This window comes from Halovulum sp. GXIMD14793 (genome assembly GCF_054457435.1).
In genome coordinates this window covers 1-56,897 of sequence record NZ_JBTLNE010000023.1, presented here as the reverse complement: position 1 = coordinate 56,897, position 56,897 = coordinate 1, and the positions used below count along the sequence as shown (strand labels likewise).

Sequence of the window (56,897 nt, the reverse complement as noted above, 5' to 3'; positions counted from 1 at the left end):
GAGGCCCCAATTGACCAATTATCATTGCTTCAACGTCGCCTCGCAGAGTTGCTAGAAGGATGTGCGCAGGAAGTCGCGAAGGACAATCCACGTTATCAAGCTGCGTCACATGGCTTTCGCAAAGGCCGAACGACCATTTCGAATGCAAATGTTCATCGAAAACGACGCTATGTGTTCAACGTTGATATCGCTGACTTCTTTGGGTCGATAAATTTTGGCCGAGTTCGGGGATTATTTATCAAAGATCGCGCCTTCGAGCTTGCTCCAAGTGTGGCGACGGTATTGGCTCAGATTGCCTGCCACGAAAATTCGCTGCCACAAGGTAGCCCTTGTTCACCAATCATTTCGAACTTGGTTGCCAACATCCTTGATGCACGCCTCATGAAGCTGTCAAAACATGCTCATTGCGCTTACACGCGTTACGCGGATGACTTAACCTTCTCGACCAACGAACGAATCTTCCCACAGGAAATCGCTCGCGAAATGGCTGGTGCCGCGTGGGAGCCGGGGATGCGTCTGACGGAGGTCATTGAAGGCGCCGGGTTCGCGCTGAATCCTAGCAAGACCCGTATGTCACTGCGCCGTTCCCGCCAAACAGTGACAGGGCTGGTGGTCAATACCAAGCTCAACATTCGGCAGGATTATTACCGAACGGCGAGAGCGATGTGCAATTCAGTTTTCAGACTGGCCAATGGCATAGGCCTAGTTCTGATCCGACCAGCACACCAGTCAGCACCGATAATCTGCGTCCGCTTGAGGGCATGCTTTCACATATCTACTTTGTTAAAGCGAGACGAGATCGCACCCATAAAGAGAACAAGAATATCGGTTTTGCACCGCCGTCGGCACCGATCGAGCTTTATAAGCGTTTTCTGTTTTACAAACACTTTGTGGCAAACAAGCAGCCCATGATTGTGACCGAAGGTATATCGGATATCACATATCTGAAATGTGCAATCCGGTCCCGTGCAGCGCATTTTCCTTCGCTTGTCACACCGCGGGATGGAAAGGATGAACCAAACATTGGTTTCTTGAGCCCGTCCGGGACATCTCGCTCGATCCTTGACCTTGGCAATGGTGCTTCTGGTCAAAACAAGCTGATCAACGAATATGGAAATCGTTTGAAACGTTACCGGCATTTACCCCTTGATAACCCAATCATAGTCCTTTGCGATAACGATGACGGCCCGAAAGAGGTGTTCAAAACTGCATCTAAGAAAAGCGGAAAACCAGTAGATAAAACGACGACCGATTCGTTTTATCATCTTGGGCATAACCTGTATCTGGTCAAAGTGCCTGAAGGCGCACCACCGGCAATGAAAGACATCGAGGATCTGTTTCTTCCAGCAGTGCTGAGTGAACTGCTCGACGGCAAACCCTTCGATAAAAAGAAGGAACACGGCGACCACACTGCCTACGGAAAGGTGGCCTTCGCTGACAAAGTTGTGCGGCGAAAAGCCAGTACCATCGATTTCAGTGGATTTGATACGTTGCTCGAGCGCCTCGCGGCCTGTGTCGCAGATTATGCAATCCGGTCAGCGCCACCGACTGTCGTGCCGAAAACATCTGGCGTTGCTGTTGGCGCACCGTAGAATTTCTAGATGCGGCCATTGCAGAGCTATTCGATCGCGCGGCGGATCTGCCTCCGCCAACCTCTCCGGATCAGGCTGGCAGTTCGCGTGGCTTCCTGTCATGCAATCTTTCTCAGCTTCTATCGAACGCGGGCACGTGAGGGCCTGAAGGAAACTCCGATTCAACCCCAGGCTTTTGATTCTGGTTCAGGATGCGCTTCCTTTTTCATCTCTTGTCGCGAGCCGGAAAAAGGCATCAGGAACGGAAAACCAGCAAAAAGGAACTGGGTTCTGACGCAAAAGGCAAATAACCTGACTGAAAGGGAACTCAGTCGTGATTACTCACAACTTGGGAGAAAATGGTGAGCCGTGATGGGTTCGAACCATCGACCTACTGATTAAAAGTCAGTTGCTCTACCAACTGAGCTAACGGCCCACGAGGGCGGTTGGATAAGCAAGGGGGGGGCGGAGGTCAAGGGGAAAATCGAGGGTTTCTTAGGTTCTGGTCTCGGGATGGTTTCAGGACTATATAGCGCGCCATGAAAGATCGTATGGCAGACAGTCTCCTGCATTTCTGGAAGATGCACGGATTGGGGAATGATTTTGTGGTGGTGGATGCCCGCGACGGCCGCGGAACGATATCGGTTGAGCTGGCGCGTGCGCTTGGTGATCGGCATTTCGGGGTTGGGTTTGATCAGTTGGCCGTGATCCACAGTGACGCCGCGGCGGATGCGCATCTGACGTTCCTGAATGCGGATGGATCAACCTCGGCGGCCTGTGGCAACGCGACGCGCTGCGTTGCGGCACATCTGATGGCGGAGCACGGCGTCGAACAGCTGGTTCTGAGAACCGAGCGCGGCCTGTTGCCCTGCCGCGCCATTGACGATCGAGTTGAGGTGGATATGGGGCCACCCCTGCTCGACTGGCAGGATATGCCGCTGGCACGCGCCTGTGACACCGCATCGCTGCCTTTGAAAGGTAACCCAGCCGCCTGTTCCATGGGCAATCCGCATTGCACCTTTTTTGTGGAGGACGCCGACGCCGTCTCGCTGGAAGAGATCGGAGCGCAGACGGAGAACGATGCGCTGTTTCCTGAGCGGACAAATGTTCAGCTCGTACAGGTTCTGTCGCGCGACCGCGCGCGGGTCCGTGTGTGGGAGCGGGGCGTGGGCGTCACACTGGCCTCTGGCTCGTCCTCTTGCGCTGTGCTGGTGAATGCGGTCCGGCGGGGGCTGATGGATCGGCGGGCCACCCTGATTCTCGATGGCGGGGAGATTGATATCTCATGGCCCAAAGGGGGCGGCGTGCGGATGACCGGCCCCACGGCAACGGTGTTTGAGGGTCGCCTGACACCGGAATTTCTGGCCACCGTCCGATGAAGCCGCTGGTCGAGACATTTGGCTGTCGGCTGAACGCCTATGAATCCGAGGCTATGCGCGAACTGGCGGATGCGGCTGGGCTGACGGATGCGATCATCGTCAACACCTGCGCGGTGACCGCAGAAGCCGTGCGTCAGTCGCGCCAACGTATCCGCCGCCTCAGGCGTGAAAACCCCGAAGCCCGGATCATCGTAACCGGTTGTGCCGCCCAGACGGAGCCCGAGACCTATGCCGGTATGGACGAGGTCGATCTAGTCGTTGGCAACCTTGAGAAGATGCAGGGCGAGACCTGGGACAAGGTCGCGGGGCCGGATTTCATCGGCAAGACGGAAAAGGTGCTGGTCAATGACATCATGTCCGCGACTGAGACTGCAGGCCATCTGATTGATGGGTTCGGGACCCGCGCACGCGCCTATGTTCAGGTGCAGAACGGCTGTGACCACCGCTGCACCTTTTGCATCATTCCTTATGGCCGGGGCAACTCACGCTCGGTTCCGGCGGGGGTGGTGGTGGATCAGATCCGGCGGCTGGTCGATGCGGGCTATAACGAGGTTGTTCTGACCGGGGTCGATATGACCTCCTGGGGGGCGGATCTGCCTAGCGCGCCGCCGCTGGGTGATCTGGTGCAGCGGATTTTGCGGATGGTGCCGGATTTGCCACGGCTGCGGATATCATCAATTGACTCGGTTGAGGCGGATGCGGCGTTGCTGGATGCGGTTGCATCCGAGCAGCGCTTGATGCCGCATCTGCATCTGTCCTTGCAGGCAGGCGACGATATGATCCTGAAACGCATGAAGCGGCGGCATCTGCGTGATGATGCCATCCGGTTCTGCGAGGACACCCGCAAGGCGCGGCCTGATATCGTTTTTGGGGCTGATATCATCGCGGGGTTCCCGACCGAGACGGAGGCGATGTTCGAAAACTCGCTCAAGCTGGTGGATGAATGCGGTCTGACCTGGTTGCATGTTTTTCCGTTCTCGGCCCGTACCGGCACACCCGCCGCGCGGATGACGGCGGTAGATGGGGCGGTGATCAAGGACCGGGCAAAGCGTCTGCGGGCGGCGGGCGATACCGCCGTCGCCACACATCTGGCGGCACAGCTTGGTCAGCAGCATCCGGTGTTGTTTGAGAACGACCAGATGGGCAGAACCCCCGGCTTTACCGAGGTGCGGGTCGCGGCGCCGCAACCGGTCGGGCGGATCGTGCACATGCGGATCACAGGTCGCGATGGTCAGGGGCTGCTGGCCGAACCCGCCTGATTTATCGACAGACCGGCCATCGCCCTTGGGCGAAGTGGAAATGGTCGGCGTGCAAAGCGTTGTAGTCGGGCGACAGAACGGTGCGAAACCAGTCACAGGCCCCGTCGCGAACCTCCTTCAGAAAAGCCTGCGTCTCGGAAGCTTGCCATCCCTTTATAAGGCTGATTTTGCGCCCATCACTCAGGCTAAGCCCGGCGATGTCGATGGCCCCGGCTGTGGCGTGCAGGCTCATCCTGTCAAAGGTCCCGGAACTTGTGCGCATTCGGCGACAGGAAAAACTGTCGAAATGGTAAACCTCGCTGACATCCGCGCCGAAATGCCGCCATGCGGCGGGCGCGACCGTGTGGCGCTGCCACATATAGAGCCGCAGGGCGATGTCACAGCGGGTCTCAACCGGCCTGAGCGATGCACCGCTGAGGCTGCGCAGGGATACGCGGTTTCGGATATGGCATTGCGCGCTGTCTTCGCGGTCCTGCATCCGCGTTAGACCAATGTCGGGAATGCGATCCAGTGCGGCAAAGCAGGTTTCAGCGCTGGATGTGGCCTGGGCCAGTTTCCAGGGGGTGACGGCGGTCGGGGCGCGCGTCGGATCAAGCGGCACAAAGGGGTTCAGGTGATCGGGCAGGTTTATGATCGCCAGAACCCCCGTCAACAGCGCCAACAGGATCAGCGCCCCGCCCACCGATCGCTTTCGTTGGGGGCGTTTTGGCGGTGGGGGTGTCGGATCACGCTGACGGATATGAGGTGGGGGCGGCACTTTTTTGCTCTGCTATGGTGACGTCAGCATAGCAGTGCCGCTTTCAGCCTCAAGTCGCGACGTTGCATGCCTTAAAATCGTGCAGCCACCGGTCCATTGAGATGCAAGCAAGACCGGAGCCACGCCCCGCATCTTCTGTCCTGATCCAACTGAAAAACCTATGTGACTGTAATGAGAAAAGGGCACCCCACCGGACGCCCTTTTCCCTTAACAAGCCACAGGAAACTACGGTTTTGAGACTAGGCACGCCACCCCTGCCGTGCCGGACGCTCTGCCCGCGTTCTGGTGGGTCTGTCGACCGACCCAATCCTGATTTTCGGAAACCGCATTCTGCGACTTGTTGCGCTGTACCCCCCTCGGTCAAGGGTATACCGGCGCAAATCATAGCGATGCCAGTATCAGAAGGTTTCTGCAAAGCATCGTGATCTAACAGACAAATACAGAACATCGGCGGAATTTTCAATCAATCAATGATTAAAATTGGAAGAATACCATTTTTAAACCAATTATTTGATTATTAAAGCGTTTCGGGATAAACCTGAGACAAAAGATTATCCTGAAACGCAGTGATAAGCCTATATGGTGTACGCGTTTCGATTTTATGTGATGTCTCAAGGTAAACTCGAAACGCTTTAATGTCTGCGCGCGGCAATTAATCCGCGCGCAGAATTGTAGGGTCCGGATCAGTTGGCAAACTTGCCAACGTAGAACTCAACCCGGCTGCGTTTTTCCGCGTTGTTGCTGTCGCTATCGTTCAGCACGGCACTGATCAGCGCCAGCTGCGACGGTGTCAGCTGCGGCAAGACCGCGCCAGGGGCAATCCTCGAATAACTGTTCTGCACCCCGTTCTGCTGCTGCGAGTTGGTGTGCGGCATGGCAAAGGTTGTGCCCGCAGCAAGGGTCAGGGCGAGGGTTGTCAGTGCGATGCGTTTCATTGTCGTTTCCTTTCAGAGGGTTGGTGTTTGGCCAAGCATCTGCCGCTTGGATGACCCTGACCTGCGCCTGCACCGACCGGGTTTCAAATCACCAATCCGCTCACGCCGGATCACGCGGTTTCGTCTTGAAAGTGTCTCCCTTAATCCAGTTCTGTTTGGGAATGTCGACGGAATTGATAAGCCTTTGAAAACAAAGATCGCATTGCTTCACATGGGGGTGCCGCGACAACCCACCAAACTACCTTGGATATGGTTTGCAACAAATGCCAACTAAATATCAGTCGGGCGCGAGCGGTAAAATCGGCCGGGTCGGAGTCCCTTGGCAGTCGTCCTGACGCCAAATCTGTCCTAACCGAAGTTCCGAAGAGAGCGCAGAAACAAACCGATTCCACCGACCAGAAGGACGATAATGACGATCAGGTCAAACGCGCTCATCGACGTCATCTGGATGTTCAGGTTGGCGATCACCCCAAAGACCAGTGCAATAAGAGAGCCAAGTGTCAGCAGCCATCCGATATAGTTCTTGGCGCTGTAAAAAATCATGCCGATGCCGAAGATAAAGGGGATCAGCACCATGCCGCTGGTGACGTCGAAACCACCAAAGCCAAAGACACGGGAGCCAAAGCCAAACTTCGGATGCACAACGATATTGCGCAACAGCAGATAGCCGCCCCCGCACATCATCACAAGTCCCAGCAAAAAGCTGCCCGTTCCCCCATCGGTTCCGCCAGCACCGCGTCCTGCCATGTTACCCTCCGTTGTTCACCAAGTCCTATCCGGCAACAGGCGATCTGGCCAGACCTGCAAAATGCAAAACGGCGGCCGAAGCCGCCGTTTCATTCAATTTGGAACGCTGTCAGTAGCGATATTGGTCCGGTTTGAACGGTCCCTCGGGTTTGACACCGATATAGTCCGCCTGTTCGTCGCTCAGCTTTGACAGTTTCACACCGATCCGCTCCAGATGCAGACGGGCGACTTTTTCGTCCAGATGCTTGGGCAGGACATAGACCTGGTTTTCATAATGATCACCACGGGTCCACAGTTCGATCTGGGCCAGAACCTGGTTGGTGAAGCTCGCCGACATTACAAAGGACGGGTGGCCGGTGGCGTTGCCAAGGTTCAGCAAACGGCCCTGGCTCAGCAGGATCATGCGATTGCCCGAGGGCATCTCGATCATATCGACCTGATCTTTGATGTTGGTCCATTTGTGATTCTTCAGCGCGGCGACCTGAATTTCGTTGTCGAAATGGCCGATATTGCCGACGATCGCCATGTCCTTCATCTCGCGCATATGCTCAAGACGGATGACGTCCTTGTTGCCTGTGGTGGTGATGAAGATATCCGCGGTTGGCGTGGCATCTTCCAGTGTGACCACCTCGAACCCGTCCATGGCCGCTTGCAGGGCACAGATCGGGTCAACCTCTGTCACCTTCACTCGGGCCCCTGCCCCGCGCAGAGACGCAGCCGAACCTTTGCCGACATCGCCATAGCCGCAGACAACAGCCGTTTTACCGGCCATCATGGTGTCGGTGGCGCGGCGGATGCCGTCGACCAGGCTTTCCTTACAGCCATATTTGTTATCGAATTTCGACTTCGTCACGCTGTCATTGACGTTGATCGCCGGGAAGGGCAGCTGGCCCTGTTCCATCATCTTGTAAAGACGGTGAACACCGGTTGTTGTTTCCTCGGACACGCCCTGGATCATTTCGCGCTGTTTGACGAACCAGCCGGGGTTCTGAGCGATACGTTTGCGGATCTGGGCAAACAGCACCTCTTCCTCTTCGGAAGTCGGGACGGCGATTAGGTCTTCCTCGCCCTCTTCAACCCGTGCGCCCATCAGGATATACAGCGTCGCATCGCCGCCATCATCCAGGATCAGGTTCGCGCCGCCTTCGGGGAAATCGAAAATCTTGTCGGCGTAGTCCCAGTATTCTTCAAGCGTTTCGCCCTTGATGGCAAAAACCGGGGTACCGCCCGCAGCAATCGCCGCTGCCGCATGATCCTGAGTCGAAAAAATGTTGCACGACGCCCAACGGACCGAAGCCCCAAGCGCGACCAGTGTCTCGATCAGAACCGCCGTCTGGATCGTCATATGAAGCGATCCGGCAATACGCGCGCCCTTCAGCGGCTTGCTGTCGCCATATTCCGCACGCAGGGCCATCAGACCCGGCATTTCGGTCTCGGCGATGTCGAGTTCCTTGCGGCCAAATTCGGCCAGATTGATGTCTTTTACGATGTAGTCATTTGCCATGCGCGGGAATCCCTCAATGAGTGTTGCAGTGCAAGGCGGGGCATAGCACCGGATGAGGCTTTCGGCAATTGGGGGGTGCCGACGGTTTTATAAAGATGAGACACCCTGTGTAAGGTCGGAATGCCAAAAGGGGGATATGTGATGGGGTTTGCAAATGTGCTGACGTCTTCGGGACCTGCAAAACACAGCAACGCGATCATCTTTGCCTGCGATGACACCTATATGCCCTATGCCGTTTGCGCCATGCAAATGCTGCTGGAGGCCTGCCCGGTGCGGGATTTCGACATTGTCATCTGTGACACACGGCCTGCAAACCTGTCGCAACCGCTGTTGGACGCCGGTATCCGCCATTGTCAGCTGGAACTTGGTCCGGAAATCTCGGCGATGGATACCAAAAGCCATTCCGCTGCCGAGACCTATATCCGCCTGACCCTGCCCAGCACGTTTCGGGACAGCTATGCGCGGATCATCTATCTTGACCCGGATATTCTGATCGAAAGCGGCGATCTTCCACGACTGTTTCAGGCGGACCTCAAGGGCAAGGCGTTCGGCGCCGTTCGTGACACCCGGCAATGGCGCAAACCCAACCGACAGTCAGAAGAGTTTCGGCAATACGATCTGGCGCCAGCCCCCTATTTCAACTCTGGTGTGCTGCTGATCGATACAGAGGCATGGATCGAGCAATCGGTGACCGAACGCGCCCTTGCGGTTCACACCAGAAACGACGGACGGCTGCACCGGTGCCACGATCAGTCTTTGCTGAATATCGCGATGTACAAAGACTGGGCAGAACTGTCACCGGTCTGGAACTGGCAGCAATCCTATCAGTTCGACTATCTGATGTTTCAAGTCGCCCCGCATATCATTCACTTTGTCGGCAGCCATAAACCATGGAAAGAGGGGTCAGAGGCCTATCTTTCTGCTCGCCGCCGCTTTGCAGAGCTTTTGGCCAGATTTTATCCCGATCACCCAAGTGCCCAGCTGACCCAGCGCAGCGGCCGCCCCGGGTTTTCCCAGATCGCGCACCGTTGTCTGAAAACGCTGACCACAGCGCGGAAGGTTATCCACTATCTTGATCGTCTTCCCGACGATCTAACGACCCATGCCGTAGACAAGACATCCTGAACGGTCCTCCAAGACCGGCAGCATCCCGCATCTGCTTGGGGGTGCCTGTTTCTTTTGATGTGCGATTATTTTGGCAGTGCTAAACACCTTTGAACGTCTTGGATAGAAGGCGTTGTACGTCGTCTATACATGGAAAGTCGCAATGTCGTTTGCACAGATCATAGCCTCATCCTGCCGCCCAAAACATGACAAGGCCGTCATTTTAGCCTGTGATGAAGGTTATCTGCCTTACGCGGTATGTGTCGTTCAAATGCTGATGGATTTATGCCCGGGTCGCGGGTTCGATATCGTCATCTGCGGAACCACATCACAGGCGCTTCCAGCGGCGATTGCGGACGCAGATGTACGTTACTGTCACATAAAGCTTGCGCCAGAAATCGCCGAGATGGAGGGCGGCGGCTATATTTCATCGGCGACTTACATCCGGCTTGGACTGCCAAGCGCCTTTGCAGATACCTACGCAAGGATACTGTATCTGGACACGGATATTTTTGTGGCAAGCAGCGATTTGGAACGCTTGTTCGAGGTCGACCTGAAAGGTAAGGCTTTCGGGGCGGTACGTGACAGCCGGCAATGGCGGCAGCCCAAAAGGCAAGCGGAAGAGTTTCAGCAGCTTGGCCTGCCGCCTGCATCATATTTTAACGCAGGCGTCTTGATGATCGACACCGACGCATGGATCCGGCAATCGGTCACAGAAAAAACGCTGTCTGTTCATCAGAAAAATGGAAGACGCACCTTCCGAAGCCATGATCAATCGCTTCTGAACATCGCATTATATGAAGACTGGGCGGAATTATCTCCGGTCTGGAACTGGCAAAGATCATGGAAATTTGACTTGCTGATGCTGCGCGCTGCGCCGCATATCATTCACTTCATCGGACCTTTGAAACCATGGCTGGACAGCCCAACGATGCTACCCGGCATTCGACGGCGTTTTTGCGCGATTCTGGCCCGCCACTACCCTGACCATCCTGGTGCAAAGGCCCCGGAAACAGACAAACCGATAAGTCTGCGAGATTTCTTCCAGCTTTGCGCCAAACAGCTATTCACAACGCGCCGGATCATCAAATATCTTCATCGCTTTCAGAACGACATGACCGTTCACCTGCCAAAGGAACGCTGACATGACCCAACCCCGCGCCTGGCAAAGGATGCTCTCGGGCCGCAGGCTGGACCTGCTGGACCCGGCCCCGCTGGATATTGAGATCGAGGATATCGCCCACGGACTTGCCTTCGTGGCGCGCTGGAACGGGCAGACGCGGGGTGACTGGCCTTATTCTGTGGCTGAGCATTCCTTGCTGGTCGAGGATCTGTTTGCGTCCATCGCGCCGAAGGCACCGGTACGCTGGCGCATGGCAGCACTTTTGCATGACGCACCGGAATATGTCATCGGCGATATGATCTCACCGGTGAAGGCGGCGGTTGGTTCCGACTACAAACATATGGACACCCGCCTGACAGCAGCCGTGCATCTGCGATTTGGACTGCCTGCAGCGATCCCCGAGACAGTTAAAAAGCAGATCAAGCGGGCCGATAAAATGTCCGCCTGGCTTGAGGCGGTGCAGATCGCAAGCTTTTCCGAAACCGAAGCCAACCGTTTTTTCGGCCAGCATCGGTCTGACCTGATGCGGACCACAAAACTAAAGCTCCGCCCGCCCAAGGACGTCAAACGGGACTTCCTGAAACGCCATGCCGCGCTGGAACAGTTCATGAAGGTCTAGCAACCTGCCCCGCCCCGGCCTATATGAGGCGCAACCCAGCACGCAGCAGGAGTGCAAGATGCTTGAATTCGGACAGGACACCGCCAGCCCGGCGGGCGATATCGTCAAGGACGGCTCGGAAGCCACCTTTATGCAGGACGTGATCGAAACCTCGAAAGAGGTGCCGGTGATCGTTGATTTCTGGGCGCCCTGGTGCGGCCCGTGCAAATCCCTTGGCCCCGCAATCGAGGCTGCTGTGACCGCCGCCAAAGGCAAGGTCAAGCTGGTCAAGATCGACATTGATCAGAATCAGGGCATCGCCGCACAGCTTCGCATTCAGTCGGTTCCCACCGTCTATGCCTTTATCAACGGCCAGCCGGTTGACGGATTTCAGGGCGCGCAGGGGCCTGCGCAACTGAAAGACTTTGTTGAAAAACTGATCGCGGCCAGCCCCGCAGGCGATGGCGGGCTGGGTGAGGCGCTGGATGCTGCCGACGAAATGCTGGCCGAAGGCGCGATTGCCGATGCCGCGCAAACCTATGCCGCCATTCTGGGCGAAGAACCTGAGAACCTGCGCGCAGTTGCAGGGCTGGCGCGTGCCCATATTGCAGCGGGCAACCCCGATCAGGCGCAGGCCCTGATGGATAGCGTCCCAGAAGATAAGCGCACCGATCCGGCTATTGCCGCTGTTTTGGCGGAACTGGAACTGGGCAGTCAGGCCGCCGATATCGGTGAAATCGCCACACTGACCGCCACGGTCGAGGCCAATCCCGATAACCATCAGGCCCGGTTCGATCTGGCGACGGCCCAGATCGCCGCCAAGGACATGGAAGGCGCAATTGATACCCTGTTGGAACTATTCCGCCGCGACCACGACTGGAACGAAGGCGCTGCGAAAGAACAGCTTTTCAAGGTGTTCGATCTGCTCGGGCCCCAGGACCCTTTGCAACAAAAGGGCCGCCGACGCTTGTCTTCTCTGATTTTCGCCTAAATTTACTATGTAGCACTGTAAAGAGGCCCACATATGGCGAACCGGTTTGCTTTAGCAGACCTGCCGGACACGATCCCGATCTTCCCCTTGCCGGGAGCATTGCTTCTGCCCAGGGCGCGTCTGCCGCTTAATATCTTCGAACCGCGCTATCTGGCGATGCTTGAAGATGTTCTGCGCAGCCCACACCGCCTGATCGGAATGGTGCAACCGGTGCTGATGCCCGAAGGCAAATGCTGCGGCCGGTTGCACCATATCGGCTGTGCCGGGCGCGTCACGCAGTTCGAAGAAACCGATGACGGGCGCTACCTGATCACCCTGACCGGGATCTGCCGCTACCGCATCTGTGATGAAAAGGACGGCTTCGCCCCCTATAAGAAAGCGGATGTCTGCTGGCGCAGCTTTGAGCGTGACCTCGGCGAACGGGAATGCGACGAGGCGTTTGATCGTGATGCGTTCCTGCAGGTCCTGAACCGGTTTTTCGCCTGCGCGCAATTGCAATCGGACTGGGACAGCCTGCGCGAAGCAGAAGAGGAATTGCTTATCAATTCCCTATCCATGCTCTGCCCCTTCGACCCCGAAGAGAAGCAGGCGCTGCTCGAAACGCCGACCTTGTGCAATCGCCGCGAGATGCTGATCACTCTGATGGAATTCGCCCTGTGCGGCGGCACAGACGAAGGATCCCTTCAATGACCGATACGGATACCGCCGACCGCCACCTGCTTGAAGCCCTCGTCTGCCCCGTTACGCGCGCGCCGCTGAAATATGACCGCGAGGCGCAGGAACTGATCTCAAAAGGTGCGGGCCTGGCCTACCCGATCCGCAACGGCATCCCGGTGATGCTGGTTGATGAAGCGCGCAAGCTGGAAGACTAAGCAGGCGCAGCTATTGACGCGTTTGCTTTGATCGTCTGGCCAAAATTCAGGCCTTGATCAAGCCTGTTAGACACACCATCCCGGCAAGAACTTGGCTGCTTTTTCTAAACGGCTTATCCATGGGTCCGGTTTCCGACATTCTTGAATAAAGCGCCGCGTAATCCATCCTGACCCAATGCACTCGCCCTGTTACATGCCACGCCAGAGTACATTCGATCAGAACCTCCAGAGGAGGTTCAGCCGCACTTTGAAACTGTCGCAAGCATCAATCTATACTCTGCCGCAATCACGGCTTATGTGTCAGAGAACATAGGCACTTTGGACGCAACACCTCGCCAGAAGGAACCCTCTGCTTGGCCGATCAAACGCTACACAATTCGGTCTCGCCCGAGGACTGGCTGCGCCATGATGCCTGAGGGCCGTCTGACATGACCACGTGGTTACTGATACTGGTCCCGGTGTTGTTCACCGGCGTACAAATGGTCGAGATTTCCGCCACTCATGCCCGGCTTGCCGGTATTGTGGCCAAAAGCAACATGCTGGCCTACTCCATCCAGCAATCTGTCTACCTGACAGGGCGGTTCGGATTGTTGATCTTGCTGCCCTGCCTGGGCCTGTTGGTCGACCGGGGTATAGAGCTTTGGCAATATGAACTGGCGGTTCATGCAGCATTGGTCGGCGCAGGGCTGATATCGATCCTGGTGTTTCAACTCAGGCGCTGGGTGGTCGGCTACTTCATCGGGGTGATCGAGGCCTATAAACGATCATCCAGCCTGTTTGGATCGCTGTTCCAACTCCACTCTCCCGACCCGGGGCCGATCGCCAAACCGCAAGGTTTGGCAGACCTGCTGAAGACAAACCGACAGGCCAGAAGCATCGCGATCAAATCCGCCATCGTTTACGCCATTTACGGATCCAGCGTTTACATCCCGTTTTTTTTCGCCCTTCTCTACCCGGATTATCGCGCCTCCATCAGTCACATGTCGGGTATTGTGAACAGCTTTGCCGCCGTCATCCTGACATTTTATGTCGAGCCGGCCATATCGCGGAATATCGACACAGACCCGGACAACTCCGTATCGCTGATCTACGCGCTGATCATCGGCCGCATTTTTGGTGTCGCGATCCTGTCGCATCTTCTGCTGCGCGCATTCTTTGCTTTCAGCTAAGCTGGTGATCAATTGAAGATAAGGGACGACTGTAATGATGCGATCTGAACACTTGCAGAGGGCAAGGTTATACGGGCAGGCCTGCGATATTGCGCATGACCCGGCATAGGCTTTTGCTGGTCGGCGCATCCGGCAGGGTCGGACAACTCGTGGCCAACAGTTGGCGGCGTTCAGCACCCGAGGCTGACATAACGCTGCAGACACGCCACAAGTCCAAAACCGGTAATCTTGTCTGGTCCCCCGAAGACGGCACAGATGCCCTGAACAGGGACATTGCCCGCAACGGCCCCATCGCAGCAATGATCATGCTAGCAGGCGTCACACCCGCAACCGGAGACGACATGTCGGTCAACACCCGGGTTGCGATGGCCTGCCTGCACGCGGCGGTAGCAACCGATATCCCGCGGATCCTTCTCGCCTCTTCCTCGGCAATCTACGGTGCCGGTGACGGCACCGCCTTTAGCGAATCCTGCGCCCCTGCCCCGGCCTCAGACTATGCCCGCTCCAAACTGGAAATGGAGCAAGCCGCCGACATATTCCGAACCAAAGGTCTGGAGGTTTGCGCGCTGCGCATCGGCAATGTCGCGGGTGCAGATGCATTGTTGCTTAATGCCTCATCTGCATCGGCCACCGATCCCATTCGCATCGACCAGTTCGCAAGCCAGACTGGCCCCATACGCAACTATATTGGCCCCGACACATTTGCCCGGGTGCTCGCATATCTCAGCCTGACGGCCTCCCCCCTTCCCCCGGTGCTCAACATCGCGGCACCCGAACCAATCCCCATGGAAAGCCTGGCCAAGGCCGCTGCGCTTCCATGGACATATGTGCCTGCCCTGGCCACGGCCATACGCAGCGTGACACTTGACTGCAGCCTGCTCTCCGGTCTCTACCGTTTTAATCCTGAAGACAGCGATCCGGCCGAAATGGTCCGTCAATGGAGACGGTGCACATGACCCTCCAGAAACGTATATTTGATATCGTCGTGGCGCTTATCCTTGGGCTTCTTCTCTTGCCGATCATCGGGGTTGTCGCCGGACTGATCCTGCTGCGCGACGGGCGTCCGTTCTTCTACATTGCCGAACGGATGTCGACCCCGAGCAAAAGCTTTGGCCTAATCAAGTTTCGCACCATGAAACCGGTCGCCAGTGATAGCGGTGTCTCAGGCGGCGAAAAAACCGACCGCATTACGCGCACTGGCCATTTCTTGCGCCGAACTCGGCTGGATGAGTTACCGCAACTGTGGAACGTCCTGCGTGGCGAGATCAGCTTTGTCGGCCCCCGCCCGCCGCTGCGCCAATATGTCGAAGCGTATCCAGAACTCTATGCTGAAGTGCTAAAATCTCGCCCGGGAATAACGGGCCTCGCCTCGGTTTATTTTCACGCCCACGAAGAGTTGCTGCTCTCGCGCAGCCGCAGCGTTTCGGAGACGGATGCAATCTACCGCCGCGCCTGTATACCACGCAAAGCCCGGCTGGACCTTATCTACCAACGCCGTCAGAGCCTTTGTCTGGACATATCCATCATGCTCAAAACAGTATTCAAAAGGTTGAGATAGGGCGTGAATGGCCCTTACGGGCCATGCCTCCGGCGGGGATATTTTGGGAACAATGAAGGGGGATGCCAATCATCTTCACTGTTCTCCAAATATCCGCCCCCGGCAGGGCCGCCCCGGAGGGGGCCGCCGGCAGGCTTGGGCCGAAGGCCGCTGACTGTCTTGCCGCCGTCAGGCGGCGCATTTTGATTGCCTAGAGCCGGGTGTCAGGTTTGGAACTGAGGATAGCGGCTCAGAATATCGTCGGCATTGTCGATCACACGCTTGATGTTGCGGGCCGCCTGGCGGATGCGTTGTTCGTTTTCAACCAGACCAAGGCGTACATAGCCTTCGCCATATTCTCCAAACCCAACGCCCGGTGCGACGGCCACTTCGGCTTCGCGCAGCAAGATTTTGGAGAACTCCATAGAGCTCAGCGGTCGGAACGCTTCGGGCAGCGGTGCCCAGGCAAACATGGTTGCTGGCGGTGGTGGCACATCCCAGCCCGCGCGGGCGAAGCTTTCGGTTAGCACATCGCGGCGAGATTTATAGGTCGTGCGGATTTCCTCAATACAATCTGTGGGACCGTTCAGCGCGGCAGCGGCTGCAACCTGCACCGGTGTGAAGGCCCCGTAATCGAGATAGGATTTGATCCGCGTCAGCGCCCCGATCAGGCGCGCATTGCCAACGGCAAAGCCCATGCGCCAACCGGGCATCGAAAATGTCTTGGACAGCGAAGTGAACTCTACCGCGATGTCCTTCGCCCCGTCCACCTGAAGGATCGACGGAGGCGGGTTGCCGTCAAAGTAGATCTCAGCATAGGCCAGATCGGACAGGACCCAGATCTGGTGCTTTTTCGCAAAGGCGACCAGCTCTCTGTAAAAGTCCAGATCGGTGGTTTGCGCCGTCGGGTTGGAGGGGAAGCTGACCACCAGCGCCACCGGCTTTGGTACGGAATGCAGCACTGCGCGATCAAGCGCGCGCATATAAGCCTCGGGGTCAAATCTGCCATTGTCCAGGGTTTGGATATGGCGCAGCGTGCCGCCGGCGATCATGAAGCCGTAAGGATGGATCGGATAGCTGGGATTGGGCACCAGCATGACGTCACCAGGTGCCGTGATCGCCATGGCCAGATTGGCCAGCCCTTCTTTTGAACCCTGTGTCGCGATCACCTCGGTCTCGGGGTCCAGCCCGACATCAAACCGGCGCGCATAATAGCCTGCCTGGGCTTTGCGCAAACCGGGGATCCCTTTTGACGAGGAATAGCGATGGGTCCGTGGTTTGCGCACGGTTTCGCACAGCTTTTCAACTATATGCGGCGGGGTATCCATATCCGGATTGCCCATGCCGAAATCGATAATGTCCATGCCATCGGCGCGGAACTCGGCTTTCAGCCGGTTAACCTCGGCAAAGACATAGGGTGGCAGGCGTTTAATACGGTAGAATTCTTCAGTCATCGGGACAGGCTTTCAGATCAGTGATGCAATAGGGCGAGTTCAGCGTGACGTGGCCGCCGCCAGCTTCGCTCGATCTGCCTCGCTGATCACGCGGCGGCGTGACAGGGTGGCACCGCGCGCGCGCAGGGCGGCTGCCCTGGCCTGCAATGCGGCAAGGTCTGCCTCTGAAATCGGCCTGCCGTCCAAAATGGCCGCCAAAGTCGCGGCATCCAGCAATTCGGGATAGGCGGCCGCCCGCGCAAAATCCGATACCGGGAACCCGCCCTCGGGCGGCTCGGGGTGCAGGCCGCAGGCGTTGAGCAAAGCCGTTGCCGCGATGAGGGCAAGCTTGACAGAGTATGGCACGATATCGGACGGTGAGATCATCGAAAACCCGTGTTGAAATTGCGCCGCCACAGTAGCGCTGCGACGGCTTCGGGGCAAGACGAGGACGCCATGACCGACCGCGACGAAACCCTGATCGAACAAAGCTCGGAATTTGCCGCCAATCTGTCAGAAATCGTCGAAACCACACAGCAGATCTGGGTGGAGTTTCTGGCCAGCGAACCGGATGAGGCGGTTCGAACGCGCCCCGATCCGCTGAATATATTTCCCGCCTGGGCAGAGATGTGGCGCAGCGCCTTTGATCATCCGCATGAGATGGCCGAGGCGACCCTGCAATACTGGAGCGCGCAGATGGAGCTGTGGCAGGCCGCCTCACTGAAATGGCTGGGGGCGGAGGCACCGCCGATGCCGGACTTGCCGCATATGGCAGCCCCCGGAAAGCGCTTTGCCCATAAAGACTGGTCCGAAAATGCCGTCTTCGAATATATCAAGCATTCCTATCTTCTGACCGCCGGGTGGCTGAACGACACTGTGCACAGCCTGCCCAATATGCCGGCGCGCGAGCAAAAGAAGGTTGAGTTCTATACCCGCAATCTGGTCGAGGCGATGAACCCGGCCAATTTCTTCGCGCTGAACCCAGAAGTGCTGGAAACCACGCTGGCGGAGAAGGGCGAAAATCTTGTGCGCGGTCTGCAGATGATGCTGGCCGACCTGCAGCGCGGCAAGGGGCAGTTGCTGATCCGTCAGACCGATATGGATGCGTTTGAGGTCGGGCGCGACATGGCGATGACCGAAGGACAGGTCGTCTGGCAGAATTCCATCCTGCAGCTGATCCAGTACACGCCAACGACGGACAAGGTCTATCGCCTGCCCCTGCTGATCGTGCCGCCCTGGATCAACAAGTTCTACATTCTCGATCTTAACCCGAAGAAAAGCATGATCCGCTGGCTGGTGGATCAGGGGCATACCGTATTTGTCATCTCGTGGGTTAATCCGGACAGCCAGCAGAAAGATGAGACCTGGGACAGCTATTTCAGGGATGGCGTACTGGCTGCCATCGACAAGGTGCTGGAAGAGTGCGGGACCAAACAGACGCATCTGGCCTCTTACTGCATCGGCGGCACAATGACCGGGTCAGTCATGGCCTATCTGGGCAAGACCGGGGGCAAGCGGGTTGCCTCGGCCACGTTCTTTGCGGCGCAGCTTGATTTCACCGATGCGGGCGAGTTGCAGGTCTTTGTCGATGATCAGACAATCGGTCTTGTTGATGATGAAATGGAAAAGGGGTTTCTGCCGGCACAAAAAATGGCCACCGCGTTCAACATGCTGCGGGCGAATGATCTGATCTGGTCCTACATGGTCAACAACTACATGCTGGGCAAGGATCCGATGCCGTTTGACCTGCTATATTGGAACGCCGACAGCACTGCGATGCCTGCCAAGCTGCATCATTTTTACCTGGACACGTTTTACAATCGTAACGCCTTTGCCGCAGATCAGCTTGCGGTTCTGGACACGCCGGTTCGGCTGTCAGACATCAAGGGGCCTGTGTATCACGTCGCAACGCGCGAAGATCATATTGCCCCGGCTGCCTCGGTCTTTCGCGGGGCGCAAAAGATGACGGCCGCCAATGTGCGGTTTGTGTTGGCCGGGTCAGGCCATATTGCCGGTGTGGTCAATCCGCCTGCCGCAGGCAAATACCAGTACTGGACGAACGCCGATATGTCCGCAGAGTGCATCGATAGCTGGCTGGACGGCGCGACGGAAACCAGCGGCAGTTGGTGGCCGGACTGGCATGACTGGCTGGCTGAAAAGTCCAGGCGCATGGTTGCGGCACGCACACCGGGAAAAGTGCTCGGCGTGGTAGAGCCTGCGCCCGGGACCTATGTTAAGATCCGCTTTGATCAGCGTTGAGACAAATGATGATATTCCGACTTTTGACTGGCATCTCCTTGCTACTGAGCGCCGCAGCCGCGCAGGCGAATACCCTATGCGATGACCTTTGGTTGTCCCGCAATGCTGTGTTTGATGAGGCTGGGTTCTGCTTTCGCTCACCCCTGGGGCGGGCATTGTTCGACGCTCAGGGCTGCAGCGATCAGCCACCGGCGTTTAGTGCAGCACAACAGGACACTATCAGTCAGATTTCCGCGCAGGAGGCTGCGGCAGCCTGCGATATCGACGTGAACCGCCTGTCGCTTGAGATCAGCGATGTCGCGTGGCGGTTGCAGCTGGACCATCAGCCCATCGCATTACCTGCCGGGCAAATATGCCATGGGTTTGTCGGTGCCGAGCAACCGCTACGCGCCGCGCCTGCCAGCGAGGCCACCGCCAACCTTGGGACGGTCAAGCCGGGCGCGAGACTTCAGTTGTCGCATCAACCGGTTGAGGGTTGGCACTACGTCACCGTAGCGACAGACAAAAGCGTGGTTGCCGGGGGGTGGATGATTGTCGATCAGGTGGTTTGCGAAGCGCGTGCAGCGCTGACTTGGGGCGGCAACTCAAGACCTTAGTTGATGGTCAATCGGCGACCGCAGGAACCGCCTTTAGGTAGGCGGCGATGGCTTCCCGGTCCGTGGGGTCAAGCTTTGCGGTATTGTCGATCACCTTCGCCATTGCCCCGCCTGCGCTGTCGAAATCCGGGGTGAAACCACTTTCCAGATAATAGACGATATCGGTCTCGCTCCAGCTGCCGATGCCAGTTTCATGCGGTGTGATATTGGGGATCGTGCCTTCGCCATCCGGGTTCGGGCCACCGGCCAGCCAACGGCTGGTGTTCAATCCGCCGATCAGATTACGCGGGGTGTGACACTCACTGCAATGGCCAGCGCCCTCAACCAGGTCACGCCCGCGCAAAAGCTGCTCGGTTTCGGCCACGTCGATCACCGGATCGGGATCAAGATAAAGCAGTTTCCACAATCCCAACCCGCGGCGGATACTGAAAGGAAAACCAACGTCATGTGGCTTGGACACTACTTCAGACACAGGCAGCGTGTCGAGATAGGCCTTCAGATCAATAATATCCCGCATGTCCATCCGCGCATAGGAGGTATATGGGAAAGCCGGGTAGTAATGCGCGCCGTCGGGGCGCACACCTTTCTGCATCGCAGTCACCAAATCAGCCGTAGACCAGTCACCAATACCTTGCGGCCCGGGCGAGATATTGGGCGCATAAAACGTGCCGAAATCACTGGGAAAGGCCAAGCCTCCGGCAAGAACGCGTTTGTCATCGCCTGAGGCCCCGGGTGCCGCATGGCAAGATGCGCATCCCCCCTCGGCAAAGATGGTTTCGCCGCGCGCCGGATCTCCTGAATGATCGGGCAGATCAGACGCGCGTATAAATTCGGGCGACGTCAGCCACCAACCGGCACCGACACCAATAGCTGCCAGCACAAGCAGAAACTTCAGCAGACGTCGCATACCGGATCAGTCCTTTTTGACCCGGTAATCCTCGTGACAACTTTTGTAGTTGGATGCGACCTGACCAAAGGCTGCTTTGACACCGTCCTGATCTTGCGATGCAGCGGCCACCGCAGCATCCAAATCAGCCTGGAACTTGGCGACAGCCTTGTCAAAGCCAGCACGGTCGGTCCAGATCTTCGGTCCGGCCTCGGATTCGGCCGTTTCGGAGCCTTCGGGAAAATAGGTGCCGAAATCGGCAGATGCGGACTTCATGGTTGCAAGTGCCGCATTCGCCTTTGCTGCATCAAAGAGGGTCGCGCCTTTTAGCATATCGCCTTTGTGCCGCCCCCAACGGCCTTCATCGCAGCTGCGCGCTTTTCAACCGGGCTGTGGCCGCCGACTATGGATAAGGTAACACTCCAAGCGCAATCGCGCTAGTGACTACTGACATTTTAAGAAACTTGGTAGACATTTTGGGTTCGCCTCCGTCTTGACTATCAATAAGCAGTCAGGCCGCCCGGTTTGAGCATCAGTCGCGCTGGTCGACATACCTCCTTATACGGCAACAGCGTTCAGTTTATTCAACTTTGCGAAAAAATTCATGTTTGGCTTTTGACAAGTGATTACTTCGGCCTGTTTGCGCCGCGCCCTCGCATTAATTTCTTGTAGGCTTTTTCCCCGCAAAGGCTTCTGTTAGGGTAATGATAAGTAATATTTTGAGGGGGCAGATGAGGGACCGAATCGACCCGCTGATAGAAGAGCGCGCCTCCTGGATTTATCGCAAGGGGCCGCACTATCGTATGGTGCGCGGGCTTTTGCACCTGATGTTGGGCTATGATGAGACGGTGCGTATTGGCACCGCGCTGGGTCACTTGGACGGTCCTGGCGTTATGGACGGCCTGGCCGAGATTATTGCACGCAATGTCGAGGTTGAGGGCCTGGAGAATGTGCCAGAGGATGGCCCCGCCATGATCGTTGCCAACCATCCAACCGGGATCGCCGATGGCGTGATCCTTTGGCATGCTTTGCGACAAAAGCGCCCCGATCTTTTTGTGTTCGCCAACCGGGATGCAACACGGGCAATGCCGCAGCTTGCATCTTTGATCGCCCCTGTGGAATGGCGACCAGACAAGCGCAGTCACGGCTCTAACCGCGAAACCCTGACCTACGCGTCGAACGCGTTTTCCGAAGGACGGCTTGCCGTGCTTTTCCCCTCGGGTCGGCTGGCTAAGCGGCGCGGACTGAAGCTATGTGAACGCCCGTGGATGCCATCTGCTGCGATGCTGGCACGCAAATACAAACTGCCGGTAGTGCCGCTGCATATAACTGCGCGCAATTCGGTGCTGTTTTATCTTTTTGACATGCTGCACCCGACCCTGCGCGATATCACCCTGTTCCACGAGTTGATCAACAAGGCGGAGCATTCCTTCCGCGTTCAGATGGGAAAACCGCTGGACGGGGCATCCCTGCCCCGCGATGCGGAAACAGCAACAGAGGTTCTGAAACGCGCCACAATGCAGGCGGGCAAGTCAGGCGATTATTCGGTGCTGATTCCGCGCAAACGCAAACGCGCGCTCAGAAAGCCGGCCTTTGGGCGCTGAACGCGGCCATCCGGGACGGTTCACTGCGCTGTAATATGTCCGGTTCTGATACGGGCCAGCATTCTGCCTGTGCCCGCCCGTTCTTTTTAGCGGCATAAAGCGCCTCATCCGCGCGCCGATAGATTTCAGTGATCCGCATACCCGGTGAAACATCTACCATGCCCACCGACAATGTCAGCGGTGGCGTATCTGAGCCACCGACACGAATGGGTTGGACTACACGGTCTGCCACCAGAACGGCCTGTTCAAGTGTCATATTGGGAAAAAACGCTGCAAATTCTTCACCGCCAAGGCGGGCTTTGAGGTCTTCTGACCGCAGCACGCCCCTTAGATGATCTGCAATTCTAACGAGATATGCATCGCCAACCTGGTGCCCGTATTCATCATTGATGCTTTTGAAGTGATCTGCGTCCATCGCCATAAACACCCCGGACACGCCCCGATTGCACAAGGTCTGGGTCGCAGCCAGAAAATGCCGCCGATTGGGCAGTCCGGTCAGTGGATCATGGTTGGCGAGATCGCGCATCTCTCGCTTAAGTTGGTGGAGCCGTGCCATGACCAGGAAACCAAAGATGGTGAATGGCAGTCCAACAAGACCTGCCATCGCCATTTCGTAAACGAGCGATTGAACGCCGCTTGCAGGCGGGAACAGGATATGCAGGATCAGATTGCAGCCCAGGAACAGTGCTGTACAGGCAGAGACCTTGATGACACCGTCAATCCAGCCTCTTGGCGCCACCATTTCGACAAATCTGTCCATCCTGCCTCGCACTCCATCTGAGGCGACCCAGTGCCATAGCTCTCTGAAAGAAGCGTAAACCACCGAGTAAACGTCAGAGATTTGGATAGATCGGAAACCGGTCGCAAAGCGCATTGACCTGACCCCGCACGGCGGCTTCCACCGCTGCATTGCCCTCTGGACCATGCGCTGCCAGACCATCTACGACCTCGATGATCATACGTCCGATCGCGCGAAACTCCTCCTGATCAAAGCCGCGTGTTGTCCCCGCAGGCGTACCAAGGCGAATCCCAGAGGTTACGAAAGGTTTTTCAGGATCGAAGGGCACGCCATTTTTGTTACAGGTCAGATGCGCCCGGCCCAAGGATGCCTCCGCCGCTTTACCTTTCACACCTTTGGGCCGCAGATCGGCAAGCATCAGATGATTGTCCGTACCGCCCGAAACGATGTCGATACCACCTTTCATCAGCTCATCCGCCAAGGCGCGCGCATTGGCGGCAACCCGGGTGGCGTACTCGCGGAACTCCGGCTGAAGGGCTTCGGCAAAGGCCACCGCCTTGGCCGCAATCACATGCATCAACGGCCCGCCCTGCAATCCGGGGAACACGGCAGAGTTGATCTTTTTGGCAATGTCCCCGTCATTGGTCAGGATCAGGCCACCACGTGGACCGCGCAGCGATTTATGTGTGGTGGTGGTGACAACATGCGCGTGCGGCACCGGCGAAGGATGCTGCCCGCCCGCAACCAGCCCGGCGATATGCGCCATATCAACCATCAGATAGGCACCAACCTCATCCGCGATGTCGCGGAACGCGGCCCAGTCCCAGACACGAGAATACGCCGTCCCACCAGCGACAATCAGCTTGGGCTTATGCTCCAGCGCGCGTGAGCGGACTTCTTCCATATCCAGCAGATGATCCTGTTTACGCACGCCATAAGACACGACATTGAACCACTTGCCGGACATATTGACGGGAGAACCATGAGTAAGATGGCCACCGGAATTCAGGTCCAGCCCCATAAAGGTATCCCCCGGCTGCAGAAGGGCCAGAAACACCGCCTGGTTCATCTGACTGCCGGAATTGGGCTGCACATTCGCAAAGTCACAGCCGAACAGTTGCTTAGCACGGTTGATGGCCAATTGTTCCGCAATATCCACATACTGGCACCCGCCATAATAGCGCTTTCCAGGGTACCCTTCGGCATATTTGTTGGTCAGAACGGTGCCCTGCGCCTCCATCACGGCGGCCGAGACAATGTTTTCAGACGCGATCAGCTCGATCTCTTGCCGCTGGCGGGTCAGTTCTTTGCCGATGGCATCGGCAATCTCAGGATCACGGGTGGCAAGTGTGTCGGTGAAAAACCCGGTGTCGCGGGTGGGTGTCATGGCAGCGTCTCCTTCAGTTGCACCGGGTTTAGGGCAAATTTCGCGGTACTCCAATCCGCAAAGAGACGCAGCCCGAACAATTGGTAAATCTTTGGTTCGCCTTGCCAAAGTTTTGTGGTCTTTTACCATTGCCAGAAGAGGGCGAAAGAAACACGGCAAAGGGGGCATGCTGGCCTTGCGAAATATCAGTTTTCTGGCGTCTGACGCACCGGCTGCGCAATCTGCCTATGCCACGCTCAACAAACGATATGGCGATGCGTCAGTGATCGAGGCGGACGTGATTGTGGCCCTTGGCGGCGATGGGTTCATGCTGTCTACGCTGCATGCAACACAGGAACTGGATATTCCCGTCTACGGTATGAACCGAGGCACGGTCGGGTTTCTGATGAATGAGTATGCCGAGGACAACCTGCCCGAACGGCTGGCGCAGGCAGAGGTGGCGGAGATAAATCCGCTGCGGATGACCGCGACCTCTCTGGCGGGCGGTGTTGAACAGGCGCTTGCGATCAACGAGGTCTCCTTGCTGCGGGCCGCACCGCAGGCCGCGCATCTGCGGATTTCGGTGGATGGGCGTGAGCGGCTGGATCGGTTGATCTGCGACGGGGCGTTGGTGTCCACGCCTGCTGGGTCGACGGCTTATAACTATTCCGCGCATGGTCCGATCCTGCCGATCGGCGCAGAGGTTCTGGCGCTAACCGCCATGTCAGCCTATCGACCGCGACGCTGGCGCGGGGCGCTTTTGCCGATGTCGGCAAAAGTCCGGTTCGATGTGCTGGAACCGGAAAAACGCCGGGTACTGGCCGCCGCCGACAGCCGGGAAGTGCGTGATGTCGTGAGGGTCGAGATTGAAAGTGAGCAATCCGTAACACATAAAATCATGTTCGATCCCGGCCATGGCCTGGAAGAGCGTCTTTTACGCGAGCAATTTGTGTAACGCTGGTGGGTTTCATCCACCCTACACCAGCCTCGCCCCCCCGTAGGGTGGGTGAAACCCACCACTACAATGCAGCATGCCCCTTGCAACCCGCGCTGCGCTGCGCCATGGCTTAGACAGGAGGCCCAATGGGACTGAGCACACGTGAACAATTCAGCTATTGGGGCGCTGCAGCTGCCGCTGTGGTTCTGTTGATGTGGGCCATGGGCTATGCGTTGATGCCGTTCCTTTTGGGCGCAGCGATCGCTTATTTCCTTGACCCGATCGCCGATTGGCTGGAGCGGCACAAATTCTCCCGCCTGGCGGCCACAGCCTTGGTTATGGCCGTGATGGTGCTGATACTTGCGATCACCATGTTGCTGATCCTCCCGATCCTCGCCGAACAACTGCGCGATCTGATTACCAGCGCGCCGGGCCTGATCTCTCAGACCCAAATCGCGCTAGAGGAACGTTATCCCGGCATTTTCGACGCAGACTCGTCACTGCGCCGGGCCGCAGTTGCGATGCAGGACAGCCTGAAAACCGGGGCAAGCTTGCTGGTGGAAAGCATCCTCAGCTCTTCCCTCGTCCTGATTGATATTTTTGTCGTCTTGATCCTTGCTCCGGTCATCGGCTTCTACCTGCTACTTGACTGGGACAGGATGATCTCAAAGGCTGATGATCTGATCCCACGTGAGCATCTTGAAACGGTGCACCACCTTGCCAGGCAGGTTGACGCAGTGCTGAGCGGGTTTGTTCGTGGTCAGCTTTCTGTTTGCGCCATCCTGGGCCTGTTCTACGCAATTGCACTGGCGGTTGTCGGGCTGAACTTCGGCATCCTTGTTGGTGCCATTGCCGGATTGCTGACTTTCATCCCATTTGTCGGGTCGGTCCTGGGGGGCATTCTGGCCATTGGTCTGGCGGTGGTGCAATTCTGGGATGCGCCGGTTTGGATCGGGGTCGTCGCCGCCATCTTTATCTTCGGCCAGATCGTTGAGGGCAACGTCCTGACGCCAAACCTGGTTGGCGGGTCGGTCGGGCTGCATCCGGTCTGGCTGATGTTCGCCCTATCCGCCTTTGGCGCATTTTTCGGATTTACCGGCCTTCTGGTCGCTGTACCGGCCGCCGCCGTTATCGGCGTGCTGACCCGCCACGCACTGGAAGAGTATCGCACGGGGCGCCTTTATCTGGGCCGAACCAGCGACAACGAGGCGGCGGAGTGATCGCACAACTTGCTTTCGATCTGCCCAGCCGCCCAGCTTTGGGCCGCGGCGACTTTATGGTTGCGGGGTCCAACGTCCTTGCCCTGCAACAGATTGAGGGCTGGCAGAACTGGCCCGATGCGCGGCTGGTGCTTAGCGGGCCAGAGGGGTCGGGCAAGACACATCTGGCCCGGGTCTGGGCGGAGCTTTCCGGCGCGGATATTCTGAAAGCCAATGCCTTGCCGACCCCACTGCCCATCGAAGCCCCCGCACTGGTGGTCGAAGATGTTGACCAAGCCGCACCTGATCCAGATGCGCAGGAATCCCTTTTTCACCTGCATAACGCCCTCTTTGCCCGTCGCGCGCCGCTTTTGCTGACCGGGCGCGGCACGCCATCGCAGTGGGGTCTGACTCTGCCCGATCTGGCCTCTCGCTTAACGGCGATTCCGGTCGCAGCCCTTGAGCCGCCGGATGATGCGCTTTTGTCGGGTCTGCTGGTCAAGCTTTTTGCTGACCGGCAGATCACCGTCACGCCTGAGCTGATCACGTATCTCGTCAGCCGGATCGACCGGTCTTTTGCCGCTGCTGCGGCCATAGTTGCCACGCTTGATGAGGCCGCTTTGGCACAGCGCCGCGCGATCACCCGCAGTTTTGCAGCCGATGTCATTCGCATGTCACACGATAGCAGCACAACAACAGCGCCATGACCGAAACGAAATCCACCACCCCCGCCCTAGATGCCGACTTTCTGAACGGTCGGCTTGCCGCGCCAACAACACTCGACGGCTTTGATGCCGCGACGCCGGATCGGTTTTTCAACCGCGAGATCAGCTGGTTGGCATTTAACTGGCGTGTGCTGGAGATGGCCGAAGATCCTACCGTTCCACTTCTGGAACGGGTGCGGTTCCTGTCAATTTCAGGCTCCAACCTGGACGAGTTCTATTCTGTCCGTGTTGCAGGCCTGCGCGGCCAGGTGCGCGAGGGCGTCATGACCCCCAGCGCCGATGGTCTGGGGCCAGCGGAACAGCTTTCCATAATTGATGCCGATGCCCGGCGCCTGATGGCGCGCCAATCCACGTGCTGGAGTGGTCTGGTCAATGAACTGCGCAGCTCCAACATCCATCTGATCCTGCCCGAACAGCTTAGCGCTGAGGATCGCGCGCAACTGGCCGACAAGTTCACGCACGATGTGTTCCCGGTGATCACACCCTTGGCGATTGACCCCGCCCATCCCTTCCCCTTCATCCGCCATGGTGGCCTGGCCATGGCGCTGCAGCTTGAGCGCAAAACCGATGGCCGGAAGCTTGAGGCGCTGGTCCCGGTTCTGGGCCAGGTGCCTCGCTTTACCCGGCTGCCCGATGGTGCCGATGGCGCGCTGCGTTTCATCCTGCTGGAAGACTTCCTTGAGGTCTTTGTCGACCGGCTGTTCCCAAGCTACCGGATGACCGGGCGCTGCATGTTCCGCGTGTTGCGCGACAGCGATCTTGAGGTCGAGGAAGAGGCCGAAGATCTGGTCCGGGAATTCGAGACCGCACTGAAACGCCGCCGCCGCGGCGACGCCGTGCGGCTGAAAATCTCGACCAATGCGCCTGAGGAACTGCGCAAGGTCATCATGGAAGAAATGGAGGTCGGCGAGGACGAAGTGATCGAGATCGCTGGCATCATCGGTGTCTCGGACCTGTCAGCGCTGACCGAAATTGACCGCCCCGACCTTCTGTGGGTGGCCTTTTCACCGCGCATGCCGGAACGCGTGCAGGATTTCGAGGGCGATATATTTGCTGCCATCCGGCAAAAAGACATGCTGCTGCACCACCCTTATGAGACCTTCAACAGTGTGGTTCAGTTCCTGCAACAGGCTGCACGGGACCCCAATGTGGTCGCGATAAAGCAAACGCTTTATCGGACCTCCAACCAATCACCCATCGTCGAGGCACTTTGCGAAGCGGCAGAGAACGGAAAATCCGTGACTGCCCTTGTCGAATTGAAGGCCCGCTTTGATGAGGCCGCCAATATCCGCCAGTCACGCCGTCTGGAACGGGCTGGTGCGCAGGTCGTCTATGGGTTTATCGATTGGAAAACCCACGCCAAGATCTCAACCGTGGTGCGCCGCGAGGGGGATAAGCTGGTGACATATACCCATTACGGCACCGGCAACTATCACCCGATCACCGCCCGGTTCTACACGGACCTGTCCTTCTTTACCTGTGACGCGGCGCTGGGGCGGGACGCGACCAAGATTTTCAACTTTGTCTCGGGCTATGCCGAGCCGGAGAAACTGGAAAAGCTGGCCATCTCGCCGCTGACACTCAAGCCCCGCGTGCTTGAAAGTCTGGAGCAGGAGATCGCCCATGCCCGCGCCGGCCGGCCCGCCGCGGTTTGGGTGAAGATGAACTCGATTATCGAGGCAGACGTAATTGATGCTCTTTATGCGGCCAGCCAGGCGGGGGTGAAGATCGACCTTGTTGTGCGGGGCATCTGTGGTGTGCGCCCTGGCATCAAGGGGTTGTCCGAGAACATTCGTGTCAAATCCATCGTTGGGCGGTTCCTTGAGCATTCCCGCATCGTTTGTTTCGGCAACGGCCACGGCCTGCCGTCAAAGGAAGCGCGGGTCTATATCTCATCCGCTGACTGGATGGGGCGCAACCTGAACCGGCGCGTTGAGACTCTGGTCGAAATCACCAATCCCACCGTGCATGCCCAGATCGTGGATCAGATCATGGCGGCCAATCTGGCTGATCGCGCCAATAGCTGGGTGCTGCAGCCAGATGGCAGCTGGTGGCGGCAATCGCCCGAGGATGGAGAGCAGTTTTTCAGCTGTCACCGCTTCTTCATGGAGAACCCCTCCCTGTCGGGCCGTGGCCGCGCCGGGTCCCATGATGTACCGGATCTCGTACATTCACACGATTGACACGAAGCGCACGGGCTGCGACCAATAGTTGCCGCTACGGAGTGCGCCATGAACGTCGCCCAGACCTTGCCTCAGGCTGTGCCGGATACCGATGACGCCCGCTGGCAACCACCCGAACAGGGGGGTGTCAAACGGGTGGGTGTGATTGATATCGGTTCCAACTCTGTCCGGCTGGTGGTGTTTGACGGGTTGTCCCGCTCTCCGGCTTATTTCTACAATGAAAAAATACTCTGTGGTCTGGGCAAGAATATCCATGAAACCGGTATTCTGAATCCCGAGGGGCGCGACCGCGCACTGGCTGCCCTGCACCGCTTTGTAGAGCTTGCGCATTTGCTTCAGGTTTCACGCCTGAACGCGATTGCGACAGCGGCGGTACGGGTCGCCTCGGATGGCCCGAAATTCTGCAAGCAGGTGCAGCGCGAAACCGGTCTGAACATCCATGTCGCCAGCGGCGAGGAAGAGGCGCAGTTGGCCGCCAAGGGTGTTTTGCTGGGCTGGCCCCATGCCAATGGGTTGGTTTGCGACATGGGCGGTGCCTCCATGGAACTGGCGGAAATGACAGATGGTGCGATCGGCCTGCGCCAGACCTCACCGCTGGGGCCGCTGCAACTGGCCAACATCACCGACAGCAAGGATGTCAGCCGCGAAATTAAACGCGGTATTAAGGCACTGTACGAGGCCGTCCCCGGCAAGGCGAAAAAGCTGATCCTTGTTGGCGGATCGTGGCGTGCAATTGCTAAGCTGGACATGGTCAGGCGCAAATATCCGCTGCATGTGCTGCACGAATACGCCATGACGCCCGAGCAGGTCAGCCAGACGCGCCGCTTCATGAAGCGGTTTTCCATCGTAGAGCTTTCGGCGATGACCGAAACCTCAACTGACCGGCTGGAACTGGTTCCACTTGCCGCACAGGTCTTGTCCGAACTTCTGAAGACCTTTGAAACACCTACGCTGACCGTCTCGTCCTATGGTTTGCGGGAAGGCATGCTGTATGACCTGATGCCGACCGGCCTTCGCGAACGCGATCCGCTGATTGAAACGGCGCGCCAGATGGAGCAATCCCGCGCCCGGTTTCCCGGCTTTGGCGATGTTCTGTTCAAATGGATCAAGCCGCTGATAAACGGCCGGAGCGAAGCCGAGCGCCGCTTGGCTTACGCCGCCTGTCTGTTGCATGATATCGGCTGGCGCAGCCATCCAGACTATCGCGCGGAGGTCTGCTTTGAAACCATCACCCGGGCAAATCTGTCCGGTCTGGACCATCCTGGCCGGGTCTTTCTGGGCCTGACAGTCCTGCACCGCTATCGCGGCGCGGCGGGGCGCGATTTCGACCCTGCGATCCTGACCCTGCTGCCCGAAGATCGCCAGCAGGAGGCCGAGACCCTGGGCCGGGCCTTACGGCTTGGCTCGATGCTGACAGGATCCGCACCGGGGGCTTTGGAGGATACGTCGCTGACCCTGGACAACAAGGAACTGACGCTTTCCCTGTCTGGCGTTGCGGTCAAACTATGCGGTGAAAAAGTTGATCAGAGGCTCGCATCCCTTGCCGCACGACTGGGACGTGAACCTCGCCTTATTGTTGCCGATTAGTCGGATACATATAGAAGAAACCTAATCTGATTCGCTGAGCCTAAAACATGTTTCGTCCGCTGACCGCCGCCGCCGCATTCTCCCTTTTGCTGTTGATCCCCGAGGCCGCAATGGCCCGCAGAGGTGGTGCAATCTATGGAGAGCGGGAAATCATGCTGCCGGTTTCCCCTACGGACCAAACCGACGGGCGCGGCAATGCACTTAGCCTGTGCGTGCTACAGCATCAGTATCACTTTTTCTTTTTGTCGGCTTGGGCAGAACAAAAATATGTGCTTGCGCCAAACAACTGCGATGACGATGGGTACTATGACATCTCGCAAGTGGAACTGTCGCTTGCAAAAGCCCGCGGTGAGGTGCCAAAGGATGTGCCGGACACGCCAAAATGGACGCTGATGACCGCTGGCAACGCCTTTGCGCTTTGGATTGCGGTTGCAGCGCTGGTCATCGGGGCAGTGCTGGTCAAAATAGTGACCCGGCAACCGGTCTCGCGCCACGAAAAGCTGTTCGGACCGCTGCCCGATGACGTGATCAAAATGGCCGACGTTATGGTGCATGCCGCCCGGCAAGATGGTCGGGTGCGCAAGGAACAGGTCGCTTTGATCAAAGAAATGCTTGAGGATTTTACCCGCGGTGCCGTCGATAAACGTGCTGTCGCCAAACTGATCAAAGGGGCCGACACCACGCTGACCGACAAAGCCCTTGCAGACATTGCGGAGGGCAGCAGCCATGAAACCCGCATGGCCTTCCTGAGCGGGGCAATGGATGTTCTGCGGGCCGGCGGCAAGGTATCTCAATCCGCATTGAAATTCGTCGTCCGCCTTGGAAAGGGTTTGGGCCTGAACGATGACGAGATTGAGCGCGCCTATCAGCAATTTGGTCAGGCAACCTGAAAAGTCTCAACAAAGCAAACGCAAGCGTCGCGCGAAGCACTTGCACTAAGATTGCCTATCGCCCCGTCACATAAAAAAACCGGCCCGCAACGCGAGCCGGTTCTTGTGTCCCTCCCCAGACTTGGACCTAGGCCATGTCCGCACCGAAATATATCTCTGCCGCTCATAAACATAGCGGTCTTCTTACACGGTGAAAAATTCTTTGCATTGATATCATGATTCTGCAATGGAATTTTGTTTAGGCGACTGCCCCTAATCTATAGCGAAGGTGCGGTCAGGCTGGACCCGCGGGGCGGCTTGCACTAGACCCAAGTTGACCTATCAGCCAAGAGCACCGAAATGCGCCTGTCCAGATACTTCCTGCCCATCCTGAAAGAAACGCCGTCCGAGGCGCAGATCGCGTCGCACCGGCTTATGCTGCGTGCGGGTATGATCCGGCAGGCCTCTGCCGGGATCTATTCCTGGTTGCCGCTTGGCCTGAAAGTGCTGCGCCGCATTGAACAGATCGTGCATGAAGAACAACAGCGCGCGGGGCATATCCCGCTCTTGATGCCGACCCTGCAATCTGCCGACCTGTGGCGCGAAAGCGGGCGCTATGATGACTATGGGCAGGAAATGCTGCGCATCACTGACCGGCACGGACGGGACATGCTTTATGGCCCCACCAACGAAGAACTGATCACTGATATATTCCGCAACTCCGTTGGCTCCTACAAGGACCTGCCGCTAACCCTCTATCATATCCAGTGGAAATTCCGGGACGAAATCCGCCCCCGCTTTGGCGTCATGCGTGGACGTGAGTTCCTGATGAAAGACGGCTACAATTTCGACCTGACGAAAGAAGCCGCTTTGCACGCCTATAACCGCCACCTTGTTAGCTATCTGCGGACCTATGAGCGCATGGGCCTGCAAGCGATCCCGATGCGCGCGGATGGCGGACCGATTGGCGGGGATTATACCCACGAATTCCTGGTGCTGGCCGAAACCGGCGAGAGCGAGGTGTTCTATGACAGCGAGATCACCGATCTGCGCTTTGGGGACCGTGATATCGACTATGACGACGTCGCGCAGTGTCAGTCCGTGCTGGAGGAGTTCACCTCGCGCTATGCCCGTACCGATGAGACCCATGACGCATCGGCGTTTGATCAGGTGCTCGAAGACCGCCGCCGTCAGGCCCGCGGCATCGAAGTTGGCCAGATCTTCTATTTCGGCACCAAGTATTCGGATGCCATGGGCGCGGTTGTGGTCGATGACAGCGGCAACCGGGTTCCGGTCCATATGGGCAGCCACGGTATCGGCGTGTCCCGCCTTGTCGGTGCGCTGATCGAGGCAAACCACGACGAAAACGGTATTATCTGGCCCGAAGGCGTCACGCCCTTCCATGCGGTAATCGTCAACCTCAAGCAAGGCGACAGCGCGGCGGATGCGGCCTGCGATCAACTCTACAAGGGTTTGCAGGCCAAAGGCCTTGATCCGCTTTATGATGATCGAGACGAACGCGCAGGTGCCAAATTTGCAACATCTGATCTGATCGGGGTGCCCTGGCGCATCACCATCGGTCCGCGCGGTTTGAAAAATGGCGTGGTTGAGGTAACCTCGCGCAGGACCGGTGACGCGGAAGAGATGAGCATCGAAGCCGCGCTTGACCGGATTGCACAGATTTACGCCTGAACCTGACAATGGGGGTGTTCGATGCGCGTGATTGCCTTGGTGATTGGTTTGATGGGCGGTGCTGGTGCCGCGCAATTCCCTGAATTCTCGCAACAATATCTGCAACGTCTATCCGGGGCAGTTGATGAACTTGTCCTGGTGATCGCTGATTTTGACCGATCAGCCACCCGTGCTGGGATGACACGTGAACAAGCGCTGGGGGAACTGGACGGCACCCAGTTTCTGGTGTTCCGCAATCAGGACATGAACCGGACATTCGAACGGCATAAGCGTCTTTCTGCCGAGCGCACGAATCTGGTGAACTCCACCGCCTTGTCCCGCCTTCTGGCAGCACCGACCGTTGCTGATCAGGACATAGCGGAACGCACCTGGGCGGATTTCAAACCCGCCCTGCCGGTCACGCTGGAAGGGGCAACCTTTGGTGCGGTCGGGTTTGTGGTCACCTTCATTCTGTCCAGCATGATCCTGTCTCTCTTCGGGCGCGTTCTGTTCGGTCGCCGCCGCCACGCAGGCTAAGGCATCATGCGAAAAACCTGACTCATCCAACACTGCTTGAAATCAGAGATTTCAACGCGTTCGATGATACTGGATATCTCAGGTATCTCACGGGACGCTATAGGCCTGACCGCTTGACCTTTGCGGCCCGGCCCCGCACTGTCCGCCGCAAAATAGACCGGAGCAGTCATGTCCAGCCGTACACGGCCCTTTGCTGCCTTTGAATGGCAAATCGCTTGGAAATACCTGCGCGCGAGGCGGCGCGAAGGCGGGGTTTCCGTCATGTCGATCATCTCGCTGGTGGGTGTCGCGCTGGCGGTCTTTGCCCTGATCGCCACGCTGGCGGTGCGCAGCGGATATCGCACGCAATTCGTTCAGACGATAATCGGGGCCAATCCCCATATCACCGTGTTTGGCCCGACGCGCGTGGACGAATATGGCAACCTCTTGCGTGGTATGGAAGATTTCGAAGAGGTGACCGCCAAAGTTGCCGCCGCCGAAGGCGTGACACAGGCCGCACCGCTTGTGGTCGGTCAGGTCATGGCATCGGCCAATGGGGGCAACACCGGTGCCATTGTGTTCGGCCAGCGCAAGGCTGACCTTGATGCCCTGCCCTTGTTCAATGATGCACCGGACGACACCTACGTACGCGGCGATTTCGGCCGCTTCGACGAAGGAGTTTCGATCGGTCAGGGTATAGCCCGCGATCTGGGTCTTGTGGTCGGCGATTTCATTGACCTGATCTCTCCCGATGGGGTCGAGGGGCCATTTGGAACCACGCCGCGGATCAACTCCTACGAGGTGGTGCATATCTTTTCTGCAGGACGCGAGGATATTGATCGCAGCCGCATCTATATGCCCTTTGCTGAGGCGCAGAGCTATTTCAACAAGGAAGGCACAGCCGACCGGATTGATGCCCTTGTAGCCGATCCCGAAGGCGTCGACACGGTTATTCCGAATGTTGATGATGCGCTGGACGGCGCTTACTATGTAAAAACCTGGAAGCAGGCCATCGGGTCCTTCCTGCAAACGCTGGCGATGGAAGACAGCGTAATGTTCATCCTGATGTCGATCCTTGTGCTGGTGGCAACGCTGAACATCGTCTCTGGCCTGATCATGCTGGTAAAAAACAAGGGCCGGGATGTCGGCATCCTGCGCACGATGGGCCTGTCCGAAGGATCGGTTCTGCGGGTATTTTTCATCTGCGGCGCCTCGATCGGCGTCATCGGCACACTGATTGGCGTCGTGCTGGGGGTCTTGTTCGTGATGAACATCGATCCGATCTTTGATCTGGTGAACTGGGTGTCCGGCGGCGGGGCCTGGAACCCGGCGAAGTACCAGCTTTACAAGCTACCGGCAGAGCTGCGCGCTTGGGATATCTTCCGCGCCACGGGGCTGGCTTTGTTGCTTAGCTTCACCGTCACCTATTTTCCCGCCCGCCGTGCGGCGCGGATGAACCCGGTTGAGGCCTTGCGATATGAGTGAAGCATTACGGCTGGACACCATCGAAAAGGCCTACAACAAAGGGCTTGCGAATGAGGTTTCGGTGCTGCGCGGGGCCTCCCTGACTCTGAAAAAAGGGGAAATCGTCGCCCTTGTTGCCCCGTCTGGCGCGGGAAAATCAACATTGCTGCATATCGCGGGACTGCTGGAATCAGCGGATGCCGGGACCGTGTCGATTGGCGGCCAGCCGGTGGATGCGCGTTCTGATGATCAGCGCACTGCCCTGCGCCGCGACCGGATCGGGTTCATCTATCAGTTTCACCATCTGCTGCCGGAATTCACGGCGCTGGAAAACATTACCTTGCCCCAACGTGCTGCCGGGGTGGATCAGGCCGCCGCCGCTGCGCGGGCTGAAACCCTGCTTGCTACGGTCGGCCTGACAGACCGCGCCAGCCATCGCCCGGCTGAACTTTCCGGCGGGGAACAGCAGCGCGTTGCCTTTTGCCGCGCACTGGCCAATCAACCCGAGGTTCTGCTGGCGGATGAGCCCACGGGCAATCTGGACCCGGACACCTCGGACACTGTTTTTGCCGCCATGACCCAGATCGTGCGCGAAACCGGTCTGGCGGCCCTGATCGCTACCCACAATCTGGACCTTGCCGCCCGCATGGACCGCATTCTGTATCTGCGTAACGGCGTTTTGACGGACACGCCATGAGCCACGATTTCGATCATCAAAAGGCCGAGACCTTCTGGACCGTCGCCGAATTGCAGAAGAAGGGCGTCAAGGAAGGCAGCGTGATCGACCTCGACCTGGATTTCATTCCCGGTGACACCGCAGATGCCGAGGCCGCCATCCGGGCGCTGAAAATGTTCGGCTATGAGGCAGAACCGACCGAAGAGGGCGGCCTGACACTGACGGTGCCGGATGTCGCATTTTTGGCCGAAGACATCTGGCTGCACGAAGAACGCGCAACCAAGATCGCACTAGAGCGCGGGTTCCTGCCCGACGGCTGGGGCTTTCTGGAGGCCTGAGCAGTAGTATTCCCTCAAAGATGATGCGCGGCGCCCACCCAGGGTCGGGCGCGGCCCTCATCGCCATGACCTGCACTGCGCCACTGGATCACCGCGCCTCTATCCGGTTGCACCGAAGCCGCCCCTCGCCTATCACATCGCCAATGTTTCGAATAGGAAAGTCCAACAGATGACACAGCCGCTCCGCATCGCCATTGCAGGTCTTGGAACCGTTGGGGCTGGTGTTGTCACGATCCTGCAGCAACACCGCGACCTTCTGACGGCCCGCGCCGGGCGTCCGCTGGAACTGGTTGCTGTTTCGGCCCGGTCCCGCAGCCGTGACCGGGGCGTCAACCTGGATGCCTATGACTGGCAGGATGATCCGGTGGCCATGGCGCGTCGCGACGATATCGACCTTCTGATTGAGGTGATCGGCGGCGAGGATGGCCCGGCCTATGCCGCGACCCAGGCCGCGCTTGAGGCCGGAAAGCATGTTGTCACAGCCAACAAAGCGATGATGGCCGCCCATGGTGCCACCCTTGCCCAGCAGGCCGAAAGCCAGACCCGCGCCCTGCGGTTTGAGGCGGCAGTCGCAGGCGGCATTCCTATTGTAAAAGCACTGACCGAGGGTCTGGCTGCGAACGCCATCTCCCGGGTCATGGGCGTCATGAACGGCACCTGCAACTATATCGTCACCCAGATGGAGGAAACCGGCGCCTCCTATCAGGATGTTCTGGCCGACGCGCAGCGCCTGGGCTACGCCGAGGCAGACCCCGCCTTTGACGTCGGCGGCATTGATGCCGCCCAAAAGCTGGCCCTGCTGGCAGCGACCGCCTTTGCCACCAAACCAGATATGAGCGTGATGCAGATCGAAGGGATCGAACGGGTCACCCTGACCGACATCCGCTTCGCCGGCGAAATGGGCTTCCGGATCAAACTGCTGGGCGTTGCCGCCCAGTCCGACACCGGCGTGGAAACCCGAATGCAGCCCTGCCTTGTCCCCGCCACCTCACCGCTGGGCCAGCTTGAAGGCGTCAGCAATATGGTTGTGGTAGAGGGCGATTTTATCGGCCAGACGGTTTATCAGGGACCGGGGGCCGGTGCAGGGCCGACTGCCTCTGCGGTGATGGGCGACGTGATCGATATCGCTCGCGGCCTGATTATCCCACCATTCGGCGCCCCGGCATCAACACTGAACGGACACCGGGCATCAGGGGCAGACTCTCCTGCATCGTTCTATCTGCGCTTTGATCTGGCAGACCGACCCGGCACATTGGCGCAGGTGGCAGAGGTTCTGGGCCGCACAGGAATTTCCATCAACCGCATGCGCCAGATCGACCATGCCGGAGACAGCGCACCAGTGATCATGGTCACCCATGCCTGCACCCGCGCCGAACTGGACGTAGCATTAAACCGCATCAAGGGGCTGGAAGCATGCCTTGCCGCCCCCATCGCCTATCGCATTGAACAGGTCTAGGAGGACACACAGAATGCCCGCAGACACCAACCTCTTTTCCGATCGGATGCTGTCGCTGGGCCTGGCCCGGGTGTCCGAAGCCGCCGCCATCGCTTCGGCCAAATTGATTGGCTCGGGCGACGAAAAAGCCGCCGATCAGGCCGCTGTGGACGCGATGCGCACGCAGTTGAACATGCTGGATATCAAAGGCGTTGTAGTGATCGGCGAGGGTGAGCGGGACGAAGCGCCGATGCTTTACATCGGCGAAGAGGTCGGCACCGGCGACGGCCCCGGCGTCGATATCGCCCTTGATCCGCTTGAGGGCACAACCCTGACCGCCAAGGATATGCCCAACGCGCTGGCCGTGATCGCCATGGGGCCGCGCGGCTCCATGCTGCACGCCCCGGATGTCTATATGGACAAACTGGCCATCGGGCCTGGATATGCGCCTGATCTGGTCACGCTGGACATGACACCTACCGAACGCATCATCAAAATGGCCAATGCCAAGGGCTGCGCGCCGATGGATATCATGGTCTGCGTGCTGGACCGCCCGCGTCATGCCGACCTGATTGCCGAAATTCGCGAAACCGGCGCGCGCATCCGCCTGATCACCGATGGCGACGTTGCTGGCGTCATCCACTGCGCTGACCCCCACAAGACCGGGATTGACATGTATATGGGATCCGGCGGCGCGCCCGAGGGCGTGCTGGCAGCTGCGGCGATGAAAAGCCTTGGCGGCCAGATTTCCGGCCGACTGATGTTCCGCAACGCGGATGAAGAGGGCCGCGCCCGCAAGGCCGGTATTGAGGACCTCGACAAAATTTATCGCCGCGACGAGATGGTCACCGAACATGTGATCTTCGCCGCCACCGGCGTCACCGACGGCTCCATGGTGCAGGGCGCGCGGCGCGATGGCGAATGGCTGGAGACAGAGACGCTGCTGATGCGTTCCAAAACCGGCTCCATCCGACGTCTGTTCTACCGGCAGAATAACAACTGATGTCCCGCAAGATCGGCTTTGGCAATCAGGGTGGCCGCAAGAGCGGTCCACGCAGCTTCGTGAAGATGCTCATCGTGCTGGCACTTATGGATGCGATGGCTTTTGCGTTGGTAATCCGGTCCTTCCTGAAGGAAAACTGGATTGGTGTTGGCGTCGGGCTGACCTTTTCCGGGGTGGTCAGCCTGCTGATGCTGTTTGCCATCCTGCGCAAAGCACAGGGAGAAGCCAAGGTGTGCGATCCCGGGCGTGAGTGGGAGATGAAGGATCACGAGGCCGGTGACTGAGGCATTTCTTGGCGTCGAATCCTCGATCTTGGGGCGACGCTGGGTCGGCCCTGATGCAGATCTGTCGCGCCAAGCGGCGGGTCTATCGCAGCAAAGCGGCCTGCCGGATGCTGTTGCCATGGTGCTGGCGCGTGCGGGCGTGAATGCAACCGAGACAGAGGGGTATCTGTCCCCATCGCTGCGCGACTTGATGCCCGATCCTTCGACCCTTCTGGATATGGATAAGGCGGTTGACGTGCTGGTCACGGCGGTTCGCGGCAACAAACGGATCGCGATTTTTGCCGATTACGATGTCGATGGCGGCACCTCTGCCGCGCTGCTGCTGGACTGGCTGCATCAGATGGGCCGCGATGCGTCGCTCTATATCCCCGACCGGATCACCGAAGGCTACGGCCCGAATACCGAAGCAATGCAGGCACTGGCCGACCGCCACGATCTGATCATCTGCGTTGATTGCGGCACGGTGAGCCATGACCCTATCGCTGCAGCGCGGGCCAAGGGCGCAGATGTGTTGGTCTTTGACCACCATCTGGGCGGGGAGACCCTGCCCGAGGCCAACGCTGTCGTGAATCCCAACCGGCAGGATGAAACCACGCCGCTGACCTATCTTTGCGCTGCCGGGGTGGTCTTCATGGCGCTGGTCGCAGCCAACCGCGCGCTGCGGGATGCCGGGCCGGTTCCGCCGCTATTGCAGATGCTGGATCTTGTCGCTCTTGGCACCGTTGCCGATGTTGCCCCGCTGGTGGGCCTCAACCGCGCCTTTGTCCGGCATGGCCTGACGGTGATGGGCCGGCGTGAAAGGGTCGGCCTGACCGCCTTGGCCGATGTGGCCGGGCTGCGCAGTGCGCCTGCCGCCTATCACTTGGGTTTCCTGATGGGCCCACGGATCAATGCGGGTGGACGCATCGGCAAAGCCGACCTCGGCGCGCGCCTACTGGCCTGCCGCGATCCCCACGAAGCCGCCGCGATGGCCGCCAAACTGGACGAGTTAAACACCGAACGCCGGGAAATTGAGGATCAGGTGCGCCTTGCCGCCGAAGCTCAGGCTGAGGCGCGCGGATTGGACGCACCGCTGATCTGGGCCGCAGGCGAGGGCTGGCATCCCGGCGTTGTCGGTATTGTCGCGTCACGCCTGAAAGACGCCCATAACCGCCCCGCGATTGTGATCGGGCTGGAGGATGACATCGGCAAAGGCTCGGGCCGCTCGGTCACGGGTGTTGATCTGGGGGCCTCGGTCGCGGCCCTGACCCGCGAGGGCGTCTTGATCGCGGGCGGCGGCCACAAGATGGCAGCGGGACTGACCGTGGCCGAGGACAAGATACCAGAGGCAATGGACCGTTTAGGCGCAGCGCTGGCCGCACAAGGCGCAGGCGACAGCGGCCCGCGAGAAATTCGGATTGACACCCTGACCACACCTACAGCCGCTACCCCTGACCTGATCGACGCGCTGGAGGCTGCTGGCCCTTTCGGTGCCTCCGCCCCTGCCCCGCGCTTTGCCTTGGCCTCCGTCAGGGTGGCGTTTTGCAAACGCGCCGGAGAACGGCATCTGCGCCTGACACTGACCGACGGAACTGCGAAACTGGATGCCATCGCCTTCAGGGCCTTTGACAGCGAGATCGGCGCAATGCTGGAACAGCATGACGGTCGCCCGTTCCACATCGCCGGACGGCTGGAGATCGACGATTGGGGCGGGCGGCGCAAAGCCAAGCTGCGGGTTGAGGATGCAGCTGCGGCTGACTGACCGGATGATCCTTTGCACCGGTTCAGCCTATTAGGCAGTCTTGATGATGCCAACCTGATCTGACCAGCAAACAGGCCGATTGCCAAACCGCCGCATGTCCGGCTATGCTGCGCCGCACAAGACGGGAGGTCGCAATGGGTATTGCCCTGACATTCGCGCAGCAGAAAGGTGGGGCGGGAAAGACCACTTTGGTCGCACATCTGGCCCGCGCCTGGCAGCAAGCTGGCAAATCCGTCATCCTGATCGACCTGGACCCGCAACGCTCCTTAAGTGCCTGGAATAACCTGCGCGGGGACGACGCCTTCGATCTTAGGCAAGGCGCTGGCTGGCGCGCCGGGCCGGATATTCGTGAGGCCAACGCGCAGGCCGATATTGTCCTTGTCGACTGCCCCGGCAATGCCTCGGACCTGCTGCAGGCAGCATTGCGCGAAAGCGCCATGGTGGTGATCCCCTGCCAGCCCAGCGCCTTGGATATCTGGGCCACAGACCCGATTCTGGAGATGGCGGCCAAAGAAAAAACCGCCGCACGGATCGTGCTGAACCGTGTTCCGCCCCGTGGCACCCATGTCGATGACGCCACCAAAGCTCTCAAAAACCAGGAAGCACAGGTTCTGAAAAGCTGTATCGGCAACCGCATCGTGCTGGCCTCACAGATGGGGCGCGGGCAAACCGCCTTTGAACAATCGGGCAAGACACGGGCGAAGGCGGAACTGACGGCCTTGCGTAAGGAACTCGACCGTCACGTCAAAAAAGTGACCGCTTAGCGGCATCAAGTGATCTTGCTCACAGTCGCGTTGCCGTATTGATGCCATTGTCGCCCTGCGGCAGGGGGGATGGCGTAGTTGGTTTGTAACGGTTTTTCGGGATCCTCTCTGCCTTTTTTAGCCAGTACACGTTCACAGAATGACCGAGATTCATGCCACAGTGCCGCCCCGCCCGGCGGTTAGGGTCCACCACCATGACATACGGACAAGCCAAAGCTATTTCACCTGCAATGATCGTAAGCTGCCTGCATACGCTGGACGCAAATATCGCTATTTTCGAAGCCGCCTGCCCGCCGGAAATCACCCTCATGCATCACGTCCACAGCGAGTTGATGAACCGCGCGCTGGAACGAGACCATCTTGGCCTGCTTGAAGAAACCCAGATGCATCTGCGCCGCTTGGCACCGATCAGCGATGCGGTTGTATTAACCAGTTCGCTGCTGAGAGACGCCGCAGGTCCGCCATTCTATCACAGTGACAGAGTGCTACGCGATGCGGTTTGTCGGGCAGCGCCCGGCCAAAAAGTGGAAGTTATGGTTGCCAGCCCACGGGTTCTGCCCCGAACCGAAGCACTTTTCTCCGATCTGAAAGATCACAACGGCCTTACTTTCACTTTGATAGGAGAGGCCTGGGGCAGCTTTGCAGCGGGCGATACCGAAGCCTTTGCAGAAACCATCAAATCGCGCGTCGCGGCCTCGGATGCGGAAATCGTTGTACTGGCCCAAACGGTGATGAGCCTCGGCGCGGGCGATGACCCACGCGTCATGACCGGCCCCGGCGTCACCTTCCGCACAATCCTAGAAGACCACCCGGGCTAGCTGCACTTGACCTTCCCCGAAACCTGACCGACATTGCCCGCAAACACGGCGGGGAGAAGTCATGAAGAAGGTCTATAATAGCGCGACAGAGGCTCTTGATGGGCTTCTGTTTGATGGCATGTTGATTGCGGCCGGGGGCTTTGGCCTATGCGGCATTCCGGAAAACCTGATCTCGGCGATCCGTGATGCGGGCACAAAAAACCTGTCTGTCGCATCAAACAATGCTGGCGTCGATGATTTCGGCCTGGGCCTGCTGTTGCAGACAAAGCAGATCAAGAAAATGATTTCCTCTTATGTTGGGGAAAACGCCGAATTCATGCGGCAATACCTGTCCGGCGAGCTTGAGCTGGAGTTCAACCCCCAAGGCACCCTGGCCGAACGGATGCGCGCCGGTGGTGCGGGTATCCCCGGATTTTACACCCGCACCGGCGTTGGCACCGTGATCGCTGACGGCAAGGAAGAACGGGAGTTCAACGGCGAGCGGTATATCCTGGAAACCGGCATCTTTGCCGACCTTTCTATCGTCAAAGCCTGGAAGGCCGACGACACCGGCAACCTGATTTTCCGCAAGACTGCCCGCAACTTCAACCCGCCCGCGGCGATGTGCGGCAAGGTCTGCGTCGCCGAGGTGGAGGAAATCGTGCCGCGCGGCAGCCTTGACCCTGACTTGATCCACCTGCCCGGCATCTATGTGAACCGCCTGATCCAGGGCACGCATGAAAAGCGCATCGAGCAACGCACCGTAAGGGAGGCTTGATTATGGAAGACGATGACAGCTTCCTTCGTATAGTCGAGGCGCTAAACGAATCACCAGCCGAGCAGTGCGTAATACGTGACGAATTTCTGGCCGATCTAGGCATCGATCCAGATACGCTCGTCGCAGAAACGGGCCGACAGTACAGACGCGCAGTTGAAATTCATAGCATACCGGAAAGACACATGAATCTTCGTGATTCCGTACTTATCTTTAGTCCACGAAAGGAGGCCTGATATGTGGGACCGCAATCAAATGGCCGCCCGGGCCGCGCAGGAATTGCAGGATGGCATGTATGTCAATCTGGGCATTGGTATCCCGACGCTGGTGGCGAACTATATTCCCGAAGGTGTCGACGTCACATTGCAATCGGAAAACGGCATGCTGGGCATGGGCCCCTTCCCGACCGAGGATGAGATCGACGCCGATCTGATCAATGCGGGCAAGCAGACCATCACCGAATTGACCCGCACCAGCTATTTCGACAGCGCCACCAGCTTTGGCATGATCCGGGGCGGCAAGATCGATATGGCCATATTGGGCGCAATGGAAGTGGCCGAAAACGGCGATCTGGCCAACTGGATGATCCCGGGCAAGCTGGTCAAAGGCATGGGCGGGGCCATGGATTTGGTGGCGGGCGTCAAGCGCGTCATCGTGATCATGGACCACACCAACAAGGCTGGTGAAACCAAGCTGCTGCGCGAATGTACCCTGCCCTTGACCGGGCAAAGCGTGGTGCATCGGATCATCACCAATCTGGGCGTGTTCGATGTGGTCGAGGGCGGTCTGAAGATCGTCGAAATGGCACCGGATGTGAGCGAAGCCGATATTCGCGCCAAGACCGAGGCTAATCTGGTCGCCTGACCTCAGCCAATTCGTTGTTTTTGAACGCCAGCCCCGGGACTTCGGGGCTGGCGTTTCTTATTCATGTCAATCCTTGGTCGCGCAGGATTGTCTCAGCACCCCTGCGGCTGGAAGGGTCAGATCGTGCAGCGTGACGTCATCCGCATCGTAGTTGAACCAGAACCGCTCTGCCCCGCAATCGCGCAGGCGCACGCCATCGGGCAGGTCCAGTGTTTCAATCCCGGCCTTCTGGCAAGCCCTGCGGCATACCCGACGCCAGGCAGTCTGGTCCAGCCAGCCCCCGACATAGGTCAAATCCCCCTGCGTCATTACGACAGGATCGCCGTCCAGCGTCGCCTCCTGAACCGTGGCTGTGCCCTCAAGCACATCCCGATAACGCTGCACCGCCCCGCCTGCCTGCAGCGGCAAGGGCATATCGGCGCGCAGGCTTTCAACATGGGTCACCGTGACGTCCAGCCCTGGAATAGCAGGCGGCAGCGGCACAGGGATAGTCATCTCGGCATCCCGCGCGCCGCTTCGCGGGCCAAGCACTACCTGCGCTCCGCTGTCGGCCAGGGCTTGCTTTAGCGCCGCGTTCATATGCATCAGACCGGGGGCAAGGATCAGGCCATAGCCTGCGAAAGCGTCCGCGCTGGCCGGCAGGATATCAATCGACAGACCAAGGCCGCGCAAAGCGCGGTAAACCTCAAACACCAAGTCGAAATAGCTAAGACCGTCACCATGCGGCTGCGTGGTCCAGGCGAAATCAGCGTCATAGTCAAAGATCAGGGCGACCGGTGCGCGGGATTGCTGCACCTCTGGCGCATCCTGTAGCTCTGCGACGATCTGCTGAACCTCGACCATTGCGGGCGCATCGGCACTGTCGGGGCGCAGCAATCCGGCGTGCATCTGCTCTTGCGCAAAGGGGGCCTGGCGCCAGCGGAAATAGCAGACTGCCTCGGCCCCATGGGCAAAGGCCTCCCACGTCCAAAGACGCACCATGCCGGGCAAGGGGGCGGGATTGGTCGGGGCCCAGTTCACTGGCCCCGGCTGCTGTTCCATGACCCACCAGCGGCCCTTGCCAACGGCACGGTAAAGATCGTGATGGAACGCCTGAAAATCGGGATCGCCCTGTCGCGCGAAACGGCGCTGGCGGTCTGCATCGGCCCCCACGCGATCCTCAAGAAAACCCAGCGGATAGCTGTCCCAGCTGGCGATATCCAGATCCTCGCCAAGGCGGAAGTGATTAAAACGGGTCTCGCGCCCCATATAGTTATGCAGGATGGGCGCATTGCTATGGTCGCGCAGAATATCCACCTGCAACCGGTTGAACGCTACCACCTGATCTGAGGAAAAGCGACGGAAGGCCAGCCAGTGTGCCGGGTTTGCCTCAGTCACTGTCAGATTGGGCAGGTCGATCTGGCTAAAATCATCATACTCCATCGACCAGAACACATTGCCCCAGGCGGTGTTCAGGGCCTCAATCGTGCAGTAACGCTGGCGCAGCCAATCGCGAAAAGCGTCGCGCGCGGCGGCGCTGTAGGACAGCACCGTGTCATGACAGCCGTATTCGTTGTCGGTCTGCCAGGCTGCAATGTGCGGATTGCGCCCATATCGCTCCGCAAGACGCGCAACGATCGTGGCACATTCCGCCCGGTATCCTTCATGGCTGAAACAATAATGCCGGCGCGAGCCGAACTTGCGCGGGCGGCCTTCGACATCAACGGCCAGCATGTCGGGATGCCGGTCCAGCATCCAACGTGGGGGTGTCGCCGTTGGGGTGCCAAGAACCACTTTCAAGCCCGCAGCGCCAAGGATGGCAATCGCATCGTCCAGCCAGTCAAAGTCATACTGCCCCGGGACAGGTTCCAGACGGCTCCAGGCGAATTCGCCGATGCGGACCCAGCTTAGCCCCGCCTGGACCATACGGCGCGCGTCGTCTTGCCAGATGTCGCGCGGCCAGTGCTCGGGATAGTAACAGGTGCCAAGGCTGCGCTGCATCACAGCACAACCCTATGTTCAGCCTGACCGGTTACTTCGGTGTCAATCATGAACGTCTGGCCACCCTTCGCCTCTGTCACGCCATCCGCTGCCGATGTCACAAACAGCCTGCGCAAATCCACCCCGCCGAATGCCGGGCAGGTCGTCTGGCTGGCCGGGCAAGGGATAGCGGACAGAAACCGCCCATCCGCATCATAGCGCGCCACCCGGCCCGCCCCCCACTGCGCAATCCACAAGCAGCCGTCGCTGTCCACGACAGCCCCGTCGGGATTCAGCCTTTCCTCTGACAGATCAATCAGAACCTCCGCTGAACCGTCAGACCATCCCTGCGCGTCCAGCCTTTGGCGCATCACCTTGCGGGTTGGTGTATCCGTGAAATAGGCGTGCCGACGATCCGGGGCAAAGCAGATGGCGTTGGACACGGTGATCGGGGCGAACAGCTGTCGCACCTCCCCCCGGTAAAAGCGATAGATCGCCCCCAGCCCCTGTTCCAGATTTTTGCCCATCGTGCCAATCCAGAACCCGCCCCAAGGATCCGCCCGCCCATCATTGGACCGGGTCCGCGGATCATCCGCTTCAAGCGGAGTGATGGGATCAGACTGCCCGGTGGTCAGATCAAAGCGCAGCAATGCGGTCTCGGAAGCGACCAGCAGGGTATCCCTGTCAATCCAACCGGCGGCAGAGACATGTTCATCAAACGTCCATTCCGCGCCTTCGCTCAACAGCTTCTTACCAAGGATATCAAACCAGAACAGTTGGTGCCGTTCCAGATGCCAAAGCGGCCCTTCGCCAAGGGCACAGTGGCGGGGATCGAATATCGTTACCTCAGTCATGCGGCAGCCCCATCATAGGCGGTCACGATCTCCGCCGCGCGAGACGCGACCTGGGTAGTTGAGAAACCGGGCTGATAAAACGCCGTGCCAATGCCAAACCCGGCGACACCTGCGGCGGTCCATTCAGCAAAGTTATCCGGGCCGACACCACCAACAGCAAAGGTCTGCGTGCCCTTGGGCAGCACCGCCAGCATCGCCTTCAGCCCTGCCGGGCCAACCAGAGACGACGGAAACAGCTTCAGCCCGTCCGCCCCGGCGCGTAGCGCTGCAAACCCCTCGGTCGGCGTCAAAATTCCGGGGTAAGAGGCCATTCCAGCGGCTTTCGTCGCTGCGATCACCTCAGCATTGGCATCAGGCGATACCACCATCTGTCCGCCCGCCTGTCGCACCTGCTCGACATCCTCGACGGTCAAAACAGTGCCCGCACCGATCATGGCCCGGTCCCCAAAGCCCTCAGCCATCAGACGAATGCTGTCAAACGGGTCAGGGGAGTTCAGCGGCACCTCGATGCGGTCAATCCCGGCCGAGATCAAAACGTGGCAGATATCCGGTGCTTCAGCCGGTGTGATGCCACGCAGAATGGCAATGATCTGTCGGCTCATGTCGGGTCCTTTATCGAAGATCGGGCCGCACTCAGGCCCCGCAGGGTCATTTCGGTGATATCGGCCAGCATGCACTCTGCCCCCTGTGCAACAAGCGCCGAGCGATAAAGTTCAGCCAACCGGGCAGCGCCCAGCAGTGCGATGTTCTGACCCAGCCAATAGGGTCGCGTCGAAGCCAGTTCTGCGCCAATCAGACTGCCGGACAAGCGCGCGCGGGCCTCCACCGCTGGCATCTCTGCGATCAGGGAGGCCGCCCGCAGGCGGAACAGATGCGCCGACAGCGCCTCGGGCCGGGTCAGCGCCTCGGCCACTGCATCATCAAAGGCGGCAGTGTCGATTGCCTCACCCGCCACGCTGTGGCGCAGGACGGAATTTTCGGACAACAGCGCGAATAATTCACCGGTCATGCAGGTGCGGAAGCTGACGATCTCGCCCGCGCTGATCTGCACCCATTTCGTATGGGTGCCGGGCAGGCACAACACCCCGTCGAAATCCGGGACATCGCGCAGGAAACCGGCGATCTGGGTTTCCTCGCCCCGCATGACATCCGGGGGATTGGTCTGTTTTACGCCGGGCAGGATAGAGACCGAGATGCGGCTGTCATTGGTGCTGACCTGCGTCGCCTCCCGCCCGCCGGGCGGCGTGCAGGGGGCGGTCACATAGCGGGCCTCTGCCCAGCCCTGACGGGATCCGACCATGCCGCAGCACAGCACAGGCGTCACCCGGTCCTGTGCCAGAAAGGGGTCGATCAGGTTCAGCAGCGCCGGTTCGAACCCCTCGCGATCCAGACCGGCCATTCCCTGATCCGTTTCCGCCCGGGCCACCACCTGATCCGTATCATTCAGCACCCAAACCCGCAGGTTCGTGGTGCCCCAGTCAACGGCAATCCAGGCAGTTTTGTCAGACACCTCTGTCATCACCCTACCCTGTCACCACGACGCCACCATCGACGACCAGCGATTGACCGGTCATCATCCGGCTGGTGTCTGAGGCCAGAAACAGCACCGCATCAACCATATCCTGCGGGGCAAGCGTATCCTTCAGGCATTGCCGATCCAGATGAGCCTGCAGCGCCTCGGGCGTTACCCATTTTTCCTTTTGCTTGTCGGTCAAAACCCAGCCCGGTGCCAGCGCGTTGACGCGGATGCGATCGGGGCCAAACTCGCGCGCCAGACTGCGGGTCAGGCCGTTGATCCCGGAATTGGCGGTCGTGTAGGCCGGATAACCGGCATTGCCCATCATGTAACTGATTGAGCTGAAATTGATAATCGAGCCGCCGCCCGCGCTCTGCATGCCGGGAATAGCCGCCTGACAGGCAAAGAAATAGGCCTTGAGGTTGATCGCCTGTGACCAGTCCCAGAACGCTTCGTCCACCTCAAGCGTAGTATGGCGCTGATCATTCGCGGCGTTGTTCACCAGAACCGTCACCGGGCCATGCACCTTGGATGCTTCGGCGATACAGGCGCGCAGCTGTTCGGTGTCGGTTATATCGCAGCCCATGAAATGTGGTGCGTGCCCATGCTTTTGCGCCATCTCACTGGCAAAATCCGATGCGTCGGAGCGTTGGACAAACGCCACTTTCGCGCCCTGCGCCATCAGTCCATCCGTCAGCGCGGCACCAATGCCAGAGCCGCCGCCGGTGATAAAGACACTTTTGTCCTTAAGGTCATGAAATGTGGCTGTCTGGCTCATATCGAATGATATCCTTTAGTCTTTTCTATTTTGCAGCAATGCTGGTTAGACAGGCCCAAGCGCAGCAGTACAAGCTGATCCTGCCCTGCATCACAATCTGGTCCCTTCGACAACCCACATGGTATCTGGGAAGGCCCAGGGCAGGTTCAGACCGTGATGCATCAGATACGCGCCACTCAGCTCCTGCGGGCCGGATTTCAACGGCACGCCCCCCCGTGACAGATGCGTACAATCGGCACGATTGATCAGGTCAATGCGATAGGTGGCTTTCGGGTCCAGACGGGTCAGTTGCAGTGGACGCGGGGCGATCTGGGCAGATGTTGCAGCCTTGCCCGCAAAGACAACGAAGCGCGCGCCATCTTCCGCCAGTTGCTGTTCTGCAATGATCGCAGGATCGGCGCTGTCCAGCCTCAGGATATCGGCCCTATACATCCAGTCGCGGTTGGCCTTCCACCAGTCGGTGACCTGCCGCAGCACCTGTGCCTCATCCTCGCTCAGTTCGTGCAGGTCCATCTCGAACCCCATATGCCGTTGCGCTGCCACCCAGGCGCGGAACCGGATATCAAGCACCCGGCCCGACGTGTGGCAGCGGCGCGGGCCAACATGGCTGCCAGTCACCGCCATCGGCAGAAAGAGCGCGGCATTATGCTGGATGTGCAGCCTTTCCAGCGCGTCATTGCTGTCGCTTAGCCAAACGCGCTGTGTCCGCGAAAGAATGCCAAAGTCGATCCGACTGCCGCCCGATGCACAGCTTTCGATCTCTACCTTCGGGAACGCGGTGCGCAGGTCGTCCAACAGCTGGTATGTGCCCCGTGTCTGGCGGGCGTCCGGCACCGGCAGCACCCGGTTGTGATCCCATTTGATGTAGTCAATCGGATGGGCGCGCAACAGGGCTGCGATGCGGTCGAACAGATATGTCCGCACCTCAGGCAGCGCCATATCCAACACCATCTGCTGACGCCCGAGAATCTGATCTGCGGCTGCCAGCGCCCAGTCTGGATGAGCGCGGAATACCTCGGACTTCGGGTTGATCATTTCGGGTTCGAACCAAAGCCCGAAGCTCATGCCAAGTTCATGCACATGGTCAATCAAGGGCGTCAGGCCATCGGGGTACTTGCGTGGATCGACAACCCAGTCGCCCAGCGACCGCGTATCGTCATCGCGCTGGCCGAACCAGCCATCATCCAGCACAAAACGCTCCGCCCCCAGACCTGCCGCACGCGCGGCAATATCCATCAGCACAGGCAGATCGTGATCGAAATAGACCGCTTCCCAGCAATTGTAATGGACGGGCCTTGGACGGTCCGGCACCTGGGCGCGCAGAACCTCATCCCGCAGATGGCGCTGAAAGGCCACCGCACAGCCATTGATACCGCTGTCTGAGAACGCAGCATAAAGCGGGGCAGTTTCAAAGACGGTTTGCGGTGTAACCTCCGTTCCCGCGGCATGGCCAAACTGGATCTGACGGCGGCCATCGGGCAGCTCTTCGGCGATCATCCGGGCCCGCCGGACCAGCCGTAGTGAAAGGCATGGGCAACGCCTTGCGTATTGGTGGCCCCCCGATGCGGCAGGATCACGCCGGGAAAATGCGCGTGCCCGGTGCGTCCGGTGCGGTTCTCGCGGCAGCGGATGCCCGGTGTCCATGGGGTGCGGTTCAACTGGAACTCGCCGCACCAGCGCCCGGCAAAGTCGATCATCTCATCCGCCTGTTGCGGCCCAGGAACGACAGGCGCGCTTAGCCAGTGCAGATGGACGGGCGCATCCGCCTCCAACCGGGAGCGGGTTGTGATGATATGGGTTTGCGGGTTGATAGTGAACGAAGCCGTGTAGTGCAGGCCGTTAGCCATATCGGCATAGTGCAGAGCCACCGCGTCCCCGGTTTCCTCAACCGAGGTGAAGCGAAACATCGGCAATATAGCACCATCGCCCGATTGTAGGCTGATACCCGGCTGGCCCGGGAAACTGCGCGCCGCCGCCGGGCAAATCGACAGGTCCGGATGTTCATCCAGCATGCCGCCGGTCACATCCGGGATTGAAGTGTGATAGAGCGCCTCCAGATCTTCGCCACCGGGCAAAGGCGGGCCCCAATAGACCACCGACGCCAACGCATCATCGCGGGCCCCTAAAACAAGCGTCTGGCGGACGTCATCAAGACGCCAGCATCGGATCATTTGACAGCCCCAAGCGTCAGACCGGCGATAAAGTGCTTCTGCATCAGGAAAAAGATCAGCACCGGCGGCAGCGCTGCGACAATCGCCCCGGCGCTCATCAAATGATAGGCGGCCCGATATTGCGCATTGAACGAGGTGATGCCCGCCGTCACCGGCTGGCTTTCCGCACCCTGGGTCAGCACCACAGCCCAGAAGTAGTCGTTCCAGATGAAGGTAAAGATCAGCACCGTCAGCGCCGCAATCGCCGGCTTCATCAGCGGCAGCACGACATACAAAAAGATCTTCCACTCTGCTACACCCTCAACCCGCGCAGCCTCGATCAGGGGAAAGGGCAGTCCCTTGATAAAGTTTCGCATGAACAGGGTGCAGAACCCGGTCTGAAAGGCGATGTGGAACAGCACCAGACCAGTTTTTGTGTTGTACAAACCAAGGTCCAGGGTCAGGTCGCGCACCGGCACCATAAGGATCTGGAAGGGCACGAAATTGCCCGCGACAAACATGAAGAATATCCACAAGTTCGCCTTGAATTTATAGATGCCCAGCGCAAACCCCGCCATGCAGGACAGCGCAACCGCCCCAAGCGCCGTGGGAACGGTAATCAGAAGCGAATTCAACAGGTAGCGCGGCATGTCCGAGTCAAAAAACACCTTGGAATAGTTCTCGAACCCGCCAAAGGTCGACGGCCAGCTCCAGTAGCTACCCGACGCGAAATCGCCCGATGGTTTGACCGAAAACAGGGCCACCGCCATCAGCGGCAAAAGCCACAGGATCAGGGCAACCGGCAGCATCGCCTGATAGCTGACCCGGACCGCGCGCGAAGATTTTTCGATGGGTTTGGGAAACATGCTAGTGTCCCCTCTCGTCTTTATACATCGACCACAGGAAATAGGCGATGAAGCAGAGCATGATCAGGAACAGCACGACCGCAATCGCGGCACCATACCCCATGCGGAACCCGTATTCGGATAGCGCCACCTCGAACATATAAAACGACAGCACCCGGCTTTCGCCAAACGGGCCGCCATTGGTCATGATCGAGATCAGATCGAAAGAGCGCAGCGCGCCGACGATTGTCACGACAAAGGCGATGAACGTGGCGGGCTTCAGTTGCGGGATAATGACATACCACAGCATTTTCCACCCTTTGGCCCCATCCAGGCGCGCAGCCTCAACCTGTTCGGGATCAACGGCATTCAGGCCCGTCAGATACAGGATCATGCAATAGGCCGTCTGCGGCCAAAGCCCTGCGGCGATGATGCCATAAGTCACATAGTCAGGATCGCCCAGCACATTGACCGGTCCCAGCCCAACCACCCCAAGGACAGAGTTCAGCAAACCAAAGGTGGGATCGTAGAACCAGGTAAAGACCAGCCCGACCACCACTTGCGAGATGACAAAAGGAAAAAAGAACAGGGATTTGTAGATCCGGATTCCGGTCACCGTCTGGTTCAGGAACAAGGCGATGAACAACCCGGTGGGGATCGCCAGCAGATACATCAGCAGCCAGACCAGGTTGTTGCGGAGGGAGACATAGAACGCCGGGTCGTCCCAAAGCTCGCGATAGTTCTCCAGCCCCACATAGGTCCTGTCGCCCAACCCGTCCCATTCATAGGCCGAGATGTTAAAGCTCTGCAAAATGGGAAAGATCACATAGACCAGAAAGAACAGGATCGCAGGCAGCAGGAACAGCCAGGGCGTTATGGCAATCTCGTTCCGTTTGTACCACGACCGGTGCGACCGCGTTTCGGATGACATAGAGACTGTGTCTGGCATCTATAGGACCCCCGCTTTGACCAAGCCTGGTCTGATCCGCAAAAGACGCGACTGCCTTGCACATTGCATGCGTGACAACGCGTCGAAAAGGGGCGGCCCGGCGGTCGCCCCTTTCAAGTCTTACTTGTAGATACGGCCCCGGGCTTTTTCGAGCCGCTTGAGGATCGCATCCAGATTGTCAGGACGCACCATGAATTCCTGCAGGCCTTCCATGCCGACCTTGGCCATTTCAGCCGGGAAGTCGCGGTCAAAGAACTGCGCGACACCGCCGGGGGAATTGCTGGACAGCATCGTAAAGCCCTGGTTCAGGAACTTATCATCATCCACCGAAGATTGCGCATTGATGGGCAGTTGGCCCAGCGCATCGCCGGCATTGATGGTCGTCTGGACCTCTGGCGACACGATGAAGCGTAGGAATGCCTTGGCGTTTTCCTTGTTCTCGGCACCTGACGGGATGTGGAATGTATCGGTCGGCGCATCTTCGGCCAGCTCGACATCCGGGTTGATCACTGGGAACTGATAGAAGTCCAGCTGATCGTCGGTCAGGCCTGCATCGCGCAGCGGGGCCACCGCGAAGTTCCCCATCAGATAGGCTGCGGCTTCACCCTTCACCATGAAGGGCAATGCCTCCTGCCAGCTATAGGTCTGGTGGTTGGGCAGGAACGCCCCCATGTCGATCAGCTCGCGCCAGTTGGCGAAGGTCTGGCGCACGCGCTCATCTTCCCAGCTGATCTCGCCATTGGCCAGTTGCATGTGGAAGTCGAACCCGTTTGTCCGCATGTTCAGATAGTCGAACCACCCGCCTGCGGTCCAAAGAAACTTGGTGCCGATGGTGTAGCAAACGCGCCCGGACTCAACGATCTTCTGGCAGTTGGCCTTTTCCTCTTCCCAGGTGGTCGGCTCTGACAGGCCAAGCTCATCAAAGATGTCTTTGCGGTAATAGACGCCCCACTGATAGTAGGTATAGGGCACGCCCCATTGCTTACCGTCGATGGTCATCGCGCCCTTGGTCGAAGCCAGGTTTTCGGCGATCTCAGGCTCGGCCCACAGATCACTGACATCCTCGAACAGGCCTGCCTCGACATAAGGCTTCATGCGGTTTGCCGCATACCAGGTGGCCACATCCGGCGAGTTGGCGGTCAGGAAGTTACGGATCTGAGTTTTGTAAGCTTCACGGTCGATGATCGTGGTCTCGATGTTGAGATCGGGGTTCATCTCCTGAAACTTGGCGATGGCCTGCTCCATCGTCGCACGCGGGGCCGGATTGGACGTGTCCAGGAAAATCTTGAGATCGCCCGTCAAACCCTGAGCCGAAACGCTCAGCGCGCTACCGGCAAGAGCGACCGCCGTGGCCAGCGCGGCGACGGATGCCTTGAAAGTGGAACGCATCATATCCTCCCTGATGTGTTTCATTTATTGAAATGCAAGATTGCATATTGAAATTCTGCGCAGGGCGGTTTTAGATTGTCAACAGATTCCTTGACGGACCGCCAAGTCAGAGGGCGGTATCAAAAAGGGCTGAGGGAGGACCGGTATGTCAGACACTACGCCGTCCAGCGGCACGGTCAGAAAAGCGCTGAACGTGTTGGAGCATGTGACGGATTTCGAACGGCCGGTTCGCTTTAACGAGATACTCGACGCATCGCCCTACCCCCGCGGCACGCTTTACCGGATGCTGCAGACGCTGCGCACCGAGGGGCTGCTAAGCTATGACGACTATCACCAAACCTATTCGCTGGGCTTTCGTTTGGTCCGTCTGGCGCACACTGCCTGGGCGCAGTTTTCATTGGCCCCGGTCGCGCGCCCGTTCATCGACGCGCTCAGCGCATCCATCGGGGAAACGATCCATATCGCCCAGCTTGAGGCGGGACAGGTCCTATATGTGGACAAACGCAACGCTGAGCGCCCGATTGAGATGTTCTCGCAGGCAGGCAAGGTTGGTCCCGCCTATTGCACAGGCGTTGGGAAAGCCATGCTGGCCTTCCTGCCCGAACGCGACCTGAACCGTGCACTGGACCAGCAGGCCTATCACGGCTTCACCCCCAGCACTCTGACCTCACGGACCGCCCTTAGCGACGGGCTGGACGAGGTGCGTGCGCGTGGCTTCGCGCTTGATCGGGAAGAGCATGAGCCAGGTATCATCTGCGTGGCCGTTCCGATCCTGACCTCAACCCGGTCGGTGATCGGTGCGATATCTGTGACCAGCACGACCTCCAAGACGACCCTCGCCGAACTGGAAACCTTTGTCCCGGAAATGCAGGACGCCGCCAGCAAGATCGCCGCCACCGCAGAACACTGGCGTTTTCCGGCAGATCAAACGGCAGCCGAGTAATGAAAAGGAACGCAACATGTCTGGCCTGACCCTTAAAGACGTCGTGAAGCGCTATGGTGATGTGCAGGTCATTCACGGCGTTAACCTTGACATAGACGATGGTGAATTCTGCGTCTTTGTCGGTCCATCGGGCTGCGGCAAGTCAACGCTTCTGCGCATGGTCGCCGGGCTGGAGGAAACCACCGAGGGCACTGTCATGATCGGGTCGCGCGACGTGACCCGCATGGACCCGGCAGAACGCGGCGTGGCGATGGTGTTCCAGACCTACGCGCTTTATCCGCATATGACGGTCAAACAGAATATGGGTTTCGGCCTGAAGATGAACGGGCATCCCAAGGCCGAGATCGACAAAAAGGTTGCCGAGGCCACGCGCATCCTGAAGCTTGAGGACTACCTGAGCCGCAAGCCCTCTGCCCTGTCCGGCGGTCAGCGGCAACGCGTGTCGATCGGCCGGGCGATTGTACGCGGCCCCGAGGTTTTCCTGTTTGACGAGCCGCTTTCCAACCTCGATGCCGAGTTGCGCGTTGAAATGCGGGTAGAGATCGCACGGCTGCACAAGGAAATCGGCGCGACCATGATCTATGTGACCCATGATCAGGTCGAAGCGATGACATTGGCCGATAAGATCGTGGTGCTGCGCAGCGGCCATATCGAACAGGTCGGCGCGCCGCTGGACCTTTACCGCGACCCCGACAACAAATTCGTCGCTGGCTTCATCGGCTCTCCGGCCATGAACTTCCTGGACGGCACGGTGCGCGATGGCGCGGTGGAGGTCCCTGCCCTGCAAACCAGCATCTCGCTGCCCGTTCAAATGCCATCCGATGGCACCGAGGTTTGCCTTGGCCTGCGCCCGGAACATCTGACCATCGACCCAACTGGCGACACACACACCGTCGATCTAACCGAAGCTTTGGGCGGCGTTTCCTATGCCTATCTCATCTCAAGCACAGGCGAGAAAATCACGGTCGAGGAACGCGGCGATGAGCGATCAAAGGAAGGCACGCGGGTTGGCCTGTCACTGGCATCAGAGCGGGCCTTTCTGTTCGATCAGAAAACCGGGAAGCGGCTGCGTTAACCGGAACACTTGGAATGCTGACTTAATCTATGCTGACCGTTGACGGCCCAGACCCGAAATCGACTAGGCAGCGGACTCGTAAAACTGACACCATAGCCTGATAGATGCGAGTTTGATCATGGCCATGAAGTTGGCTGAAGTTTTTTCATAGCGTGTTGCGATCCGGCGGAATGAGGCTTTGA

At 58.7% G+C, this 56,897-nt stretch carries 55 protein-coding genes, 1 tRNA gene and 1 pseudogene (1 of these 57 running past the window's edge); 37 read left to right on the top strand and 20 right to left on the bottom strand.

Annotated elements, in window-relative coordinates:
• Positions 1-912: the 3' portion of a retron Ec67 family RNA-directed DNA polymerase/endonuclease gene (locus ACW9UQ_RS08600; protein ID WP_458930605.1), read on the top strand. The gene continues 165 nt to the left of window position 1, outside the view; only the last 912 of its 1,077 coding nucleotides appear in the window; its start codon lies off the left edge, out of view; the stop codon is at positions 910-912.
• Positions 909-1,592 (top strand): hypothetical protein, encoded by a 684-nt coding sequence (locus tag ACW9UQ_RS08595; RefSeq protein WP_458930604.1) that lies wholly within the window; start codon positions 909-911, stop codon positions 1,590-1,592. The genes ACW9UQ_RS08600 and ACW9UQ_RS08595 overlap by 4 nt, the downstream gene beginning before the upstream one ends.
• Positions 1,593-1,931: 339 nt before the next feature.
• On the opposite strand, the gene ACW9UQ_RS08590 is transcribed toward ACW9UQ_RS08595, so the two are convergent.
• Positions 1,932-2,007 (bottom strand) — tRNA-Lys (locus tag ACW9UQ_RS08590).
• 115 nt (positions 2,008-2,122) lie between these two features.
• Between ACW9UQ_RS08590 and dapF the strand changes: the two genes are divergently transcribed.
• Positions 2,123-2,950, top strand: a complete 828-nt coding sequence (gene dapF, locus ACW9UQ_RS08585; protein WP_458930603.1) for a diaminopimelate epimerase — start codon at positions 2,123-2,125, stop codon at positions 2,948-2,950.
• A complete protein-coding gene (mtaB, locus tag ACW9UQ_RS08580) occupies positions 2,947-4,209 on the top strand; it encodes a tRNA (N(6)-L-threonylcarbamoyladenosine(37)-C(2))-methylthiotransferase MtaB (RefSeq protein WP_458930602.1) in 1,263 nt (420 codons plus the stop codon). Before dapF ends, mtaB begins: the two co-directional genes overlap by 4 nt.
• 1 nt (position 4,210) lies before the next feature.
• Here mtaB and ACW9UQ_RS08575 read toward each other — a convergent pair whose 3' ends face one another.
• From ACW9UQ_RS08575 to ahcY, 4 genes are all read right to left on the bottom strand, one after another.
• Entirely contained in the window at positions 4,211-4,966 is a 756-nt protein-coding gene (locus ACW9UQ_RS08575) for an extensin-like domain-containing protein (protein WP_458930601.1), read from the bottom strand.
• Positions 4,967-5,649: 683 nt separating this feature from the next.
• Positions 5,650-5,901 (bottom strand): hypothetical protein, encoded by a 252-nt coding sequence (locus ACW9UQ_RS08570; RefSeq protein ID WP_458930600.1) that lies wholly within the window; start codon positions 5,899-5,901, stop codon positions 5,650-5,652.
• Positions 5,902-6,249: 348 nt separating this feature from the next.
• A complete protein-coding gene (locus tag ACW9UQ_RS08565; protein WP_458930599.1) occupies positions 6,250-6,648 on the bottom strand; it encodes a hypothetical protein in 399 nt (132 codons plus the stop codon).
• 109 nt (positions 6,649-6,757) lie between these two features.
• Positions 6,758-8,152 (bottom strand): adenosylhomocysteinase, encoded by a 1,395-nt coding sequence (gene ahcY / locus ACW9UQ_RS08560; protein WP_458930598.1) that lies wholly within the window; start codon positions 8,150-8,152, stop codon positions 6,758-6,760.
• 141 nt (positions 8,153-8,293) lie between these two features.
• On the opposite strand from ahcY, the gene ACW9UQ_RS08555 reads away from it, so the two are divergent.
• The 9 genes from ACW9UQ_RS08555 to ACW9UQ_RS08515 all read left to right on the top strand — a co-directional run bounded on the left by ACW9UQ_RS08555 (position 8,294) and on the right by ACW9UQ_RS08515 (position 15,567).
• On the top strand, positions 8,294-9,277 hold the full coding sequence (locus ACW9UQ_RS08555; RefSeq protein WP_458930597.1) for a glycosyltransferase family 8 protein: 984 nt from the start codon (positions 8,294-8,296) through the stop codon (positions 9,275-9,277).
• A gap of 142 nt (positions 9,278-9,419) precedes the next feature.
• Complete coding sequence (locus ACW9UQ_RS08550; protein ID WP_458930596.1) at positions 9,420-10,400, top strand: glycosyltransferase family 8 protein; 981 nt, start codon at positions 9,420-9,422, stop codon at positions 10,398-10,400.
• 1 nt (position 10,401) lies between these two features.
• Complete coding sequence (locus ACW9UQ_RS08545; RefSeq protein WP_458930595.1) at positions 10,402-10,998, top strand: YfbR-like 5'-deoxynucleotidase; 597 nt, start codon at positions 10,402-10,404, stop codon at positions 10,996-10,998.
• A gap of 58 nt (positions 10,999-11,056) precedes the next feature.
• Entirely contained in the window at positions 11,057-11,968 is a 912-nt protein-coding gene (gene trxA / locus ACW9UQ_RS08540; RefSeq protein ID WP_458930594.1) for a thioredoxin, read from the top strand.
• A 33-nt stretch (positions 11,969-12,001) separates the two neighbouring features.
• Positions 12,002-12,658, top strand: coding sequence for an LON peptidase substrate-binding domain-containing protein (locus ACW9UQ_RS08535; protein WP_458930593.1), 657 nt, complete (start codon positions 12,002-12,004; stop codon positions 12,656-12,658).
• Positions 12,655-12,840 carry a Trm112 family protein gene (locus ACW9UQ_RS08530; RefSeq protein WP_458930592.1) on the top strand — a complete coding sequence of 62 codons (186 nt, stop codon included), beginning with the start codon at positions 12,655-12,657 and terminating at the stop codon, positions 12,838-12,840. Before ACW9UQ_RS08535 ends, ACW9UQ_RS08530 begins: the two co-directional genes overlap by 4 nt.
• A gap of 428 nt (positions 12,841-13,268) precedes the next feature.
• Complete coding sequence (locus tag ACW9UQ_RS08525; RefSeq protein ID WP_458930591.1) at positions 13,269-14,009, top strand: lipid II flippase family protein; 741 nt, start codon at positions 13,269-13,271, stop codon at positions 14,007-14,009.
• Positions 14,010-14,104: 95 nt separating this feature from the next.
• A complete protein-coding gene (locus ACW9UQ_RS08520) occupies positions 14,105-14,965 on the top strand; it encodes an NAD-dependent epimerase/dehydratase family protein (protein ID WP_458930590.1) in 861 nt (286 codons plus the stop codon).
• Positions 14,962-15,567, top strand: a complete 606-nt coding sequence (locus ACW9UQ_RS08515) for a sugar transferase (protein WP_458930589.1) — start codon at positions 14,962-14,964, stop codon at positions 15,565-15,567. Before ACW9UQ_RS08520 ends, ACW9UQ_RS08515 begins: the two co-directional genes overlap by 4 nt.
• 203 nt (positions 15,568-15,770) lie before the next feature.
• Here the strand turns inward: ACW9UQ_RS08515 and ACW9UQ_RS08510 are convergent, their stop codons facing one another.
• Positions 15,771-17,000 carry an LL-diaminopimelate aminotransferase gene (locus ACW9UQ_RS08510; RefSeq protein WP_458930588.1) on the bottom strand — a complete coding sequence of 410 codons (1,230 nt, stop codon included), beginning with the start codon at positions 16,998-17,000 and terminating at the stop codon, positions 15,771-15,773.
• Positions 17,001-17,039: 39 nt separating this feature from the next.
• Positions 17,040-17,366: a hypothetical protein gene (locus ACW9UQ_RS08505; protein ID WP_458930587.1), complete on the bottom strand. Its 327-nt coding sequence runs from the start codon at positions 17,364-17,366 to the stop codon at positions 17,040-17,042.
• A gap of 69 nt (positions 17,367-17,435) precedes the next feature.
• On the opposite strand from ACW9UQ_RS08505, the gene ACW9UQ_RS08500 reads away from it, so the two are divergent.
• Together ACW9UQ_RS08500 and ACW9UQ_RS08495 are read left to right on the top strand one after the other, a co-directional pair.
• Positions 17,436-19,238 carry a PHA/PHB synthase family protein gene (locus ACW9UQ_RS08500; protein WP_458930586.1) on the top strand — a complete coding sequence of 601 codons (1,803 nt, stop codon included), beginning with the start codon at positions 17,436-17,438 and terminating at the stop codon, positions 19,236-19,238.
• An 8-nt stretch (positions 19,239-19,246) separates the two neighbouring features.
• Positions 19,247-19,834, top strand: coding sequence for a DUF4453 domain-containing protein (locus ACW9UQ_RS08495; protein ID WP_458930585.1), 588 nt, complete (start codon positions 19,247-19,249; stop codon positions 19,832-19,834).
• 7 nt (positions 19,835-19,841) lie between these two features.
• Here the strand turns inward: ACW9UQ_RS08495 and ACW9UQ_RS08490 are convergent, their stop codons facing one another.
• Both ACW9UQ_RS08490 and ACW9UQ_RS08485 read right to left on the bottom strand, forming a co-directional pair.
• Entirely contained in the window at positions 19,842-20,741 is a 900-nt protein-coding gene (locus ACW9UQ_RS08490; RefSeq protein WP_458930584.1) for a c-type cytochrome, read from the bottom strand.
• Between the two features lie 6 nt (positions 20,742-20,747).
• A complete protein-coding gene (locus ACW9UQ_RS08485) occupies positions 20,748-21,053 on the bottom strand; it encodes a c-type cytochrome (RefSeq protein WP_458930583.1) in 306 nt (101 codons plus the stop codon).
• A gap of 398 nt (positions 21,054-21,451) precedes the next feature.
• On the opposite strand from ACW9UQ_RS08485, the gene ACW9UQ_RS08480 reads away from it, so the two are divergent.
• Entirely contained in the window at positions 21,452-22,324 is an 873-nt protein-coding gene (locus ACW9UQ_RS08480) for a lysophospholipid acyltransferase family protein (protein WP_458930582.1), read from the top strand.
• Here ACW9UQ_RS08480 and ACW9UQ_RS08475 read toward each other — a convergent pair.
• Entirely contained in the window at positions 22,299-23,084 is a 786-nt protein-coding gene (locus ACW9UQ_RS08475) for a GGDEF domain-containing protein (RefSeq protein ID WP_458930581.1), read from the bottom strand. The genes ACW9UQ_RS08480 and ACW9UQ_RS08475 overlap by 26 nt on opposite strands.
• Before the next feature lie 73 nt (positions 23,085-23,157).
• Positions 23,158-24,450 carry a serine hydroxymethyltransferase gene (gene glyA / locus ACW9UQ_RS08470; protein WP_458930580.1) on the bottom strand — a complete coding sequence of 431 codons (1,293 nt, stop codon included), beginning with the start codon at positions 24,448-24,450 and terminating at the stop codon, positions 23,158-23,160.
• 169 nt (positions 24,451-24,619) lie between these two features.
• Here glyA and ACW9UQ_RS08465 point away from each other — a divergent pair, with 169 nt between their 5' ends.
• From ACW9UQ_RS08465 to ACW9UQ_RS08375, 19 genes are all read left to right on the top strand, one after another.
• Positions 24,620-25,384, top strand: coding sequence for an NAD kinase (locus ACW9UQ_RS08465; RefSeq protein ID WP_458930607.1), 765 nt, complete (start codon positions 24,620-24,622; stop codon positions 25,382-25,384).
• Positions 25,385-25,512: 128 nt separating this feature from the next.
• Positions 25,513-26,586 (top strand): AI-2E family transporter, encoded by a 1,074-nt coding sequence (locus ACW9UQ_RS08460; RefSeq protein WP_458930579.1) that lies wholly within the window; start codon positions 25,513-25,515, stop codon positions 26,584-26,586.
• Positions 26,583-27,272 carry an HdaA/DnaA family protein gene (locus ACW9UQ_RS08455; RefSeq protein ID WP_458930578.1) on the top strand — a complete coding sequence of 230 codons (690 nt, stop codon included), beginning with the start codon at positions 26,583-26,585 and terminating at the stop codon, positions 27,270-27,272. The genes ACW9UQ_RS08460 and ACW9UQ_RS08455 overlap by 4 nt, the downstream gene beginning before the upstream one ends.
• Positions 27,269-29,473 carry an RNA degradosome polyphosphate kinase gene (locus ACW9UQ_RS08450; protein ID WP_458930577.1) on the top strand — a complete coding sequence of 735 codons (2,205 nt, stop codon included), beginning with the start codon at positions 27,269-27,271 and terminating at the stop codon, positions 29,471-29,473. The genes ACW9UQ_RS08455 and ACW9UQ_RS08450 overlap by 4 nt, the downstream gene beginning before the upstream one ends.
• A 48-nt stretch (positions 29,474-29,521) precedes the next feature.
• Positions 29,522-31,060: a Ppx/GppA family phosphatase gene (locus ACW9UQ_RS08445; protein WP_458930576.1), complete on the top strand. Its 1,539-nt coding sequence runs from the start codon at positions 29,522-29,524 to the stop codon at positions 31,058-31,060.
• A gap of 47 nt (positions 31,061-31,107) precedes the next feature.
• A complete protein-coding gene (locus ACW9UQ_RS08440) occupies positions 31,108-31,950 on the top strand; it encodes a tellurite resistance TerB family protein (protein ID WP_458930575.1) in 843 nt (280 codons plus the stop codon).
• 339 nt (positions 31,951-32,289) lie between these two features.
• Positions 32,290-33,621 carry a proline--tRNA ligase gene (proS, locus tag ACW9UQ_RS08435; RefSeq protein WP_458930574.1) on the top strand — a complete coding sequence of 444 codons (1,332 nt, stop codon included), beginning with the start codon at positions 32,290-32,292 and terminating at the stop codon, positions 33,619-33,621.
• 21 nt (positions 33,622-33,642) lie between these two features.
• A complete protein-coding gene (locus ACW9UQ_RS08430) occupies positions 33,643-34,137 on the top strand; it encodes a DUF2937 family protein (protein WP_458930573.1) in 495 nt (164 codons plus the stop codon).
• Between the two features lie 168 nt (positions 34,138-34,305).
• Positions 34,306-35,601: an FtsX-like permease family protein gene (locus tag ACW9UQ_RS08425; protein WP_458930572.1), complete on the top strand. Its 1,296-nt coding sequence runs from the start codon at positions 34,306-34,308 to the stop codon at positions 35,599-35,601.
• Complete coding sequence (locus ACW9UQ_RS08420; RefSeq protein WP_458930571.1) at positions 35,594-36,277, top strand: ABC transporter ATP-binding protein; 684 nt, start codon at positions 35,594-35,596, stop codon at positions 36,275-36,277. The genes ACW9UQ_RS08425 and ACW9UQ_RS08420 overlap by 8 nt, the downstream gene beginning before the upstream one ends.
• Positions 36,274-36,594: a ribonuclease E inhibitor RraB gene (locus ACW9UQ_RS08415; RefSeq protein ID WP_458930570.1), complete on the top strand. Its 321-nt coding sequence runs from the start codon at positions 36,274-36,276 to the stop codon at positions 36,592-36,594. Before ACW9UQ_RS08420 ends, ACW9UQ_RS08415 begins: the two co-directional genes overlap by 4 nt.
• A 169-nt stretch (positions 36,595-36,763) precedes the next feature.
• Complete coding sequence (locus tag ACW9UQ_RS08410) at positions 36,764-38,050, top strand: homoserine dehydrogenase (RefSeq protein WP_458930569.1); 1,287 nt, start codon at positions 36,764-36,766, stop codon at positions 38,048-38,050.
• Positions 38,051-38,063: 13 nt separating this feature from the next.
• Positions 38,064-39,032: a class II fructose-bisphosphatase gene (gene glpX, locus ACW9UQ_RS08405; RefSeq protein ID WP_458930568.1), complete on the top strand. Its 969-nt coding sequence runs from the start codon at positions 38,064-38,066 to the stop codon at positions 39,030-39,032.
• A complete protein-coding gene (locus tag ACW9UQ_RS08400) occupies positions 39,032-39,316 on the top strand; it encodes a hypothetical protein (protein WP_458930567.1) in 285 nt (94 codons plus the stop codon). The genes glpX and ACW9UQ_RS08400 overlap by 1 nt, the downstream gene beginning before the upstream one ends.
• The gene (recJ, locus tag ACW9UQ_RS08395; RefSeq protein ID WP_458930566.1) at positions 39,309-41,057 is read left to right on the top strand and encodes a single-stranded-DNA-specific exonuclease RecJ; all 1,749 of its coding nucleotides are present in this window, start codon (positions 39,309-39,311) and stop codon (positions 41,055-41,057) included. Before ACW9UQ_RS08400 ends, recJ begins: the two co-directional genes overlap by 8 nt.
• 134 nt (positions 41,058-41,191) lie before the next feature.
• Positions 41,192-41,821: a ParA family partition ATPase gene (gene parA, locus ACW9UQ_RS08390; RefSeq protein ID WP_458930565.1), complete on the top strand. Its 630-nt coding sequence runs from the start codon at positions 41,192-41,194 to the stop codon at positions 41,819-41,821.
• A gap of 194 nt (positions 41,822-42,015) precedes the next feature.
• Positions 42,016-42,639 (top strand): hypothetical protein, encoded by a 624-nt coding sequence (locus ACW9UQ_RS08385; protein WP_458930564.1) that lies wholly within the window; start codon positions 42,016-42,018, stop codon positions 42,637-42,639.
• Positions 42,640-42,700: 61 nt separating this feature from the next.
• Positions 42,701-43,396, top strand: coding sequence for a CoA transferase subunit A (locus ACW9UQ_RS08380; protein WP_458930563.1), 696 nt, complete (start codon positions 42,701-42,703; stop codon positions 43,394-43,396).
• A gap of 234 nt (positions 43,397-43,630) precedes the next feature.
• Entirely contained in the window at positions 43,631-44,257 is a 627-nt protein-coding gene (locus ACW9UQ_RS08375) for a CoA transferase subunit B (RefSeq protein WP_458930562.1), read from the top strand.
• 66 nt (positions 44,258-44,323) lie between these two features.
• On the opposite strand, the gene ACW9UQ_RS08370 is transcribed toward ACW9UQ_RS08375, so the two are convergent.
• The 9 genes and pseudogenes from ACW9UQ_RS08370 to ACW9UQ_RS08330 all read right to left on the bottom strand — a co-directional run bounded on the left by ACW9UQ_RS08370 (position 44,324) and on the right by ACW9UQ_RS08330 (position 54,697).
• On the bottom strand, positions 44,324-46,237 hold the full coding sequence (locus ACW9UQ_RS08370) for a beta-galactosidase (protein ID WP_458930561.1): 1,914 nt from the start codon (positions 46,235-46,237) through the stop codon (positions 44,324-44,326).
• Positions 46,237-47,070, bottom strand: a complete 834-nt coding sequence (locus ACW9UQ_RS08365) for an SMP-30/gluconolactonase/LRE family protein (protein WP_458930560.1) — start codon at positions 47,068-47,070, stop codon at positions 46,237-46,239. Before ACW9UQ_RS08365 ends, ACW9UQ_RS08370 begins: the two co-directional genes overlap by 1 nt.
• Positions 47,067-47,672, bottom strand: coding sequence for a 2-dehydro-3-deoxy-6-phosphogalactonate aldolase (locus tag ACW9UQ_RS08360; RefSeq protein WP_458930559.1), 606 nt, complete (start codon positions 47,670-47,672; stop codon positions 47,067-47,069). The genes ACW9UQ_RS08365 and ACW9UQ_RS08360 overlap by 4 nt, the downstream gene beginning before the upstream one ends.
• On the bottom strand, positions 47,669-48,589 hold the full coding sequence (locus ACW9UQ_RS08355) for a 2-dehydro-3-deoxygalactonokinase (protein ID WP_458930558.1): 921 nt from the start codon (positions 48,587-48,589) through the stop codon (positions 47,669-47,671). The genes ACW9UQ_RS08360 and ACW9UQ_RS08355 overlap by 4 nt, the downstream gene beginning before the upstream one ends.
• Positions 48,590-48,593: 4 nt before the next feature.
• Entirely contained in the window at positions 48,594-49,364 is a 771-nt protein-coding gene (locus ACW9UQ_RS08350; RefSeq protein ID WP_458930557.1) for an SDR family NAD(P)-dependent oxidoreductase, read from the bottom strand.
• 90 nt (positions 49,365-49,454) lie between these two features.
• Positions 49,455-51,535: pseudogene (locus ACW9UQ_RS08345) on the bottom strand (alpha-galactosidase).
• Positions 51,532-52,380 (bottom strand): carbohydrate ABC transporter permease, encoded by an 849-nt coding sequence (locus ACW9UQ_RS08340; RefSeq protein ID WP_458930556.1) that lies wholly within the window; start codon positions 52,378-52,380, stop codon positions 51,532-51,534. Before ACW9UQ_RS08340 ends, ACW9UQ_RS08345 begins: the two are co-directional and overlap by 4 nt.
• A gap of 1 nt (position 52,381) precedes the next feature.
• Positions 52,382-53,308 (bottom strand): carbohydrate ABC transporter permease, encoded by a 927-nt coding sequence (locus ACW9UQ_RS08335; protein WP_458930555.1) that lies wholly within the window; start codon positions 53,306-53,308, stop codon positions 52,382-52,384.
• 120 nt (positions 53,309-53,428) lie between these two features.
• On the bottom strand, positions 53,429-54,697 hold the full coding sequence (locus ACW9UQ_RS08330) for an ABC transporter substrate-binding protein (RefSeq protein ID WP_458930554.1): 1,269 nt from the start codon (positions 54,695-54,697) through the stop codon (positions 53,429-53,431).
• A 145-nt stretch (positions 54,698-54,842) separates the two neighbouring features.
• Here ACW9UQ_RS08330 and ACW9UQ_RS08325 point away from each other — a divergent pair, with 145 nt between their 5' ends.
• Together ACW9UQ_RS08325 and ACW9UQ_RS08320 are read left to right on the top strand one after the other, a co-directional pair.
• Positions 54,843-55,640 carry an IclR family transcriptional regulator gene (locus ACW9UQ_RS08325; protein WP_458930553.1) on the top strand — a complete coding sequence of 266 codons (798 nt, stop codon included), beginning with the start codon at positions 54,843-54,845 and terminating at the stop codon, positions 55,638-55,640.
• 16 nt (positions 55,641-55,656) lie between these two features.
• Positions 55,657-56,715 carry an ABC transporter ATP-binding protein gene (locus ACW9UQ_RS08320; RefSeq protein ID WP_458930552.1) on the top strand — a complete coding sequence of 353 codons (1,059 nt, stop codon included), beginning with the start codon at positions 55,657-55,659 and terminating at the stop codon, positions 56,713-56,715.
• Positions 56,716-56,897: the final 182 nt, after the last annotated feature.

Coding starts and splice junctions, on each gene's coding strand:
- ACW9UQ_RS08595 (WP_458930604.1), top strand. CDS start 909: ATGATTGTGACCGAAGGTATATCGGATATCACATATCTGAAATGTGCA.
- dapF (WP_458930603.1), top strand. CDS start 2,123: ATGGCAGACAGTCTCCTGCATTTCTGGAAGATGCACGGATTGGGGAAT.
- mtaB (WP_458930602.1), top strand. CDS start 2,947: ATGAAGCCGCTGGTCGAGACATTTGGCTGTCGGCTGAACGCCTATGAA.
- ACW9UQ_RS08570 (WP_458930600.1), bottom strand. CDS start 5,901: ATGAAACGCATCGCACTGACAACCCTCGCCCTGACCCTTGCTGCGGGC.
- ACW9UQ_RS08565 (WP_458930599.1), bottom strand. CDS start 6,648: ATGGCAGGACGCGGTGCTGGCGGAACCGATGGGGGAACGGGCAGCTTT.
- ahcY (WP_458930598.1), bottom strand. CDS start 8,152: ATGGCAAATGACTACATCGTAAAAGACATCAATCTGGCCGAATTTGGC.
- ACW9UQ_RS08555 (WP_458930597.1), top strand. CDS start 8,294: ATGGGGTTTGCAAATGTGCTGACGTCTTCGGGACCTGCAAAACACAGC.
- ACW9UQ_RS08550 (WP_458930596.1), top strand. CDS start 9,420: ATGTCGTTTGCACAGATCATAGCCTCATCCTGCCGCCCAAAACATGAC.
- ACW9UQ_RS08545 (WP_458930595.1), top strand. CDS start 10,402: ATGACCCAACCCCGCGCCTGGCAAAGGATGCTCTCGGGCCGCAGGCTG.
- trxA (WP_458930594.1), top strand. CDS start 11,057: ATGCTTGAATTCGGACAGGACACCGCCAGCCCGGCGGGCGATATCGTC.
- ACW9UQ_RS08535 (WP_458930593.1), top strand. CDS start 12,002: ATGGCGAACCGGTTTGCTTTAGCAGACCTGCCGGACACGATCCCGATC.
- ACW9UQ_RS08530 (WP_458930592.1), top strand. CDS start 12,655: ATGACCGATACGGATACCGCCGACCGCCACCTGCTTGAAGCCCTCGTC.
- ACW9UQ_RS08525 (WP_458930591.1), top strand. CDS start 13,269: ATGACCACGTGGTTACTGATACTGGTCCCGGTGTTGTTCACCGGCGTA.
- ACW9UQ_RS08520 (WP_458930590.1), top strand. CDS start 14,105: ATGACCCGGCATAGGCTTTTGCTGGTCGGCGCATCCGGCAGGGTCGGA.
- ACW9UQ_RS08515 (WP_458930589.1), top strand. CDS start 14,962: ATGACCCTCCAGAAACGTATATTTGATATCGTCGTGGCGCTTATCCTT.
- ACW9UQ_RS08510 (WP_458930588.1), bottom strand. CDS start 17,000: ATGACTGAAGAATTCTACCGTATTAAACGCCTGCCACCCTATGTCTTT.
- ACW9UQ_RS08505 (WP_458930587.1), bottom strand. CDS start 17,366: ATGATCTCACCGTCCGATATCGTGCCATACTCTGTCAAGCTTGCCCTC.
- ACW9UQ_RS08500 (WP_458930586.1), top strand. CDS start 17,436: ATGACCGACCGCGACGAAACCCTGATCGAACAAAGCTCGGAATTTGCC.
- ACW9UQ_RS08495 (WP_458930585.1), top strand. CDS start 19,247: ATGATATTCCGACTTTTGACTGGCATCTCCTTGCTACTGAGCGCCGCA.
- ACW9UQ_RS08490 (WP_458930584.1), bottom strand. CDS start 20,741: ATGCGACGTCTGCTGAAGTTTCTGCTTGTGCTGGCAGCTATTGGTGTC.
- ACW9UQ_RS08485 (WP_458930583.1), bottom strand. CDS start 21,053: ATGCTAAAAGGCGCGACCCTCTTTGATGCAGCAAAGGCGAATGCGGCA.
- ACW9UQ_RS08480 (WP_458930582.1), top strand. CDS start 21,452: ATGAGGGACCGAATCGACCCGCTGATAGAAGAGCGCGCCTCCTGGATT.
- ACW9UQ_RS08475 (WP_458930581.1), bottom strand. CDS start 23,084: ATGGACAGATTTGTCGAAATGGTGGCGCCAAGAGGCTGGATTGACGGT.
- glyA (WP_458930580.1), bottom strand. CDS start 24,450: ATGACACCCACCCGCGACACCGGGTTTTTCACCGACACACTTGCCACC.
- ACW9UQ_RS08460 (WP_458930579.1), top strand. CDS start 25,513: ATGGGACTGAGCACACGTGAACAATTCAGCTATTGGGGCGCTGCAGCT.
- ACW9UQ_RS08450 (WP_458930577.1), top strand. CDS start 27,269: ATGACCGAAACGAAATCCACCACCCCCGCCCTAGATGCCGACTTTCTG.
- ACW9UQ_RS08445 (WP_458930576.1), top strand. CDS start 29,522: ATGAACGTCGCCCAGACCTTGCCTCAGGCTGTGCCGGATACCGATGAC.
- ACW9UQ_RS08440 (WP_458930575.1), top strand. CDS start 31,108: ATGTTTCGTCCGCTGACCGCCGCCGCCGCATTCTCCCTTTTGCTGTTG.
- proS (WP_458930574.1), top strand. CDS start 32,290: ATGCGCCTGTCCAGATACTTCCTGCCCATCCTGAAAGAAACGCCGTCC.
- ACW9UQ_RS08430 (WP_458930573.1), top strand. CDS start 33,643: ATGCGCGTGATTGCCTTGGTGATTGGTTTGATGGGCGGTGCTGGTGCC.
- ACW9UQ_RS08425 (WP_458930572.1), top strand. CDS start 34,306: ATGTCCAGCCGTACACGGCCCTTTGCTGCCTTTGAATGGCAAATCGCT.
- ACW9UQ_RS08420 (WP_458930571.1), top strand. CDS start 35,594: ATGAGTGAAGCATTACGGCTGGACACCATCGAAAAGGCCTACAACAAA.
- ACW9UQ_RS08415 (WP_458930570.1), top strand. CDS start 36,274: ATGAGCCACGATTTCGATCATCAAAAGGCCGAGACCTTCTGGACCGTC.
- ACW9UQ_RS08410 (WP_458930569.1), top strand. CDS start 36,764: ATGACACAGCCGCTCCGCATCGCCATTGCAGGTCTTGGAACCGTTGGG.
- glpX (WP_458930568.1), top strand. CDS start 38,064: ATGCCCGCAGACACCAACCTCTTTTCCGATCGGATGCTGTCGCTGGGC.
- ACW9UQ_RS08400 (WP_458930567.1), top strand. CDS start 39,032: ATGTCCCGCAAGATCGGCTTTGGCAATCAGGGTGGCCGCAAGAGCGGT.
- parA (WP_458930565.1), top strand. CDS start 41,192: ATGGGTATTGCCCTGACATTCGCGCAGCAGAAAGGTGGGGCGGGAAAG.
- ACW9UQ_RS08385 (WP_458930564.1), top strand. CDS start 42,016: ATGACATACGGACAAGCCAAAGCTATTTCACCTGCAATGATCGTAAGC.
- ACW9UQ_RS08380 (WP_458930563.1), top strand. CDS start 42,701: ATGAAGAAGGTCTATAATAGCGCGACAGAGGCTCTTGATGGGCTTCTG.
- ACW9UQ_RS08375 (WP_458930562.1), top strand. CDS start 43,631: ATGTGGGACCGCAATCAAATGGCCGCCCGGGCCGCGCAGGAATTGCAG.
- ACW9UQ_RS08370 (WP_458930561.1), bottom strand. CDS start 46,237: ATGCAGCGCAGCCTTGGCACCTGTTACTATCCCGAGCACTGGCCGCGC.
- ACW9UQ_RS08365 (WP_458930560.1), bottom strand. CDS start 47,070: ATGACTGAGGTAACGATATTCGATCCCCGCCACTGTGCCCTTGGCGAA.
- ACW9UQ_RS08360 (WP_458930559.1), bottom strand. CDS start 47,672: ATGAGCCGACAGATCATTGCCATTCTGCGTGGCATCACACCGGCTGAA.
- ACW9UQ_RS08355 (WP_458930558.1), bottom strand. CDS start 48,589: ATGACAGAGGTGTCTGACAAAACTGCCTGGATTGCCGTTGACTGGGGC.
- ACW9UQ_RS08350 (WP_458930557.1), bottom strand. CDS start 49,364: ATGAGCCAGACAGCCACATTTCATGACCTTAAGGACAAAAGTGTCTTT.
- ACW9UQ_RS08340 (WP_458930556.1), bottom strand. CDS start 52,380: ATGTTTCCCAAACCCATCGAAAAATCTTCGCGCGCGGTCCGGGTCAGC.
- ACW9UQ_RS08335 (WP_458930555.1), bottom strand. CDS start 53,308: ATGCCAGACACAGTCTCTATGTCATCCGAAACGCGGTCGCACCGGTCG.
- ACW9UQ_RS08330 (WP_458930554.1), bottom strand. CDS start 54,697: ATGCGTTCCACTTTCAAGGCATCCGTCGCCGCGCTGGCCACGGCGGTC.
- ACW9UQ_RS08325 (WP_458930553.1), top strand. CDS start 54,843: ATGTCAGACACTACGCCGTCCAGCGGCACGGTCAGAAAAGCGCTGAAC.
- ACW9UQ_RS08320 (WP_458930552.1), top strand. CDS start 55,657: ATGTCTGGCCTGACCCTTAAAGACGTCGTGAAGCGCTATGGTGATGTG.